At 47.2% G+C, this 57,671-nt stretch carries 56 protein-coding genes (2 of these 56 cut by a window edge); 2 read left to right on the forward strand and 54 right to left on the reverse strand.

Annotated features, from left to right (window positions below):
* Both AC3WQ3_RS12160 and argS read right to left on the reverse strand, forming a co-directional pair.
* Positions 1 to 196, reverse strand: partial view of an ATP-binding cassette domain-containing protein gene (locus AC3WQ3_RS12160; RefSeq protein ID WP_492472405.1) — the 5' end (the start) only. Its footprint begins 872 nt before the window's first position; only the first 196 of its 1,068 coding nucleotides appear in the window; it begins with the start codon at positions 194 to 196; its stop codon lies beyond the left edge, outside the window.
* 6 nt (positions 197 to 202) lie between these two features.
* Positions 203 to 1,930, reverse strand: coding sequence for an arginine--tRNA ligase (gene argS / locus AC3WQ3_RS12165; RefSeq protein ID WP_492472406.1), 1,728 nt, complete (start codon positions 1,928 to 1,930; stop codon positions 203 to 205).
* Positions 1,931 to 2,040: 110 nt separating this feature from the next.
* On the opposite strand from argS, the gene AC3WQ3_RS12170 reads away from it, so the two are divergent.
* On the forward strand, positions 2,041 to 2,403 hold the full coding sequence (locus tag AC3WQ3_RS12170) for a hypothetical protein (protein WP_492472407.1): 363 nt from the start codon (positions 2,041 to 2,043) through the stop codon (positions 2,401 to 2,403).
* Positions 2,404 to 2,553: 150 nt separating this feature from the next.
* On the opposite strand, the gene AC3WQ3_RS12175 is transcribed toward AC3WQ3_RS12170, so the two are convergent.
* Both AC3WQ3_RS12175 and AC3WQ3_RS12180 read right to left on the reverse strand, forming a co-directional pair.
* Positions 2,554 to 2,889 (reverse strand): four-helix bundle copper-binding protein, encoded by a 336-nt coding sequence (locus AC3WQ3_RS12175; RefSeq protein WP_095287680.1) that lies wholly within the window; start codon positions 2,887 to 2,889, stop codon positions 2,554 to 2,556.
* A 67-nt stretch (positions 2,890 to 2,956) separates the two neighbouring features.
* Entirely contained in the window at positions 2,957 to 4,015 is a 1,059-nt protein-coding gene (locus AC3WQ3_RS12180) for a CobW family GTP-binding protein (RefSeq protein WP_492472408.1), read from the reverse strand.
* A 170-nt stretch (positions 4,016 to 4,185) separates the two neighbouring features.
* On the opposite strand from AC3WQ3_RS12180, the gene AC3WQ3_RS12185 reads away from it, so the two are divergent.
* On the forward strand, positions 4,186 to 4,704 hold the full coding sequence (locus AC3WQ3_RS12185; protein ID WP_095287682.1) for a MogA/MoaB family molybdenum cofactor biosynthesis protein: 519 nt from the start codon (positions 4,186 to 4,188) through the stop codon (positions 4,702 to 4,704).
* Between the two features lie 97 nt (positions 4,705 to 4,801).
* Here the strand turns inward: AC3WQ3_RS12185 and AC3WQ3_RS12190 are convergent, their stop codons facing one another.
* The 50 genes from AC3WQ3_RS12190 to AC3WQ3_RS12435 form a co-directional block, all read right to left on the reverse strand.
* Positions 4,802 to 5,290, reverse strand: a complete 489-nt coding sequence (locus AC3WQ3_RS12190; protein WP_492472409.1) for a hypothetical protein — start codon at positions 5,288 to 5,290, stop codon at positions 4,802 to 4,804.
* Positions 5,291 to 5,436: 146 nt separating this feature from the next.
* On the reverse strand, positions 5,437 to 6,456 hold the full coding sequence (locus AC3WQ3_RS12195) for an acrylyl-CoA reductase family protein (protein WP_154893558.1): 1,020 nt from the start codon (positions 6,454 to 6,456) through the stop codon (positions 5,437 to 5,439).
* A gap of 37 nt (positions 6,457 to 6,493) precedes the next feature.
* Complete coding sequence (locus AC3WQ3_RS12200) at positions 6,494 to 7,147, reverse strand: hypothetical protein (protein WP_492472410.1); 654 nt, start codon at positions 7,145 to 7,147, stop codon at positions 6,494 to 6,496.
* Positions 7,148 to 7,530: 383 nt separating this feature from the next.
* Positions 7,531 to 8,985, reverse strand: a complete 1,455-nt coding sequence (locus AC3WQ3_RS12205) for a nicotinate phosphoribosyltransferase (protein WP_127536214.1) — start codon at positions 8,983 to 8,985, stop codon at positions 7,531 to 7,533.
* A gap of 163 nt (positions 8,986 to 9,148) precedes the next feature.
* Positions 9,149 to 9,712: a cysteine hydrolase family protein gene (locus AC3WQ3_RS12210; RefSeq protein ID WP_127536215.1), complete on the reverse strand. Its 564-nt coding sequence runs from the start codon at positions 9,710 to 9,712 to the stop codon at positions 9,149 to 9,151.
* 69 nt (positions 9,713 to 9,781) lie between these two features.
* The gene (locus AC3WQ3_RS12215; protein ID WP_095287688.1) at positions 9,782 to 10,585 is read right to left on the reverse strand and encodes an NUDIX hydrolase; all 804 of its coding nucleotides are present in this window, start codon (positions 10,583 to 10,585) and stop codon (positions 9,782 to 9,784) included.
* Between the two features lie 58 nt (positions 10,586 to 10,643).
* Positions 10,644 to 11,069, reverse strand: coding sequence for a PaaI family thioesterase (locus tag AC3WQ3_RS12220; protein ID WP_336779664.1), 426 nt, complete (start codon positions 11,067 to 11,069; stop codon positions 10,644 to 10,646).
* 299 nt (positions 11,070 to 11,368) lie between these two features.
* Complete coding sequence (locus AC3WQ3_RS12225; RefSeq protein WP_095287792.1) at positions 11,369 to 11,782, reverse strand: YlbF/YmcA family competence regulator; 414 nt, start codon at positions 11,780 to 11,782, stop codon at positions 11,369 to 11,371.
* A 267-nt stretch (positions 11,783 to 12,049) separates the two neighbouring features.
* Positions 12,050 to 13,606, reverse strand: coding sequence for a tRNA (N6-isopentenyl adenosine(37)-C2)-methylthiotransferase MiaB (gene miaB / locus AC3WQ3_RS12230; RefSeq protein WP_154893560.1), 1,557 nt, complete (start codon positions 13,604 to 13,606; stop codon positions 12,050 to 12,052).
* Between the two features lie 409 nt (positions 13,607 to 14,015).
* Positions 14,016 to 14,588 carry a phosphate propanoyltransferase gene (gene pduL, locus AC3WQ3_RS12235; protein ID WP_017689107.1) on the reverse strand — a complete coding sequence of 191 codons (573 nt, stop codon included), beginning with the start codon at positions 14,586 to 14,588 and terminating at the stop codon, positions 14,016 to 14,018.
* A gap of 200 nt (positions 14,589 to 14,788) precedes the next feature.
* Positions 14,789 to 15,754: a dipeptidase gene (locus tag AC3WQ3_RS12240; RefSeq protein WP_492472411.1), complete on the reverse strand. Its 966-nt coding sequence runs from the start codon at positions 15,752 to 15,754 to the stop codon at positions 14,789 to 14,791.
* A 100-nt stretch (positions 15,755 to 15,854) separates the two neighbouring features.
* On the reverse strand, positions 15,855 to 16,115 hold the full coding sequence (locus tag AC3WQ3_RS12245; protein ID WP_019005392.1) for a stage V sporulation protein S: 261 nt from the start codon (positions 16,113 to 16,115) through the stop codon (positions 15,855 to 15,857).
* 117 nt (positions 16,116 to 16,232) lie between these two features.
* Positions 16,233 to 17,027 carry a TIGR00282 family metallophosphoesterase gene (locus tag AC3WQ3_RS12250; RefSeq protein WP_492472412.1) on the reverse strand — a complete coding sequence of 265 codons (795 nt, stop codon included), beginning with the start codon at positions 17,025 to 17,027 and terminating at the stop codon, positions 16,233 to 16,235.
* Positions 17,028 to 17,183: 156 nt separating this feature from the next.
* Positions 17,184 to 18,725, reverse strand: a complete 1,542-nt coding sequence (gene rny, locus AC3WQ3_RS12255; protein ID WP_127536218.1) for a ribonuclease Y — start codon at positions 18,723 to 18,725, stop codon at positions 17,184 to 17,186.
* Positions 18,726 to 19,031: 306 nt separating this feature from the next.
* Entirely contained in the window at positions 19,032 to 19,769 is a 738-nt protein-coding gene (locus tag AC3WQ3_RS12260) for a regulatory protein RecX (protein ID WP_492472413.1), read from the reverse strand.
* 290 nt (positions 19,770 to 20,059) lie between these two features.
* Complete coding sequence (gene recA, locus AC3WQ3_RS12265; protein WP_095287695.1) at positions 20,060 to 21,124, reverse strand: recombinase RecA; 1,065 nt, start codon at positions 21,122 to 21,124, stop codon at positions 20,060 to 20,062.
* A gap of 235 nt (positions 21,125 to 21,359) precedes the next feature.
* Positions 21,360 to 22,616 (reverse strand): competence/damage-inducible protein A, encoded by a 1,257-nt coding sequence (locus AC3WQ3_RS12270; RefSeq protein ID WP_336779661.1) that lies wholly within the window; start codon positions 22,614 to 22,616, stop codon positions 21,360 to 21,362.
* A gap of 108 nt (positions 22,617 to 22,724) precedes the next feature.
* Entirely contained in the window at positions 22,725 to 23,312 is a 588-nt protein-coding gene (gene pgsA, locus AC3WQ3_RS12275) for a CDP-diacylglycerol--glycerol-3-phosphate 3-phosphatidyltransferase (RefSeq protein WP_336779660.1), read from the reverse strand.
* Between the two features lie 321 nt (positions 23,313 to 23,633).
* Positions 23,634 to 24,125, reverse strand: coding sequence for a YajQ family cyclic di-GMP-binding protein (locus AC3WQ3_RS12280; protein WP_153978042.1), 492 nt, complete (start codon positions 24,123 to 24,125; stop codon positions 23,634 to 23,636).
* 151 nt (positions 24,126 to 24,276) lie between these two features.
* A complete protein-coding gene (locus AC3WQ3_RS12285; RefSeq protein WP_336779659.1) occupies positions 24,277 to 24,441 on the reverse strand; it encodes a hypothetical protein in 165 nt (54 codons plus the stop codon).
* 73 nt (positions 24,442 to 24,514) lie between these two features.
* Entirely contained in the window at positions 24,515 to 25,570 is a 1,056-nt protein-coding gene (locus AC3WQ3_RS12290; RefSeq protein WP_492472414.1) for a RodZ domain-containing protein, read from the reverse strand.
* A 71-nt stretch (positions 25,571 to 25,641) separates the two neighbouring features.
* Positions 25,642 to 26,409 carry a DUF3388 domain-containing protein gene (locus AC3WQ3_RS12295; protein ID WP_095287700.1) on the reverse strand — a complete coding sequence of 256 codons (768 nt, stop codon included), beginning with the start codon at positions 26,407 to 26,409 and terminating at the stop codon, positions 25,642 to 25,644.
* A gap of 187 nt (positions 26,410 to 26,596) precedes the next feature.
* Positions 26,597 to 26,860, reverse strand: coding sequence for a DUF3243 domain-containing protein (locus tag AC3WQ3_RS12300; protein WP_095287701.1), 264 nt, complete (start codon positions 26,858 to 26,860; stop codon positions 26,597 to 26,599).
* 121 nt (positions 26,861 to 26,981) lie between these two features.
* The gene (gene ymfI, locus AC3WQ3_RS12305) at positions 26,982 to 27,731 is read right to left on the reverse strand and encodes an elongation factor P 5-aminopentanone reductase (RefSeq protein ID WP_397332215.1); all 750 of its coding nucleotides are present in this window, start codon (positions 27,729 to 27,731) and stop codon (positions 26,982 to 26,984) included.
* A 22-nt stretch (positions 27,732 to 27,753) separates the two neighbouring features.
* Complete coding sequence (yfmH, locus tag AC3WQ3_RS12310) at positions 27,754 to 29,034, reverse strand: EF-P 5-aminopentanol modification-associated protein YfmH (protein ID WP_492472415.1); 1,281 nt, start codon at positions 29,032 to 29,034, stop codon at positions 27,754 to 27,756.
* 3 nt (positions 29,035 to 29,037) lie between these two features.
* Positions 29,038 to 30,318: an EF-P 5-aminopentanol modification-associated protein YfmF gene (gene yfmF, locus AC3WQ3_RS12315; protein ID WP_492472416.1), complete on the reverse strand. Its 1,281-nt coding sequence runs from the start codon at positions 30,316 to 30,318 to the stop codon at positions 29,038 to 29,040.
* Between the two features lie 130 nt (positions 30,319 to 30,448).
* Positions 30,449 to 31,276, reverse strand: a complete 828-nt coding sequence (gene sleB, locus AC3WQ3_RS12320; RefSeq protein WP_154893568.1) for a spore cortex-lytic enzyme — start codon at positions 31,274 to 31,276, stop codon at positions 30,449 to 30,451.
* 189 nt (positions 31,277 to 31,465) lie between these two features.
* Positions 31,466 to 34,198 (reverse strand): FtsK/SpoIIIE family DNA translocase, encoded by a 2,733-nt coding sequence (locus AC3WQ3_RS12325; RefSeq protein WP_336779655.1) that lies wholly within the window; start codon positions 34,196 to 34,198, stop codon positions 31,466 to 31,468.
* A gap of 90 nt (positions 34,199 to 34,288) precedes the next feature.
* On the reverse strand, positions 34,289 to 34,519 hold the full coding sequence (locus tag AC3WQ3_RS12330; RefSeq protein WP_336779654.1) for a YlzJ-like family protein: 231 nt from the start codon (positions 34,517 to 34,519) through the stop codon (positions 34,289 to 34,291).
* Positions 34,516 to 35,289, reverse strand: a complete 774-nt coding sequence (locus AC3WQ3_RS12335; RefSeq protein WP_419719972.1) for a ClpP family protease — start codon at positions 35,287 to 35,289, stop codon at positions 34,516 to 34,518. The genes AC3WQ3_RS12330 and AC3WQ3_RS12335 overlap by 4 nt, the downstream gene beginning before the upstream one ends.
* Before the next feature lie 217 nt (positions 35,290 to 35,506).
* Entirely contained in the window at positions 35,507 to 37,186 is a 1,680-nt protein-coding gene (locus AC3WQ3_RS12340; RefSeq protein WP_095287708.1) for a ribonuclease J, read from the reverse strand.
* Positions 37,187 to 37,659: 473 nt separating this feature from the next.
* Positions 37,660 to 38,538 carry a 4-hydroxy-tetrahydrodipicolinate synthase gene (dapA, locus tag AC3WQ3_RS12345; RefSeq protein WP_336779653.1) on the reverse strand — a complete coding sequence of 293 codons (879 nt, stop codon included), beginning with the start codon at positions 38,536 to 38,538 and terminating at the stop codon, positions 37,660 to 37,662.
* A 45-nt stretch (positions 38,539 to 38,583) separates the two neighbouring features.
* Positions 38,584 to 39,801 (reverse strand): aspartate kinase, encoded by a 1,218-nt coding sequence (gene dapG / locus AC3WQ3_RS12350; protein WP_095358586.1) that lies wholly within the window; start codon positions 39,799 to 39,801, stop codon positions 38,584 to 38,586.
* Positions 39,802 to 40,217: 416 nt separating this feature from the next.
* Complete coding sequence (locus AC3WQ3_RS12355) at positions 40,218 to 40,814, reverse strand: dipicolinate synthase subunit B (protein WP_127536229.1); 597 nt, start codon at positions 40,812 to 40,814, stop codon at positions 40,218 to 40,220.
* Positions 40,811 to 41,710, reverse strand: a complete 900-nt coding sequence (gene dpsA / locus AC3WQ3_RS12360) for a dipicolinate synthase subunit DpsA (protein ID WP_095358588.1) — start codon at positions 41,708 to 41,710, stop codon at positions 40,811 to 40,813. Before dpsA ends, AC3WQ3_RS12355 begins: the two co-directional genes overlap by 4 nt.
* 139 nt (positions 41,711 to 41,849) lie before the next feature.
* Positions 41,850 to 42,296, reverse strand: coding sequence for a dUTP diphosphatase (dut, locus tag AC3WQ3_RS12365; RefSeq protein WP_170948039.1), 447 nt, complete (start codon positions 42,294 to 42,296; stop codon positions 41,850 to 41,852).
* On the reverse strand, positions 42,256 to 43,539 hold the full coding sequence (locus AC3WQ3_RS12370) for a M16 family metallopeptidase (RefSeq protein WP_336779652.1): 1,284 nt from the start codon (positions 43,537 to 43,539) through the stop codon (positions 42,256 to 42,258). The genes dut and AC3WQ3_RS12370 overlap by 41 nt, the downstream gene beginning before the upstream one ends.
* A 94-nt stretch (positions 43,540 to 43,633) precedes the next feature.
* The gene (locus AC3WQ3_RS12375) at positions 43,634 to 44,629 is read right to left on the reverse strand and encodes a polysaccharide deacetylase family protein (protein WP_193721903.1); all 996 of its coding nucleotides are present in this window, start codon (positions 44,627 to 44,629) and stop codon (positions 43,634 to 43,636) included.
* Between the two features lie 176 nt (positions 44,630 to 44,805).
* A complete protein-coding gene (gene pnp / locus AC3WQ3_RS12380) occupies positions 44,806 to 46,908 on the reverse strand; it encodes a polyribonucleotide nucleotidyltransferase (protein ID WP_336779650.1) in 2,103 nt (700 codons plus the stop codon).
* Between the two features lie 233 nt (positions 46,909 to 47,141).
* Positions 47,142 to 47,411 carry a 30S ribosomal protein S15 gene (rpsO, locus tag AC3WQ3_RS12385; protein WP_056700672.1) on the reverse strand — a complete coding sequence of 90 codons (270 nt, stop codon included), beginning with the start codon at positions 47,409 to 47,411 and terminating at the stop codon, positions 47,142 to 47,144.
* 159 nt (positions 47,412 to 47,570) lie between these two features.
* Complete coding sequence (locus tag AC3WQ3_RS12390) at positions 47,571 to 48,509, reverse strand: bifunctional riboflavin kinase/FAD synthetase (protein ID WP_492472417.1); 939 nt, start codon at positions 48,507 to 48,509, stop codon at positions 47,571 to 47,573.
* 70 nt (positions 48,510 to 48,579) lie between these two features.
* The gene (truB, locus tag AC3WQ3_RS12395) at positions 48,580 to 49,503 is read right to left on the reverse strand and encodes a tRNA pseudouridine(55) synthase TruB (protein ID WP_492472418.1); all 924 of its coding nucleotides are present in this window, start codon (positions 49,501 to 49,503) and stop codon (positions 48,580 to 48,582) included.
* Positions 49,497 to 50,474, reverse strand: coding sequence for a DHH family phosphoesterase (locus AC3WQ3_RS12400; RefSeq protein WP_492472419.1), 978 nt, complete (start codon positions 50,472 to 50,474; stop codon positions 49,497 to 49,499). The genes truB and AC3WQ3_RS12400 overlap by 7 nt, the downstream gene beginning before the upstream one ends.
* Positions 50,475 to 50,493: 19 nt before the next feature.
* Positions 50,494 to 50,853 carry a 30S ribosome-binding factor RbfA gene (gene rbfA, locus AC3WQ3_RS12405; RefSeq protein WP_095358595.1) on the reverse strand — a complete coding sequence of 120 codons (360 nt, stop codon included), beginning with the start codon at positions 50,851 to 50,853 and terminating at the stop codon, positions 50,494 to 50,496.
* Between the two features lie 25 nt (positions 50,854 to 50,878).
* Positions 50,879 to 53,479, reverse strand: coding sequence for a translation initiation factor IF-2 (infB, locus tag AC3WQ3_RS12410; RefSeq protein WP_492472420.1), 2,601 nt, complete (start codon positions 53,477 to 53,479; stop codon positions 50,879 to 50,881).
* Entirely contained in the window at positions 53,472 to 53,801 is a 330-nt protein-coding gene (locus AC3WQ3_RS12415) for a L7Ae/L30e/S12e/Gadd45 family ribosomal protein (RefSeq protein ID WP_170948040.1), read from the reverse strand. Before AC3WQ3_RS12415 ends, infB begins: the two co-directional genes overlap by 8 nt.
* Positions 53,791 to 54,099, reverse strand: coding sequence for an RNase P modulator RnpM (gene rnpM / locus AC3WQ3_RS12420; RefSeq protein ID WP_095287722.1), 309 nt, complete (start codon positions 54,097 to 54,099; stop codon positions 53,791 to 53,793). The genes AC3WQ3_RS12415 and rnpM overlap by 11 nt, the downstream gene beginning before the upstream one ends.
* Before the next feature lie 25 nt (positions 54,100 to 54,124).
* Positions 54,125 to 55,222, reverse strand: coding sequence for a transcription termination factor NusA (gene nusA, locus AC3WQ3_RS12425; protein WP_095287723.1), 1,098 nt, complete (start codon positions 55,220 to 55,222; stop codon positions 54,125 to 54,127).
* A 123-nt stretch (positions 55,223 to 55,345) separates the two neighbouring features.
* On the reverse strand, positions 55,346 to 55,807 hold the full coding sequence (gene rimP / locus AC3WQ3_RS12430; protein ID WP_095287724.1) for a ribosome maturation factor RimP: 462 nt from the start codon (positions 55,805 to 55,807) through the stop codon (positions 55,346 to 55,348).
* Between the two features lie 256 nt (positions 55,808 to 56,063).
* Positions 56,064 to 57,671: the end of a PolC-type DNA polymerase III gene (locus AC3WQ3_RS12435; protein ID WP_492472421.1), read on the reverse strand. 2,715 nt of this gene lie beyond the right edge of the window; the window shows 1,608 of its 4,323 coding nt (coding positions 2,716-4,323); its start codon lies off the right edge, out of view; its stop codon occupies positions 56,064 to 56,066.

The raw sequence follows: 57,671 nt of genomic DNA on the forward strand, positions 1-57,671 counted from the left end.
TTTTACCTGAACCATTTCTGCCCACCAACACAGCGCATTCTCCAGCTTCCACATGTAAATTAATCCCACTCAATATGGATACGCCTCCGAGACGTTTACTCACATGCTGAAGCGAGATCCCTTCGGGCTGCTTGCCTGCTTCATCATGTTTAGTACCATCTGCTTCACAACCAGTTTTACGCTTCCCCCATTTCACAGGACATCACATCCGCTCAGGTGCCCGGACGCCGAGCAAATAGAGACTGCGGACAATACGTTCAGCTGTGCACTTGGTTAGACTCACCCGGAACGGCCGTACTTCAGCGGGGGCATCAGCGATCCGTTCAGCGTGATAGAAACGGTTGAATGCCTGAGCCAGATCAATTGCATACTTGGCAATCACCGAAGGTTCATTGCGCTCAACGGCTTTTTCAAGATATTGCGGATAATCAGCCAATAACTTAAGCAGCGTCCAAGAGGCGTCTCCAACGGTTGCTGTGTGACTTGCGCCAGTATTGATCTCTGGATCATTCGAGCTAGTCGCTTGGCCATTCACACTACTAATGTTCGTGTCCTTGACCTTGGAAAGTACACTGTTGATCCGAGCATAGGTGTACTGCACATAAGGCCCTGTCTCCCCTTCGAAACTGACCGCACTTTCCAAAGAGAAATCCACATCATTCAGCCGGTTATTGCGCAAATCACCAAAAACTATCGCCCCTACACCTACGGCTTCCGCAACGTCCTGCGCGTTGTCCAGATGGGGATTCTTCTCTTCAATGATCTGTAAAGCCCGAGCAACCGCTTCATCCAGCACTTCCTGCAAAAAGACGACTTTACCGCGCCGGGTGGACATCTTCCGTCCTTCAAAGCGCATCAACCCGAACGGAATATGCTCACAGTTCGCAGCCCACTCATATCCCATCCGGGACAGTACGGCAAATACCTGTTTGAAATGCAGCTTTTGCTCTCCCCCAACGACATATAACAGCTTATCTGCCTTCATCACATCATGACGATAAACGGCTGTGGCCAAATCCCGTGTCGGATAGATGGTTGTTCCGTCCTTTTTGATTATCAGGCAAGGCGGCATATTTTCTTCCTCCAAACGCACGACTAACGCTCCGTCGCTCTCTTCCAGCAAACCCTTGGTTTTGAGATCTTCCACAACGGCTCCCATCTTGTCATTGTAAAAGCTCTCGCCGAGAGTATGGTCAAACTGCACATTCAGACGTTCATACATCCGGTCAAATTCCTTCATGCTCACCTCAACAAAGAACGTCCATAACCGTCTGGCCTCTTCATCTCCCTGCTCCAGTTTGCGGAACCACTCACGGGCTTCGATCTCCAAGGTTGGGTCATTCTCCGCTTCGTCGTGGAACCGTACATAAAGTTCAAGGGAGGTGCGGATAGGTTCTGCCTGAAGCGCTTCATCGTTACCCCAGCGTTTGTAGGCAGCAATTTGTTTCCCAAACTGGGTTCCCCAATCTCCAAGATGATTAACACTCACCGGGACATATCCCGCTTCACTGTATAACCGATATAGCGCTGCACCAATAACCGTTGAACGAAGATGTCCAATTCCGAACGGTTTCGCGATGTTGGGAGATGACATATCAATTAATACACGTGCATCCTTGCCGATCTTGAGCTTACCGAACGAAGGTTGGCCCACCCATTCCAGTAATTCCGAGGACCACTTTACCCGGTTAAACTGGATATTGACATAAGGCCCTGCTGCTACAGCTGTAAAATCTGCTGTCTTCAGTTCGCCGGCGATCTCCGCAGCTATCGCTGCAGGTGCTTTCTTGCGTGATTTGGCGAGTACAAAGCAAGGGAATGCTGCATCCCCCAGCTCCGGTTGTGGCGGGATTTCCAAAAGCTTGAGAACCTCTTCTTCCTCCAGCCCCGTAAGAGGAGCAAGATGTGCTGCCGCTTGTTTCATTAACATAATAAACACTCCTTTGCTGATATGGATTAACAAAATATAAAAATAAAAAAGCTCTCGTCTCTATAAAAGAGACGAGAGCTGATCTGACAGTTCCCGCGGTACCACTCTAGGTGAACAACCTCGTACGGCCACATGTCATATGGCGCCCGAAGCTGCTCCGCTTGGTGCGAATAACGGCCGCATGCCGGATTACCCTCATGAAGATGCTTCGTCTTTCATTCCAAAAAAGCATCACTTCGGATAACCATCTCACGGGTGCGGTTCACACAGGTCATGTCATACCGGCTTCCACCTGCTCCGGCTCGCTGTTAAGCATGATTCTGGTTACTCTCCCGATCACGGATATTCATCGTTTCAATTCATTGCCATCATTATACATATCGCTTCTGACTTTGGCAACCTGTAGAAAATTAACATTCCCCGATGAAGGCAGCCCCGCTTCTATTAACCTGTTCTGTAGGCATCCCATTTGAGGTGCATGCTTTCAAGTGCTCGTCATCGCAAAAATCCCCTCCTGATTGCAACGTATCCGCACATCTGGTTTGATGTACTCTGCGTTAATTTCAAGAGGGGATTGCGCCAATCCTATTTAAATCCATTTGGCCGCTCATTCATGCATCTATTTAAGCTACTGCTGCCATCAAACGGCAAGCTTCTGCACATTTACGGCAAGCTTCAGCGCATGCCTGACAGTGATCGTGTTCATGTTTGCTGCATTCCGCTGCACATGCTTCGCAAGCTTTTACGCAAAGTTCGCAAATTTCAGCGATGAAATCACTTCCACGCGTCATAGCTTGAGCAGCGAATCCACAGATTTCGGCACATTCGCGGTCCAGTCGGATACAGTCCCGTAGCATCGCCAGATCGTATTCTTTCAAGCTGGATATGTAACATACATTGCAAGCATTCATGCACTCCAGGCAAGCATCAATACATTGTTGATATTGTTGTTGTGTCATTTAAAGTTACCTCCCAGGCAAAGTTTGCTATGCTTCTTAATACCCAGTTCGGAGGAACCTTGAATCATCAAGCCTGATTTATGGATTCCATTTCCAGCAATTGATGGCGAATGACAGCCTGGTCAAAATGCTCACCTATGAACACAGCCACATTGGGCACGTCTCCCTGAGGTTTGATTTTCATATAGTCCGATTCCCGATACGCATACTGAAACCAGAAACGGCTAGCTGTATCACTAAAGGAGAGAATACCCTTGGCTCGGTAAACATCCCGCGGCAATCCAGCTATAAACCGCTCAAAAGCTTCGCTGTTCACCGGCTGGTTAAAATAATGCGTATACACCATAACATGCTCATGTGATGCGTGCGGGGAGTGATGTTCATGATGATGTTCATGACTATGACCACAACCATGCTTTGAACATGCCTCAGTATGGACGTGCTCTGTCGCAGCCTCTTGATGATCCGATTCAGCTGCAGCCTGATAGGCATGCACTCCATCCCCACTCTGAAGCAGCAGATCCATGTCGACTTCACATCTCACGGCTTGAATAACCGGGGCAAAACCGTTCCACTTCGTGAGCAGCTGCCTCAGATCACTTATTTCCTGTTCACCGACTCGGTCTGTTTTGTTCAGAATCAGTACCGAGGCACAGCGAAGCTGCTCCTGCATCAGCTTGAACGTCTGCCCCTTCTGCTCTTGGTACAAGCCTGACAGATGTGCTGCATCCACAACGGTAATGAGACTTTTCAGCTCAAGACGCATGTACAAGGACGTCTCCGTCACGGCATCCAGAATTTCCATTGGGTTGGCCGCTCCCGTCGCTTCAATGACAATGACATCCGGCGACTCCTCCTGTACAAGATCAGCAAGCTGAAGACCCAAGTCGCCTCGAACCGTACAACAGATGCAGCCCCCGAGCATTTCGGTCATGGGTACTTCAGCATCTACCACCTGACCATCGAGGTTTACCTCACCGAGCTCGTTCATGACTACTGCAGGACGCAAGCCTGCTTGCTGCCAATGTTCAATCAATTGCACAAGAAGCGTCGTTTTTCCGCTCCCCAAAAAACCTGACAATATATATACTGGTATCGACTTTTCTTTTTCACTCGTTACGCTCATTGCTATACACCTCTCTGGCTGACCATTGTATAAATCATTCTAATTCTATATCTAGCGAGTGTACACCATCCTGCATTCAATGTGCAATACGGAGCAATTCTGTCCGGCGCATTGCCTGAAACTGACGAATGGTCTATGCTATGAGAAAATATGGATTAGGAGGATGTCTCATGACCAACTCAGTGGAACAACATCGTCAAGAAGCACCGGACAAGGTCTCTTGCATGATTGTCACCGTATCCGATACCCGCACCAAGGACACGGATACCAGCGGACAACTCATGCATCAACTGCTGACCGAGGCAGGATATGAAATTGCCGAATATATCATTACGCCAGACGAAACCGAGCGTATCCGCACCATTCTGCAGGATGCAGCCGTACGGGATGATATTGAAGCCGTCCTGCTCAGTGGGGGTACCGGGATCGCTCCCAGAGATACAACGTATGAAGCCGTATCCTCTCTGCTTGACAAGGAACTGCCCGGCTTTGGTGAAATCTTTCGTTTCCTCAGTTACACAGAGGATATCGGTTCAGCTGCGATTCTGAGCAGAGCCGTAGCGGGAACGATTGGACGAACAGCTGTTTTCTCCATGCCGGGCTCCAAAGGTGCAGTCAAGCTGGCAATGGAAAAAATCATTATTCCAGAGCTGCGGCATGTGATGCGTGAAATATACAAACCCGTCTGAATCATCAGACGGGTTTGTCGTTTTCTATTCATTTATTTAATTCATCCCATGAATGAACAAATAGTTTTAACGATGCTGCTGCTTCCTGCCTCTGGGATCAGTTCAACTGATTCAGCACATGCTGGAACACCTGGGTTACCTTTTCTCCATAAATGTCCTTCTCCCCACCTGAAGCGGTGTATACAAGTGACACATACCCTTTGCTCCGAACCGTTGTTTGGCCAAGTGCATTTTCAATCACTGCCTGCTCGTCAGAAATACCGTACATTTCTTTCATTCGTGCGGTTCGTATGTCCGGATCACCAAAAATGTGAACCTTTACAATATGTCGGCCGCTGCCATTCAGCAGGTACATATAGGAGATTCCACCTTCGCCATCATCTGCGGACATGTTGTTCATTAACTTGATGTCTTTGGCAGCAAAAGCTTTATCCAGCTCCTGTATCAGTGGGCCGTTTAAGCCGTGTCCCTGACTCTTGGCTCTCATATTGCCCTCTTCCGTCGCTTGCCCGCTGTACACCTTTCGCTCCTGCTGAGCAGATTCATTTGAACAAGCAACAAGTGATCCCAGGCATATTACGATCATAACTCCAGCAAACAAGGACCTCGAACCTCGTCCTAATACCCACTGCGTTCCTTTTCTTCCAACACGCATACGTTTCCTTCCTTTCACACCACTTCTTGCTTCGTGGCAATCTTAGGTAGGATTAGCATGTCTAGGTGAATAGAATCTTATTCGGTTGGTATGTCTGCCATCGTATTTACCACAGTACGACCGACCGCGCCACCCTGCAAAATGTTCTCCAGCGTGTGTGGCAGCTGTGCCCAGGTGATCTCCTGAATGCCCAGCTCCAGCGCGCGATCCGGCTTCCAATCCCCGCCAAGGAGGTTCCACAAGCGTTCCCGTCTCTCCATTGGACAATACACTGAATCAATCCCGATTAACTGAATGCCCCGCATGATAAACGGAAAAACGGTAGATTCAAACCGGGATCCAGCAGTCAATCCGGATACGGCAACTGCACCTCCATATTGAACCTGCTTGAGGCGTTCGGCCAGTGCAGGGCCTGCGGCAGGATCAACAACCCCTGCCCACAGCTGTTTGCCCATCGCCCCTTTGGCCGGGGCGTCAGCTTCTTCGCGTGTAATAACGTGTGAGGCGCCCAGATCTATAAGCAACTTCTCCTGCTCTTTCTTTTTCCCAGTACTAGCCGTTACTTCAAAGCCAAGCTTCGCCAAAATGGCCACGGCCATACTCCCAACGCCGCCGGTTGCCCCCGTAACCAAAATCTTGCCCATGTCTGGTGTAACCCCTGCCTGAAGTAAAGCATCAACCGACATAGCTGCCGTAAAACCAGCTGTACCGATTGCCATCGCTTCCTTCTCGCTGAGACCCGGTGGCAGCGGAACCAGCCACTCGCTCCGTAAACGAGCGTATCTGCTGTAGCCTCCAAAATGGGACACCCCTGGCTCAAAACCTGTGCTGATCACCCGGTCCCCCGGAGCAAATCGTCCACTTACGGACTCTTCTACCATACCTGCCAGGTCGATCCCAGGTACCATGGGATATTCACGAACAACTCCCCCTTTTTCGATTGTAGCGAGTCCGTCCTTATAATTGACACTGGAGTACTGTACTTGTACAGTCACATCTCCATTCGGTAGATCTTCTTTTTTCAACTGTTCTACAGATGCCTTAACTCCGCCTTGTTCTTGACTTCGGATGACATATGCCGGAAACGTATTCTCCATGTAAATCCTCTCCTTATGATTTTTGATTTTTCTGATCTTAAGCTGCACTTCTTCTATCCACTACCAAATACACGAGTGGTCCAATCAGGGGCACGAACCCTGTTAACGCCCATATACGCGATCTGCGACTGAACACGGCATCCCTATAGATTGCAATAACGGACAACAGTGTCAGCACAACAAAATCAATCGTCATAATATGTACAAAGGAAGATTGCCTGAATGCTTCCATATATACAGCCGGATGGCCTTGAATGAATCCGTAGCATGCCGTACCCACCGTCAACAATAAAAGTATACCATGAGTCAGTTTGTGTCCTGCAATCCGCCCAATTATCGAGCTGCGGCGATAGCCAAAATGAAGATGTTCCGTTCCCCGTCTACTCCGCTTTGGTGAAGACCATGCGAAATAAGGAAGCAGTGCAAAGGCTCCCAAGCCAAAAGACAAGAGCACGAACGGCCAAACAGGCACACGGCTTCCACGCTCGTTTACAGGTGTTTTTAACAGAAGACATGCGAAGATCGCTGGAAAAATGCCCAGCCATGAGAACACGGTCATCAACCATGCTTCCTTGCTCTGCAGCGTAATCAGCTCTTTGAACACAGGATCGCTCCCCACTGGCTTTCCAGGCGCCCAAATCCATGCATATGCCAAGAAGGCAAGCCAGATCATTCCCAAGATCCATTTCACGATGTACACCTCCCTCACTGTTTCATCCCCCGAGGCTGCATGCTTGAAACAGAAAACGTAAGATTCTAGAATTGCTAGCGAATTGGATCCTGGCCGTGCTGTCCACCTGCAACTTCCTATAGACTATGCGGATCCATAACTTCTGAACAATGCAGAATTTTGGCGGCTTTTTCCATTTCCCGAGAAATAATTATGCCCATGTCCAACTACATTCCGTCTTTAACCCTTAGTATACTGTGGCTCCTAGCCCATCTGTCGTGACGTTGGACACAGCCGCATGAATTCGTAAAGCCAAGCCTGAAGCCGATGAACGGTTACCAAAACAAATCCGAAACCAAAAAGGCATAACCCGGTAAATATACCGATTATGCCTTCTTCCGTTCTCATTCCTCTGTGAATTGTACGTGTTCAGCAATCAGCTTCTGCTTCATATTCCATGCTGCTGGGCTGATGTTCACACGGTAAATCTCCGGATTGAGTTTACGCAAATACTCTGGCCAGAACAGATCCATCTGTTCACGGTGGTAGCTACGGATTTCATCCAGGGTAGGCAGCTCATATACTTTCAACCCATTCACAAAGATTGGTTCAAGCATATTTACCGCTTCATAGCGCGTTACGGTCTTTTTGAGATACGGGTGTAGCGGGTTGAACAGCTTGAGCGGCCCGCCCTGAAGCGGCTGTTCTTCTCCAGGATAGCAGATATAGTCTGCAATGGCCTTACCATGCTTCGGATCAATGATCCGGAATACTTCTTTTTTGCCTGGGGTGGATACCTTCTCGGGATTCGCCGATATTTTGATCGTCGGCAGCATGGCACCATCCACTTCACGTTCGACCAGCTTGTAAACCCCGCCGAGGGATGGCTGGTCGGATGCCGTAATCAGCTGTGTACCCACGCCCCATGTATCAATGCGAGCGCCCTGAGCTTTCAGGTTGAAGATCGTGTTCTCATCCAGGTCATTGGACGCCACAATTTTAACGTAATCCAGTCCTGCCTCATCCAGCATTTGACGTGCCTGAATGGAAAGGTAGGCAAGGTCACCGCTATCCAGCCGGATGGCATTCATTTTCTTGCCCTGGCTTTCGAGCATTTTGGCCGTTTTGATCGCATGAGGTACTCCACTGTTCAGCGTATCAAAGGTATCTACGAGCAGGGTCACCTGATCAGGCAGCACTTTGGCATAGACATCAAACGCCTCCTGTTCACTCATGAAGCTCTGTACCCAAGAGTGGGCATGTGTTCCAGCTGTCGGAATGCCAAAACGTTCTCCTGCCAGCATGTTGGACGTTGCATGGAACCCAGCGACATATGATGCACGTGCACCCCATATGGCTGCATCGGCTTCCTGAGCCCGTCTGGTTCCGAATTCAAGCAGGGTGTCCTGACTCGCCACCTGTTTGATCCGTGACGCCTTCGTTGCAATCAAGGTCTGATAGTTCATGAAGTTAAGTATTGCCGTCTCCACCAGTTGGGTCTCCATAATGGAGCCTTCTACCCGAATGAGCGGTTCATCAGGGAAAACGAGCGCTCCTTCCTTCATGGAATGAATTGTCCCCTGAAATGAAAACTGGAGCAACTCTTCCAGAAAGACCGGATCGTAATTTTCCTCTTGTTTGGATAAATACTTGATGTCTTCCATGGTGAAGCGAAGTTGGCTGATATAGTTCACAATCCGTTCCAATCCGGCGAATACGGCATAACCGTTACCAAAAGGAAGCTTGCGGAAATAAGCTTCAAACACCGCTTTTCGTTTGTGAGTTCCATTCACCCAGTGTGCATACATCATATTAATTTGATATTTATCCGTATGTAAAGCCAGGCTAGTCGTCTGCATTTGTCTCATCCTCTCTGACTTCCGCTCGTTACACAAGTGTATCCTGTGCACTCGGGTCAACATGTGGAGACTCCTTACTTTTGTATCAGAACATGTGTAAGGATACGAGTCTCCGGATTATTTCCTGCTCATCATTTTATTAACACCATCACTGAACGCCAGGCTAAGCCCTTGCAAGTACAGTCTCACTGGCCTTAATGACCTGAGCTCCAAGGCTTGACTGAAAATGTCCGAGTGCCCATTCATGTCCCGCCGGGTTGAAGCTGGCAACGGCATCTTCATACACCGTAATGTGAAAACCTTTGTTGTACGCATCCACTGCCGTATGCAGAACGCAAATATCCGTACACACCCCGATCAGTGCGATGTCTGTAATCCCGCGTTCACGCAGCCTGAGTTCCAGGTCCGTACCAGAAAATGCGCTGTATCTTGTTTTGTCCATCCACCGAATATCTTCATGACGTTCCTGCATCACCTGTGCCAGACGGCCATATAGCTGCCTTCCTTCAGTCCCTCTAACATTATGCGGTGGGAAAAGAGCCGTTTCCGGATGGTACGGATCACTCTCTTCATGCAGATCAACTGCCATGATAACTTCATGCTTATTATTACAATATGCTTCCGTTATCGCGGCAACCGTCTCCTCAATATCAACCGCGGGCTGGCCTACAGGCAAGGATCCGTCCACGAAATCACGGGTAAAATCAATCACAATTAGTGCTTTCATCGTCCACACTCCCTTTTGAGAATAGGTTGGGTTGATCAAGATACACTCCTTAATGATAAACTTCCGAAATTAAGTATAGATCGACAGACGGGGTACAAGTTCCGTGAAACGATAAAGCTGTGCCGGACGCTGTGAGTACTGGTTGGAACTTAGGAGGTTCCCCTCTTCGTCTCGTACCTCTTCCACAATCCCTTTTCGACTGCGAGTGGAAGTGATTTTCCGAATGAAGTTTGGTTCTTCAAAATCTGGTACCACACTCTGAATGACCTGGTACAATTCGCTTAACGTAAAATCACGCGGCAGAAACTGTCTTGCAATCGTCGTTTCCAGCATCTGCTGCTGTATGCGGCGATATGCATCCTCAATGATTGTCCGGTGATCAAAGGCAAGCTCCAGCTCCTGCAATGCTTCCTGTATAGTAAACAGGCCCACATCTTCAGCATCATCCGCCGCCTGGCGATGTTCCAGCATCCATTCTTCTACAAGCGCGAAAAACGCATGGGAGATAATCCATCCTCTCGGATCCCGCCCGGGTTGACTATATACATTTAAATATTCCAGATGTCCGCCGTCGACACCGGTCTCCTCCATTAGCTCCCGCTTGGCAGCATCATAGATGGACTCATTTTCCTGACAGAATCCACCAGGCAAAGCCCAGCGACCTGCAAAAGGCCAGCCTTTGCGCTTGATCAACATCACTTTCAGTTCACGAATAGGAAGTGTCTTGGTTACCGTCTTGCGTTCTCTCTTGGTTAAGGTGAACATCACGATATCCGCAGGAACGCCATCGGGGGTACGATATTTCTTGGAACTATAGGCAAGTGCTGCCTGTTCATCGTTCTCTTCATTGACGTGTTCGTAGTTTTCGCTCATGGGCACCACCGACTACTTTCATTTTGATAATCTCATTATGACATAATAATATCGTTTGTCAACCTTTGGATTCTGTACTTGGCGTTTTTGATCGTGCCACACGGAACGTGGCTGTTGCCATACATCCTAATGTACCTGATGTATCACGAATTTCCGCTTGGGCGGTGAGACTCCGTCCGGCTTGGTGCAGCACCGTTGCTGTCACCATTAACTCACCCTGTTTCATCGGTGCCAGAAAATGTACATTCAGATTGGTCGTCACACAGCTGTCCACGGCCATTGCTGCTGTGGCTACCATCCCCATCGCTTGATCCATCAGGGAAGTAAGCACTCCGCCGTGAATAATCCCCATCGAATTCGTATGATGTTCGCCAGCCGTTAATGCGATCTGTACTTCCTTTTCATTCCCTTTGATATAACGACAACCCAGGAACCCCCAGAATCGTTCATTGCCCTCTTCGACCATTTTATCCAAAATATCCATTTTCCATTTCCCCTTTGTTGCACATTAATGTTATCGACTAAGTTGTCTATATTTTTCATTGTACCTGTAATTCTGCTATGGACTCTCGGATGCTATCTCCTTTATACGGTTGTTCATTACTAATAAGCCTGCTCTTGCCAGCCTGGTCTTATTCCTGTAAAGGCGTTCGTCAACCGTACACGCACAAAAGAACCCCACAGCGTGGAGCTCTTCGAAATGTATTTCAAGATCGATTGTGTTAGCTCCCTGTTCCTATAAGTCAAAAAAGGCACGGACCGCGTCCGCACCCTTCTTGTCCATTAACCGCAGCTGGTCGGAGGTGAATCCGTGCCTGCCTCCACATTCACTTTTTCGGAAACGGTATCCCGAATGACAGAGATGACAAGTTGAAGCAGGTAGTTGATATCGCTTTGGCTCTGCTGGAACTCGGTAACCAATGGGATGCTGTCCAGTTCATCCTGCAATTCTTCAATTTCCTGTTCTATTTTGCTGACCATCTCTGCATTTTTGAAGCTTTCGAAGGCAACGATCTCCTTCTGTTTCTTCTTGATTGTTGCAATCAATTGCTGGATACGCTCATGATCGCGAATTTTGGACTCAGCCTGTTGGAAATGTCTTACTTCCTCGCTTGTGCCGAGCATATCAGCCAATTCTTTGGCTTTTCCCATAATGTCGTCGCGTATGACCAGATTGCGCGTATCGTAGGTAGGCATTCCATAATGGTTGTACTGCACTTCTTCTTCCTGCGCCACTGAAATCGCTCCATTTCTATGAGATATTATAAGATGAATGTTTATTCTCGCATTAGCCGCTCCAATTACATTGCCATCTTTCAATCGCTGTTACCCCCGGATTTTCTGAACTATTTTTCATAGGGAAAAAATCCGGTTGTAAAGGCGAACGCTACGCTTTTCCAGATTGGCACTGCACTCTCCGCTACGTGCAAATCCAACATTCATCTTATTCGGTTGTGTTGTGTATTACTGATTAGCGGCTACCGGCTCGGTGAGCAGGTTGCCACGGATATAAAAAGTCATCGGATCGGTAATTTCCACGTTCACAAATGTACCGATCAATTCTTTGGGTCCTTCGAAATGTACCAGCTTATTACTGCGTGTACGTCCTGCAAGGACGTTGGAATTTCGCTTGCTCTCACCCTCGACGAGTACTTCAACGATCTTGCCGCGCTGCTGTTCATTGCTTCTGTGGCTGTATTCATTGATGGTTTCATTCAGGCGTTTCAAGCGTTCCTTCTTCACTTCCATCGGCACGTTATCCTCCATCACCGCAGCAGGCGTACCTTCGCGAGGAGAATAGATAAAGGTATAAGCAAAGTCATACCCTACTTCGCGCACCAGTGACAACGTGTCTTCGAACTGCTCATCTGTCTCACCTGGGAAACCAACGATAATGTCCGTGGTCAGAACGACATTAGGGATCGCTGTCTTAATCTTATCCGCCAGCTGGAGATAGTGTTCACGGCTGTACTTACGGCTCATTCGCTTCAGCACTTCTGTGCTGCCAGACTGTACTGGGAGGTGGATATGTTCCACCAGGTTTCCACCCTTGGCAAGCACCTCAATCAGTCGATCATCGAAATCCCGAGGGTGACTGGTAGTAAACCGTACACGTGGAATGTCGATTTTGCGAATATCGTCCATCAGGTCACCGAAGCTGTATTTCAGATCCGTAAAATCCTTGCCATAAGCATTCACATTCTGTCCAAGCAATGTAATTTCCTTGAATCCCTGTCTTGCCAGCTCACGAACCTCGGCGATTACATCTTCCGGTCTGCGACTGCGCTCTTTGCCCCGTGTAAATGGAACGATGCAATATGTACAGAATTTGTCACAGCCATACATGATATTCACCCATCCGCGCATGCCTTCACGTTTCTTCGGCAGGTTCTCAATAATGTCGCCTTCCTTGGACCAAACCTCAACAACCATTTCCTTGCTGAAGAGTGCTTCCTGAATCAGATGCGGCAATCGGTGAACGTTATGCGTACCAAAGATCATATCCACAAAGCCATGCTTTTGCATGATCCGGTTCACGACACCTTCTTCCTGGGACATGCACCCGCATACGCCGAGCAGCAGTCCTGGACGCTCCGTCTTCAACGTTTTGAGGTGACCCAGCTCACCAAACACCTTATCTTCCGCATTTTCACGGATGGCACATGTGTTCAGCAATATAATGTCCGCCTCTTTACGGTCCTCGGTTGCCTGATAACCCATGGATTCCAGGAGTCCCTTAATGGTCTCGGAATCATGCTCGTTCATCTGACAGCCGTAGGTGTATACGATATAGTGTTTGCCTTTACCAATCGTTTTCAGTTCGTCCGGTACTGCATTCTCATAGAGCACCTGAACGTCTTCCTTGCCCCGTTGTTTCTCCTGACGATGATTAGGCTCCGACTTGATGTTGATCTCACGGCCCCGAATTCGAATCTTTTTGCTGAATTCATCTTGCGAAATTACTTTGGCATCGGAGAAATCAAAATACTGGGAGTAATCCTTTTTTGAGTCTTTAGCCATTTCCTTCGGTCACTCCTTACAGCCTCTATTAATAAAAGTTTCAAGTTCTTAAGACAACACGCTGCATCAGGCAGTTGTATATACGTTCGATATGAGCAGCAGCTCTACAAAAAGTCACCATCTCATATTTCTAACTTCGTTGTCTCTCTTGGATTCTTATCGATTTTATGCAATCTGCACCAAAAGAGCATTACATCAAATTATAACATGAACTGGGCTGTAATTCCACATTCCAAGCCGCTATTGATTTAACAATCCTTCCATACAAACTCTGCCTCATACGTGACGAAAATACACAAAAACCCGAGCACAAACCCCTTCACTGTGTAAAACAGCTTACCAGGATGTACTCAGGTTTTTTTAAGTTGCTCCAACCGAAGAAAACTCAGTTGAATGTCGGTTCATTTGATTAGTCGATGATTTCAGCAGTGTCGCCGTTACGAGCGCCAGCAGCATTAGCTTCATCTGTGTCAATATGCATGTCCAATGCGAAAGAGTCAGATACACGAGCCAGTACATTTTCAAGTACCAGACCACGATCTCCGCCGAGGCGAACTTTCAGCATTTGTTTGTCTTCGATGCCCCATTTAGCAGCATCGGAAGTATGGAAGTGGATATGACGGGCAGCAACGATAACACCTTTATCAATCGTAACTTCACCAGCTGGTCCTTTGATCGTGATGCCAGGTGTACCTTCAATGCTTCCGGACTCGCGAACAGGTGCCTTAACGCCAATGGCGAAAGAGTCTGTCATCGAGATTTCCAGTTGTGTCTCAGGACGCACAGGTCCAAGGATACGCACTTTATCAAACTGTCCTTTGGAACCGATGACTGCAACTGTTTCGTTCGCAGCATATTGACCAGGTTGGGACAGAGGTTTAAACTCAGTCAATTCGTAGCCTTTACCAAACAAAATTTCAACGTGCTCTTGGGATACATGAATGTGACGGGCAGATACGCCCACTGGTACTGTTTTACTCATCGTGAATTTCACTCCTTGTTTATCTGTGGCCTACGATTAGGCTCTTAACAATCCAATGGTATTATACCCCTTTTTGACGTGAAATGAAAACGAACTGCTGAAAATTCATGAAATACACTTATTTCACAATCAATAATATCCTTAATCTGTAAAACAATCTGTATTGAGTGCAGTGCTATCGCTGGTTTAATTGGTGTTTATTACAAATTCCCTTCAGGCAGATGTTTACCAAGATAACTCATAGCATTATCCCACAGCCAGCCGCGTACCAGCTTCTCGTCGTAATGTTGGAGAAGGGTTTCGATCAGCCTCGGATACTGGCCTGTGTGTTCAAGATCTTGAATGTATGTAGGTATTCCATCAAAATCTGAGCCCATCATCAGGTGCTTCTCCCCACCAAGCGAACAGATCTGTTCAATATGAGGCAGCAAATGTTCGATTCTAACTACTCCCTCCTGCTTCACAAACCAGGGAACAAACGTTAGCCCAATTCGCCCTTCCCGTGCAATGATAGCCCGGATCTGGTCATCCTTCAGATTACGGACATTTGGACAAACCGTATAGCTGTTGGAATGCGAAGCAATAAACGGGCGCTCACTCAGCTCAGCCAGCTCCCAGAATCCCTTCTCCGTGAGATGTGACACATCCAGCAGCATGCCAATCCGGTTACAAAGGCGGACCAGCTCCCTGCCCCTCTCGGTCAATCCGGCTCCGCGCTTCTCCAACACACCATCAGCTGCCCAGTTGGCATAATTCCAGGTGAGCCCTGCTATCCTTACTCCCATTTGGTAACATAGCTCTAGATAAAACAGGTTCCCCTCGAGTCCGTCTACACCTTCTAGCGTCAGCAGACCCCAAGGATTAGCCGTTTGACCGACCTCACCAACCTGTTCCCGCCATAATAATTTGTTTACGCCCCCAAGCCGTTCAGGGCTTTTCTCCACACGTGTGCGGTATACTTCCAGCTGACCAACCACATGTTCAAACTTGCCCCTGCCGAGCACTTCAGGCAAGTAAATGGCAAATGCCTGCAGACCCACATTCCCTTGCTTCATCCGCTCCAGATTGACATCCAGTGTTGAACCATCTTCGAAGGACAGTTTAGATTCCATTAACATTTTGCTGAGCGCGTCACAGTGAAAATCGGCTACTTGCCACTTGGTCATGATTAACCCTCCTATGTAAACCCTGTTCTTATTAAGCCTATAGACGAATGCAAAAAAACCTGTCTACTCTGTAAACAGGTTCAATGCATGATCACATGTATTATCTGGGCTCCACAATCAGCTTAATGGCCGTTCGATCCTCACCGTCTATCACAATGTCTGTAAAAGCTGGAATACAAATCAAGTCAACTCCGCTTGGTGCTACAAATCCCCGGGCTATCGCTACCGCTTTAATGGCTTGGTTCAGTGCTCCCGCTCCAATGGCCTGCAGTTCAGCATTTCCACGTTCACGAAGAACTCCTGCAAGTGCGCCGGCTACGGAATTGGGATTGGACTTTGCTGAAACTTTTAATACTTCCATGGTAAGTACCTCCCTGGGAATGTTGAATGTTTGTTTCCACTTACTAGATGTTATTCGCGGGAGGTAAAAAAATTCCTTCTTTTTAGACGGGTTTCCTTGCAAAATGGGACAATACCCCTATTCCATGCGCCACTCGTCTTCCATCAGGCGGATTTTTTCAATTTTAGTTGCTGCACCTGTGGACTCGTCAATTTCAACGAATACACCGTGGAAATGCCACTTGCCGTCATCAACGACAAAGCGTACCGGCAGCTGAGTGTAAAATTTTCGCAGTACTGCCTCACGCTCCATACCGAGAATTCCATCTCGCGGCCCCACCATGCCCGCATCCGTCAAGTATGCTGTCCCACCAGGTAGAATCCGGTCATCATTGCTTTGTACATGTGTATGTGTACCTACGACCAGTGACGCACGCCCATCCAGATGCCAGCCCATGGCAATCTTCTCGGAAGTCGCCTCGGCATGCATATCGACCAGAATGCATTTATGATCCCGGCGCAGCTCATCCACAATCTCATCCGCAACGCGGAATGGGCAATCAAGTGCGGGCAAAAAGGTACGACCCTGCAAATTCACGATCGCTAGCTCCTTGCCTTCACCTTTGACCACCGTGTATCCTCTGCCTGGTGTTCCTGGTGGAAAGTTGGCAGGTCGGATCATGCGTGGTTCGTCATCTATAAAATCAAAAATGTCCTTATTGTCCCAGGTATGGTTGCCAAGCGTAATCCCGTGCACACCCCAGTTGAAAAATTCATTGGCAATAGCCCCCGTGATTCCACGGCCAGCTGCTGCATTTTCTCCATTTACAATAACCAGATGTGGTTTATATTTTGTCTTCAGATATGGCAAGTTCTCCTTCAAAGCCTTACGTCCTACATTACCCACAATATCACCGATAAACAGCACTTTCATTGCATTGCCTCCTTAATTCCCCGCAAGCTTAGCTTGGTATAACCAGCATCACATCTTTGCGGGCATCCCTAACCCATTAGTTCGTTCTACCAAGCCCATTGCCGGGCTTTCAACAGGAAAAGTGGCCCACTACAGCGGCCACTTTTCCTTAAAGCTCTATTTAGCGTATTCAACCGCCCGGGTTTCCCGGATGACGGTGACTTTGATATGACCCGGATAATCGAGCTCATTCTCGATCATCTTCGTAATGTCACGTGCGAGACGGAATGCTTCCGCATCGTCGATTTTTTCAGGCTGCACCATAACGCGAACTTCGCGTCCAGCTTGAATGGCATACGATTTCTCGACACCTTCGAACGATTCCGAAATCTCTTCCAGTTTCTCCAGTCGTTTGATATACGTCTCCAGTGTTTCGCGGCGTGCACCCGGTCTTGCTGCAGACAGTGCATCTGCTGCGCCAACCAGCATGGCAATGACCGAAGTTGCTTCGCAATCCCCGTGATGGGACGCGATACTGTTGATTACTACCGGATGTTCTTTGTATTTCTTCGCCAGCTCCACGCCGATTTCAACGTGTGATCCTTCCACTTCGTGATCCAGCGCTTTACCAATGTCATGCAGTAGACCTGCACGTCTTGCAAGTGTAATATCTTCTCCGAGTTCGCCAGCCATCAGTCCAGCCAGATAAGCGACCTCCATCGAATGCTTCAAGACGTTTTGACCGTAACTTGTACGGAACTTCAACCGGCCCAGTATTTTGATCAGATCCGGATGCAGACCATGTACACCCACTTCAAAGGTAGCTTGCTCACCATATTCACGGATGCGCTCGTCCACTTCTTTGCGGGATTTCTCCACCATCTCTTCAATGCGTGCCGGGTGAATGCGTCCGTCAGCCACCAATTTCTCGAGGGCAGTACGGGCAATCTCACGACGGATCGGGTCAAAGCCCGACAGAATAACTGCTTCTGGCGTATCATCGATAATAAGGTCAATCCCCGTAAGGGTTTCAAGTGCACGGATGTTACGTCCTTCACGACCGATAATCCGGCCTTTCATTTCTTCGTTAGGCAAAGTGACAACAGATACCGTTGTCTCTGCCACATGGTCAGCCGCACAACGCTGAATGGCAAGGGTAATAATTTCGCGGGATTTCTTGTCCGCTTCTTCCTTCGCCTGCTGTTCAATGTCCTTGATCATTTGAGCCGTCTCATGACGAACTTCCTGTTCTACGTTGGACAGTATGATACTGCGTGCATCTTCCATGGTGAGGTTGGATATACGCTCCAGCTCCGTCACCTGATTTTTGTAGATCATTTCGATCTGCTGCTGTGTCTCATCAATACGTTTCTCTTTGTTGGCCACTTGCTCTTCTTTACGTTCGAGTGATTCCATCTTTTTATCCAGCGACTCTTCTTTTTGCAACAATCGTCTTTCTTGTCGTTGAATTTCGTTCCGACGTTCACGAGTGTCTTTTTCAGCTTCGGCCCGAATGCGATGAATCTCATCCTTTGCTTCCAGCACCGTCTCTTTCTTCTGTGCTTCTGCCTCTTTCTTCGCGTTCTCAACGATCTGTACGGCAGCTTGTTCCGCACTGGAGATTTTAGCCTCTGCAAGAGATTTGCGAATAAAATATCCGACTCCGAACCCAATAACGAGCGCGGCCACAACGAGAACGATCGTGATTGCAATGTCCATACTGTTCACCTCCTCGTTGGTTCCTCCAAGGCACTCCTTGGGTCAATTTGCTGTTTTCAAACTTACATATGTTTGGGAATAACGATACCTACGGCGATCCCCCGCCGATTTTCATTTCAAGTGTACATGTTACCACGTACTATTCGCTGCCTTCAGCGAATCCATAATCATGAAGGGTAAATCCTAAGAAACCGAAACCGCTTTTTTGGAAGGAAAAAGGGTTGTCCATTTCTTACAGACTCATGTCCATTTTAGTATTTGACGAAAGAAATTGTCAAGAGAATGCAGTACACTGTGTAGTCTCTGCTAATCCCATGGTAACAACTCGTCATCTTCAGAATCTTCGACTTCATCTTCTTCAATTAAACAATTCACAACTTTACGTACCATATCCATAGGAAAACCGCGTCTCATCAAGAAGGGAAGCGTTTTGCGTTTCTTCTCTGCAACGTCCCCTTTGACTTGGTTCCACTTCTTTCGCCCTGCGGTCAAAGCTGTCTCAAACTCCACATCCGCATCCACGCCTTCAAGCGCTTCAACGATGAGCTCATTGGCAATGCCCTTTTGGCGCAGCTCTTGCCTTATCCACAGTTTTCCCTTCCTCTGGCCTGTCATACGCTGCCTTGTCCATTCCTTCGCAAACCCTTCATCGTCCACAAGCTTCTCCTGCTCAAGCCGATCCAGCACTTCTTCAATTAATGGTGCGGCGAACTCTTTCTGACGAAGTCGCTGGCTTAATTCATGCCTTGTACGCTGTTTGTGCTCTAAGTAGCGCAATGCCTGAACATAGGTTTGCTGCCGCTCATCCGCTACTATGATCTCTTCGAGATCTTTCTTTACAAATGTGTTGCCCCGGGTCATTCGATATTTGATCATTACATCTTCCAGAACCGTAATCGAGTACATACCGAACGTGATCCGGTACCGGGCCTGCCTGCTTTTTGTTCGCTCTACCCGTGTAATGATAAGTTCTTCGTTATCCGGGAATTGGGAGATCCCCTCCAGTTCTGCTGTTTCGTACAAATCATCATCATGTTGATCCATTCAGGTCTCTCCCTCCTTTTTGTTTTTGTTCAACTCTTATCTTTCTAATTATGAAATACCCATCTACTTAAAGAAAACGGCAGATCAAAATGCAAAAAGCCGGGATTCCAACCCGGCACCAGCTCACTCCATAAATAAATGTGCTAACAGCCCCTGTCCAATGGACAGGAGCTGTTAGACAGCGCGAGAAAACGCGCCGTCTCCCCTAGCAGGATCGGATTAAATTCATTCACCCCAATCCGGGAAGTCCAGTATGCAAACACCTTCTGGAGCCTCCCGGCAAGGAAGAATTACTCGTTAATCTCAAACAATTCTTGTTCTTCTGCTTCTTCTTTTTGTTGATCTTCGCTCGTTGGAGCTGGAACTACCGTCGTCAGATTGCTCGCTTCACGAATTTTTTGCTCGATCACTTGAGCGATCTCTTTATGTTCTTTCATGAACTGCTTCGCATTTTCACGACCTTGGCCTAGACGTTCGCCTTCGTAAGAATACCAAGCACCACTTTTATTAACGATATCGAGTTCTGTACCAATATCAATGATACTGCCCTCTCTGGAGATACCTTCACCATACATGATATCTACTTCTGCTTGTTTGAACGGTGGTGCAACTTTATTTTTGACAACCTTCACACGGGTACGGTTCCCGATGATGTCATTACCTGATTTAATACTCTCAATACGGCGAACATCCAAACGAACTGTAGAGTAGAATTTCAGGGCACGTCCACCAGGCGTTGTCTCAGGGTTACCAAACATTACGCCAACTTTTTCACGAAGCTGGTTGATAAAGATGGCAATGGTTTTGGATTTGCTGATTGCACCAGACAATTTACGCAACGCTTGAGACATTAGACGTGCTTGCAAACCAACGTGGGAATCCCCCATTTCGCCTTCGATCTCAGCTTTTGGTACCAAGGCAGCAACAGAGTCAACAACGATAATGTCAACAGCACCACTGCGCACAAGTGCTTCAGCAATTTCCAATGCTTGTTCACCCGTATCCGGCTGGGACAAAAGCAATTCATCAATGTTAACACCCAGTTTACTAGCATACGTTGGATCAAGAGCATGCTCGGCATCGATAAATGCAGCTTGTCCACCGACTTTTTGCACTTCAGCAATCGCATGCAATGCTACAGTTGTTTTACCTGAAGATTCAGGTCCATATATTTCAACAATCCGGCCTTTAGGCAAGCCGCCTGTTCCAAGTGCTATATCCAGAGCCAAAGATCCGCTGGGTATGATTTCCACTTGCATGTGAGTTGACTCACCCAGTTTCATGATAGATCCTTTACCAAATTGCTTCTCTATTTGACGGAGCGCCATATCAAGCGCGGCACGACGGTCTGACAATATGCTCACACCCTTTACTGTTTATAAGATAATGATACCTTGTTTTAACACGTTTGCCAAGCTTTTTTTCGAACATACATTCGTTTTTTTGTAAGGCCGAGGCGCCTCTTCCTGGGCAAAACTTGCAATGAAACAGAAAAAAGAACCGCAAACAAGGCAAAATGCCTAATTCTACGGTTCTTCCGTCTGCTTTGATTATACTTGATTATCCCTGTAAAAGCAATTCAAGGTATACCTAGTCCATCGCGACAAGTTTGCGCCATAAACGGTATAAAATAGCCTTGGTCGAACGGATGCGGACTGTCTCCCGATTACCGTTGATACGCAATTCGTGAATCTCCGTCTCTTTTCCCCGCTCAGCAAGAGCGATAAAAACCAGACCTGGTGGCTTACGCTCAGAGTAACCTGGACCTGCTACTCCTGTAACCGCCAGACCAAAATCCGAATCACCGATCATCCGTACCTGCTCGGCTAATACTTTAGCAACTTCAGGGCTCACAGCCCCGGGAGCATCTTCACCCTCCAGATAGTCATGAGGAACATTCAGCAGCTTTTCCTTTATCTCGTTGGAATAACATACAATTCCGCCTTTGAGCATGGAAGCACTGCCAGGAACCGAAGTCAGACTCTGCATGACAAGCCCTCCTGTACAGCTCTCAGCGGCGCTCAAGGTCAGACCCATATCAGCCATCATCGTTACAATTGTGTACTCTATAGGCACATCCTCGTTCGCGTAGAGGTGTTCAGGCAACCGTTCCCGAATGAGTACCTCCATGGCATCCAGCTTCTGCTTGGCCTCATTCTCACTCGGCGCCTTGGTGGACACCCGTACCGTTACTTCTCCCTCACTTGCATAAGGTGCAATCGTAGGGTCGGTTTGGCTATCAATCAGGTCGAGCAGACGGTCTTCCAATGCCGACTCACCGATCCCGGCAAATTTCAGCATTTTCGAATAAATTGGCATTTCTTTCGTAAGAACATGTTGGAACAACCAAGGTTTGACCTCCTGCTCAAACATGGGGATCAGTTCTTTCGGGGGGCCAGGCATGACAATATAATGCTTCCCGTTATCCGAGATGGCATTACCTGCGGCAAGGCCTGTTTCATTAGCGAGCGGGGTCCCTCCTTCAACCACGATGGCTTGACGTCGGTTATTCTCCGTCATCTCCACATTGCGATCCCTGAAGAAGCTTTCGATTTTATCCATTGCCATCCGATCAATATGTAGGCCGCGTCCCAACACTGCTGCTATGGCATCCTTGGTTAGATCATCCTGTGTAGGCCCGATACCGCCTGAGAACAAAATGACATCAGCTCGCCCTTGGGCAATTCGAATCGCTTCACTGAGACGATTCAGATTGTCCCCTACCACAGTTTGAAAATAAACGTCAATCCCGATAGCAGCCAATTCACGGGATAAATATCTGGCATTCGTATTAACGATCTGTCCGAGCAGCAACTCTGTTCCGACTGCAATAATTTCTGCCTTCATTCAGCATCCTCCTGTACACAATGTGAGTGATCAAAGGGCAATAGGATGTTTTCCTATTGCCCTTTGCGCAAGCTGTTCTTCATAAATTACCCGTTTTACCTTAAACTTTTACGCTTTTGATAAATTAAGCAAATTTTTGTTTTTGATGAAATAATCAATGCCAGACCAAATCGTTATGATCGCTGCGGCCCAAACGGCTATAACATCAACATGAATCCCTGTATATGAGAACGGGAAGTTGTTAAGCAGAAGCAAGACGATGGCTACAATTTGCACCACTGTTTTCAGCTTGCCCCAGTTGCTGGCCGCCACAACTGACCCATCCAGCAAAGCAATTTGGCGAAGCCCGGTAACTGCAAACTCCCTGCTGATAATGACGACAGCAATCCAAGAGTCCAGTTTACCCATTTCAACAAGTGAAATGAGCACGGCAGTCACCAGCAGCTTGTCTGCCAGCGGGTCGAGCAATTTGCCTAAATTAGTGACCATATTGTTTTTCCGCGCCAGGTAACCGTCAATGCCATCCGTACTGGCTGCAATAATGAAAATAATGGCAGCGATCAGCTGATTATACGGAAGTGAGAAACTTCCAATCTGCAAAGGCTCCGGATAAAATGGAAAGTCCACAAGCAGAAACACCATTAAAAAAGGGATTAAGCAAATTCGTGCAAGCGTAATCCGGTTGGGTAAATTCACAAGACGCCCTCCCTCTTATCCTCCAATACTCCAAACAATCATCTTAATCCCGTATCCATCATCCGGATGTGAACACTGTAAAATTCACTGAGTACATCACTGCACTCATATGTAAAAACGCAAAAAATAAAGTCAACCGTTCAAACGCAAAATCGTCTAAAACGTCCCGGCGACCTTCATAAGATGTACTGCTTTTCACAAAGTCAGCAAAACGGTGATGACTGGGCTTTATGCTTGATTGCTAGCAATGCACACTTAGTATAATATACGCCAATTGCAGTGTCAAAACACGTTTCACGCAACAAAATGGGCGTAACAAACTTATTTGAAATTGGTATATTGCAAATCAAGAGGCAAATTGGCACCATTCAAAAGCTGCATTACGGCTTGCAAATCATTTTTACTCTTACCAGTTACCCGGAGCTGATCCCCTTGAATCTGGCTCTTCACTTTCATTTTGGAATCACGAATCAGAATATTGATCTTTTTCGCGACATCCTGGTCAATCCCCTGTTTAAAACTCAGACGCTGGCGCACGGTCCCGGATGAAGCTGGCTCCACTTTGCCATAGTCAATGTTCTTGAGGGGCAGATTCCGCTTCGCCATTTTTGATTGAAGTACATCAATGACAGCCTTAAGCTTGGTCTCATCGTCGGATACTATTGTCAACGCATCCTTGTCCAGTTTCAAGCTGCTTTTGCTGCCTTTAAAATCGTATCGTGTGCTGATTTCCTTTTCCGTCTGTGTAACGGCATTCGTTAATTCCTGCAAGTCCATTTTGGACACGATATCGAACGAATTTTCTGAGCTCAATCTGGTCACCCTTTCAATTAATCATTGGTTCTGTGTAACATTATAGAGGATTCGCCCCGGAAAAGTCTAATTTTGAAGGGAAAAATAAACGAAAAAGCATTTTTAGCCACCGCTTTTTGCAGTAGCCAAAAATGCTTTAACGCGCAGCAGTCTAATATCGGCTGCGGTTGGGCTGTCTGAACATGTCGAGCACACCCAAAACGATATGCGCAAGTCCAAAGCCCAGAATTCCGTAACCCCAAGCGCTTGGAGTCAAATAATAACCCAGGAGGCTGACAATGATTCCTAAACCTGTGACGATCCAGCTGACTGTCATAGCCATCCACCTCGCTTTACCGAAAGTTAACTGCTAGTGAAGACAAACTTATTGTCCCCCGCAATTAATGCCCTTATTCGCCGCCTGTGGCAGAGCCTTCGGTTCCTGCATCGGAGCCTTCGACAGAGCTCGCATTCGTGCCGGTAGACGCACCTGTACTTTCGTCTCCCAATTGGAGACGAATCCGGTTGGTGGCCTTACCATCCGTTACGACTTGACCACCAACTTCAATGGTCGTAGCCGCAGCATATCCAGATTTAATGTACAAGCCGGTACTATCCAGATCAAACGACATACTGTCTCCATCGGCTGTCATACCAAATTGCAGTTTTTCTCCGCTTGAATTTTCACCTTTATACACTTCCAGCCAGCTCTGACCTGAAGCATTAATGGTAACCTTGACCGGTTGACCTGCACTTCCGTTTACTTTGAAATTTGTAATATTACCGGATTTACCATCTTCAGCAACCGTTACAGTCCCAGCATTATCTGCAGGCTCTTGATCTTCGGTGTCATCCGGGGTTTGTTCGTCCGTCTGACCTTCGGTACCCTCACCGGTCACGTCGGTCCCCCCACCATTGCCGCCTGCTTCTCCTTCTGCCTGACCGGTTTCTTGTCCTCCAGATTCGTTATCCGGTGGAGTGGACGCTTGACCATTGTCCGTCGTCTCATCCGGTTGATCATTAGGCGTTTGCTGACTATCTGTAATTTTGGTTTGGTCGACGCCTTGTGTATCCGCATCATCTCTGTTCATGACCACATAAACGTACAGCAAGGCAACAATTAGAATAGGAAATGTCCACATTAACGCTACAGACATCCATCGATTGCTGCGCTCTACAGGTCGACTCGAACGTTTTTGAATCACGGGCTCCATGGTTGCTTCCGTTTCCTCTGCCGGTACATCTTTCTTGTGTCCCTCCAGCAGCTCATCAGGGTTTAGTCCCACCGTCTCCGCATAGGTTTTAATGAAAGCTCGCACATAGAAGCTGCCAGGAAGCACTTTATAGTCCCCAGCCTCTATTGCTTCCAAATACCTCTTGCGAATTTTAGTCATTTCCTGTACATCGTCGAGACTCATCCCTTTTTGCAGCCGGGCCTCTCTTAACTGCTGACCCAGTTCAGACATGCTATCTCCTCCTTATGTTTATCTTTTTCTCTTTGGTTGTTGCTATCTATTCCATGATTCCGTACGGAGCATTACAGTTCGTCGGTGTAACTAGCCGTAAACGTATCATAAATAATTTCCTCATTCGGATTGTTGCGAAGTTCAATAATGATATCAAAATCGTTATAGTCATATTCTGATTCCTGCACAAAAATATCAGGATGCTCAATGACCTTGGTACTCGGCATCGTCATAATGTCCTGCAACAGATTATAATGCCGTTCACTGGAACGAATCGTACTTACAATACCATCAATGATGAAGACATTGTTTGGGTTCATTTCGTCCTCGGAGAGTTGGCTTCTTATCGTTTGACGAAGCAAAGTAGACGAAACAAATGTCCATCGTTTCATCGCGCACACGCTACCGGCGATAATGGATTCCGTTTTTCCGACACGAGGCATGCCCCGAAGGCCAATCACCTGATTGCCTTCCCTTTTAAATACTTCACCCAAAAAGTCCACGAGTAACCCAAGTTCGTCGCGTGTGAAACGAAAAGTTTTGCGATCGTCCGAGTCGCGGTCAATGTAACGGCCATGACGCACAGCCAAGATGTCGACCAATTTGGGTTGGCGCAGAGCGGAAACCGTAATGCTGTTCACCTTTGCAAGCATTTCACCCAGCAAACGAATCTTCTCATCGTCGTCGGATTCAAGCAGCATTCCTCTTGTTTTGCCTTCAACGCCATTAATGGTCAATATATTTACTTCAAGCATCCCCAGCATGGAGGCAATGTCCCCCAACAAACCGGGTCTGTTCTTATGTATTTTATATTCCATATACCATTGTTTAGATTCCATTTAAACACCCCGTAATGCAATATTCCACATTGTTCGACAGCAACAGATCGTGCCCGAAGGACACCGAACTGAGACATCTTCTAAAAATGGGTCACGTTAATGATATATAAAAAGAAAATGAATTACAAGAACAGGTCTGTAATCATTAGAGAAAAGCCCCCTTGCGGGAGCTTTCCATCGGTGGATCTTATGCGTTTTGTTTGGCCAATTTGACCATCAGGCGCGCAATCGTACGACGCTCTTCGGCATCGCCGACATCCCATATTTCCTTCAATGCCCGGTTGGAATGGTTCGCTGGATCCACTTTCTCATCCAGAAAGTCACCAATCTCATACGCAAGTTTGTTGATGGTATCTTCACTCATCCCCATCTTCTCTGCTTGCTGTACGCGATCACCCAAGAACTTTTTCCATGTGTCAAAACTGCTGAGCACCGTTTTTTCTGTTGACATGATAAATCCTCCTTAGCTGTCGCATGAGATTTAAAATCAACAGTTGTAATATGTGCCTATCGAGCAATTAATATTCAGGATAAATTATCCACCGAGCCTTAACCCACCAAACTGCCAATCTTCAGGTAAGCCAGCCGCCATTCGGGCTAATGATCTGGCCATTGATATATCCGGATTCCGGCAGCGCGAGAAAATAAACAAGAGAGGAAATTTCATCAGGCTGCGCAAGTCTCCCGGCTGGAATTTCCTCCTCCAGCATTTTCAGTTCATCCTGATCCAGATGATTCAGCATGGAGGTCTGAACGGCTCCTGGGGCAACTGCATTTACAGTAACACCGGAAGGTGCAAGCTCTTTCGCAAGAGCTTTTGTAAAGGCATTTACGCCCCCTTTCGTGGTGGAGTACAGGACCTCACAAGATGCACCTGATAACCCCCAGATGGAGGATACGTTAATGATTCGTCCGTATCGCTGTGAAATCATGTGAGGCATCATGATCTGAGTACACAAAAATGTGCCTTTCAAATTAATGGCCATCACTTCATCCCATATTTCATCAGTCACGTCGGACAACAACCCATAATGCGATATGCCTGCGTTATTTACCAGAATGTCAGGCAATAATCCATGAGACTCCAATTTTTCACGCATACGCTCAATTTGTTCCCGGCTGCGAAGATCTGCGGACACCGTCATGACTTTGCCGCTGCCCTTTTCCATGCACCTTCTCGCCGCTTCGTTGGCTGCCTCATGGGATTTCATGTAGTGAATAACCACGTTCATACCCACCATTGCAAACCGTTCTGCAATAGCTGCTCCTATACCTCCGCTTGCTCCAGTAACGAGTACTGTCATGTCTCCAATCGGCTTCATTTGTCCGGTTCCCCTCTCCATATTACGGACTCACGACAAGCGATACAGCCAGTTGTTCCCAGCGAATATGCTCTTCCAGTCTGCGATTTACTTCTTCCAATGTGATTGATTCATATATGGGAATCATGTTGAAAAAATCACCGCCACGGAACTGCTCACGCGTAAATTCATGTGCAATATTCTCTGGTGAATTAAGCATGCGCAAATATCCCCCGATTTTCTTTTTGCGTGCACGCTCAAAGTCCGAAGCTTCGAATCCCTTTTTAACAATAGCATCAACCTCTTCCCGTATGCGGGCCAGCAATAGATCCGGGTCTTTAGTATCACCACCAACAACAGAGAATGCATACTGCGGTGAACTAATGTATTCATGTCCGAAGCTATCCGAGATGAGATCTTCATCATACAGTTTTTGAAATAGGGCCGTGCTAGCGCCAAACAGAAGATCCAGCATCAATTTGGTCGTCATATCACGCCGGAGCAGGTCTTCCCCCGAGAATCCAACATCCGTTTCCTTAAAGCCAAATAAACACTTGGGCAATGAAACCGCGAGCCGTGCTTCCCTCCTGGCCTCCACAACCCCAGCAGGCTCCTGTTCAAATATCCGTTTGATTTCACCTTGAGGTTCGTAGTTTTTCTCCGCCTGGTTCGAACGAACCATATCCATGACTTCTTGAGGTTCTACTCCACCCACAACAAATAAAAGCATATTGCTTGGATGATAAAACGTATTGTAACACGTATACAGCGTTTCTTTGGTTATCGTGCCGATCGATTCCACCGTTCCCGCAATATCGATATGGACTGGGTGTTTTTGGTACATTGCTTCAATCAATCCAAAATACACACGCCAGTCCGGATTATCGGCATACATATTAATTTCTTGTGCAATAATGCCTTTTTCCTTGTCCACATTCTGGTCCGTAAAATAAGGATTTTGCACAAAGTTGACTAATGTTTGTATATTTTCATTCACATGTTCTGTCGCAGAAAACAAATATACAGTTTGGTCGAAACTCGTAAATGCATTGGCAGATGCCCCATTGGATGCAAAAGTTGCAAAAATATCACCTGTCGGCTCCTCAAACATTTTATGTTCCAGAAAATGAGCGATACCGTCGGGAACCTGAACTTCTTCCTGACCTTTCACCTGAAAATGATTGTCCACAGAGCCGTATTTGGTTGCAAACGTGGCAAACGTTTTTTGGAATCCGGGTTTAGGCAATACATAGACATGAAGCCCATTATCCATGACTTCGTAATACAGCGTTTCCTGCAAATGTTCGTAATGTATGCTCTCCACCAGTTATTCTCCCTTCTCATCCCGCAAGAAGTAGATCGTGTCCAGACGGAATTGCTCTGCCGCCTCACGAACGTTTTCTTTGCTGATTTGCTCAACCTGAGCGAGCAGCTCGTCAGCGGTCCGCTCCTTACCCGATAACTGACGATTAAAGTCATACGCAATCATCTCAAAAGCCGAATCCTGCATTTCTTTGAGCAGATTGCGAATCATTGCTTTGGTCTGGGACATTTCCAGATCACTAATATTTCCATTTTTCATTTCATCTAACTGCTGCTTGATGATACTAACGGCTTTTTCATAATTCGGTATTTCAATCCCGGATTGAATCGTTGCAATGCCTTTGTGTCCGTCATACCGGGAGGAAGCATAGTAGGCCAGACTCTCCTTTTCACGAACATTAACGAACAATTTGGAATGCGGATATCCTCCAAGAATGCCGTTGTACATTAATGCTGCTGCATACTGCGGGTCGCCATACGTAATGGACGTGCGAAGTCCCATATTCAGTTTACCTTGGTTAACATTTAGTCGTTCAACGACCGTCTCCACTTCTTTGTCACCGCGGACAGCCTGGTTTGTCACATAGTTAGAGGAATGGGCACGATTTACATCGAAGTGTTTTTGAACTAGACTCTCCACTTCTTCGAGCGTCGTGTCGCCTACGACATACAGATCCATGCTGGCCTGCTGCAGCCACGTCTGATAAGCGGTCGTTAACACATCGGGTTCGATTCCCGGCAGATCCTGACGTTTCCCTAACGGATGCAAGCGGTAAGGCTCATTTTTACACATTTCCTCGATACTTCGCTCTGCCGCATAACGCATTTTATCATTAACAACCGACTCCAGCTGTTTGCGGACGGTCTCACGTTCTGAATGCACATAGGCCTTTCTGAAATGCCCATCTTCCATGGCCGGGCGAGTAAGTACCTCCCCCAAAAATGCAAAGGAACGGTCCAAAAGCTGCTCATCCCCGCCTACAAAGGAATCATTAATCGTGTCCATCCGGAACTGTACAATCTGATAGTCTCCACGCTTGTATACGTCAAAACCAAAACCAGCTCCATACAAATGCTCCAACTGTTCACGAAACTCCGTTGTTTCAGGATAAGACTGGGTACCACGACGGAGCACAAATGGCGTAAGCGCTACTTTGGTGACTGTTTCTTCCTGCAGCGGGACTCCTGCATACAACGAAATGGCAAAAGTCTTGAAACGTTTAGTGGGCAATACATGGATGCGAAACTCCTTTTGACTGCCCCGTTCAAATCCTGATGTATTCAAATGTCAAAACCCCTTTACGGCGTCATTTGTTAGGCAATATTTCAGTAACTCTCAAGTGCAACAACCATTTTAACCCATGCAAAAGGCAAGAAGCAACCGAAGACGCGTCTTCTGGTTGCTTCCAACATCATCACATACAAAAGATATGCTGCCCGATTGTTTTCACCTGAGGACGGGTCCAGATCCATTTGGAAGTAGCCGTCTTGGGATTGAAGTAATACAGGCAGCCGCCGGATGGGTCCCAGCCATTCATTGCCTGCTCAACCGCTTTACGGGCCTGAGCATTGGGTTCCAGATAGATCTGCCCGTCAGCTACAGCGGTAAATGCACCGGGCTGGAAAATGACGCCGGATGGTGTATTTGGAAAACTCGGTGATTTAACGCGGTTCAATATGACTGCTGCTACAGCAACCTGACCTTCAAAGGGTTCCCCCCGGGATTCGCCATATACTGCATTGGCCATGATCTTAATTTCATTCTCAGATAAGCCCATGGAATTGGCGGAACCCATATTGTCCTGCTCTTTGTTTGCATTATCAGTTTTGTCCGTACCCTGGCCTGACGATTCCTTGTGCAGTGGAGGCTCGGTCGGGGACCATTGTTTAGTTGCATTGTACAATCTCAGTTTAGTTTTAGCGCCAACCACGCCATCCGCTTTCATACCGAATTCAGATTGAAACCACTTTACGGATTTTAGCGTGCTGCTGCCAAAGTTACTATCGATTTTACCATTGTAAAAACCTAAGTACTTCAGTCTGCCTTGTAGCTCGTATACATCCTGCCCATAACTTCCATATTGCACGGTGTTGCTGCTGAAGGTGGGCAGCGATTTCTCTTCCACCTGGGAAGGATTTGGTTTGGATTCTTGGGTTGCCGAATGGTCAGGGAGCAAATAACGAATTCCCAATGCAGACATCAGCAAGATCGCAGTGAAAAGCCATATGTTCATTTTTCGCATCGACTGTGCTCTACCTTTCTCTTGTGGGATTAACAGAATCGCTAACGTTATTATGACAAGCCTGCTTGCTTCCTATGCACCAAATCATCCGATCATTGGACAACATGGCAAAACCTCAACGATCCTCAACAACAAAAAAGCCCCCAACTTATTGTCAGGGGCATGCATAGATACTTTTCTTCATGGTACTTAAGAACTTATTTTGTTTTGTTGATATTGTTCCAGCGAAATTAGAACCTCCCTAGGCTTACTGCCCTCATACGGGCCAATAACGCCACGAGCCTCCATTGAGTCGATCAGACGTGCAGCGCGAGTATAACCTACACGCATGCGCCGCTGAAGCAAGGATACGGAAGCTTGCTTCGCTTCCAATATAATTTGCACAGCCTGCTCGTACAGTTCATCCTGTACTTCATCTGCCGCTTGAACGGAGTCATCGACTTCAGGAACAATTGATTCATCGTACTGGGCTTCGCCTTGTCCACGCACATAATTAACAATATTCTCAACTTCTTCATCACTCATGAAAGCTCCCTGCACCCGTACAGGCTTGGAAGCCCCCATTGGCATGAACAGCATATCGCCGCGACCCAGCAATTTCTCGGCTCCACCCATATCTAGGATCGTCCGGGAGTCCACCTGTGAAGACACACCGAATGCGATCCGGGAAGGGATATTGGCTTTGATGACACCTGTAATGACATCTACGGAAGGCCGCTGCGTGGCGATTATGAGATGGATTCCGGCTGCACGCGCCATTTGCGCAAGACGGGCAATGGCATCTTCCACATCCCCGGCTGCAACCATCATCAGATCCGCAAGCTCGTCCACAATAACAACGATGTATGGCAACACGGCTGCCGGGTTATCCTTCATCAGGTTGTTGTAACCTTCGACGTTCCGTGTACCCGATTTGGAGAACAGCTCATACCTTTTCTCCATCTCGACCACAATCTTTTTGAGGGCCAGCGAGGCTCTCTTGGGATCCGTAACTACCGGAGCCATCAGATGAGGAATGCCATTGTATACATTAAGCTCAACCATTTTCGGGTCGACCATCAAAAATTTAACTTCATCCGGTTTCGCTTTGTACAGAATACTTGTGATAATCCCGTTAATACATACCGATTTACCAGAACCCGTAGCACCTGCAACAAGCAAATGGGGCATACGAGCAAGGTTGCCGATGATGGTCTGACCGGAAATATCCCGTCCAAATGCAATAGTCACTTTGGATTCTGCATCCTGAAACGTGGATGTTTCCATAACCTCACGCATCGTTACAACGGAAACTTCACCGTTAGGCACTTCAATACCGATTGCTGATTTACCCGGAATTGGTGCTTCCATCCGAATATCCTTGGCCGCTAATGCCAGTGCAATATCATCTGTCAAACTTACAATTCGGCTAACTTTTACACCTATATCCGGCTGAATCTCATAACGCGTAACTGCTGGTCCTCTAACAACTTCAAGCACTTTCGCCCGCACACCGAAGCTTTCCAATGTGGCTTCAAGCTTCCGGGCAGTTTGCATATAATCTTTTTGATCCCCACCCTTACCGCCGTTATTAGGCTTAGCAAGCAGGCGGAACGAAGGGAGTTTATATGGCTTCGGAGGTGGTGGAGGCGGTTTAACAGGCTCCATCTCCTGCCCCTCAACACCTTGACCGCCTATCACCGAAGATGAATCATTTAACCCAACAGCTTGTCCTTCCGTGCTGTTCTCCATCTCACTCAGGTCATCAGCACCCGCCTCGTTTACAGGCCAATCCGCTCCATCTACCAGTTCATCACTAATTTTAATCGGAATGTCGTCTTCCTGGCGGGAATCTGAAATGTCCTCAGGAAACGGATACGCATCGTCCAAATCGTCATCCTTTACATGATCCTCTGATCTGACGTGTTCGAAGAAATCACGAATAATCGGAGCTGAACTGGTTTTCGGTGCAGCCGTCCTGCCAGCAGAGGCTGAAACATCTGAGACAAATGATGGCTCTTCATTCCATGATTCTTCGAAATGATCCGGCTCAGCGCGATATAACACTTGCTCTGCTGCCGTTGGCTGCTCCTGCTCCATCTCTCGGTCTGATCTGGTTGTCTCCCGATCCGCACCCCACTTACCAAACAATTGAAAGAAAATGGGTGCTTTCCGCTTGGGAAGATGCATTTCTTCCAAGTCATCCTCTTCATCCTCTTCAATATCTGCCGGAATAGGCACCACTTTACGTGCTGCTCCACCTTTTTTTCCCGAGGATGTTGCTGCAGTTCGTGCGGATGGTCTGGACTCCAGCTTTTTGTAGATCGAACTGCCGGCATCCCATACCTTGGTTCTGAATATACGCACCAGATCGACATAGGAGAGGTTCGTGATCAGCATGAAACTGATAATAAACATCACAATCATGATCAAACGCGCGCCCAGACTGCCGAACAGCCACAGGAACAGAGCAAACTGAGCAGCCCCAATGTAGCCGCCACTTATGTCCTTATTCAACATGGAATCACGTTCATCTGGGGCAGGCTGAAGCAGTTCGGTCTGCATATCATTATGTACTTGTGTAATAACCGCTCCAGGCTCGAGAGCACCCACAGGGATAAGCTTCTGATGCATTGCAGATACGGTACTCATTAACGTTAACGCAAACACCAGAAGAACAAGTCCGGTCTTGCGAGTAGTCCAACCGCTTGGCCACTTTCGATGAATCATAACCATCAAACCGTAGTAGATCCCGACCAGCGGAATGGCAAAATAGAACTTCCCTAGCATTAATCCGAACATTTTGGATAGTGAACGTCCTACTGTTGCTTCTCCAGATAGAGCGATAACCGCCAGAGTAATGAGCACAATACCATAGATTTCATATTTTAAAACGCCGCTGAACGCAGCGCCTTTTTTCTTCTTCTTTTTTCTTCTGGCCAAAATCAGGTCACCCCCAGAAGAATATTATACCATACAAATATAATCCGTACATATGTTCTTTTCTTGCCCTATTTGTCTTTTTTCGTCATGTTATGTTGGTCCCGCGTTACCTGAAAGAGAAACTTTGGAGCCAGGCATATTGGCGGGATCAAGGTACGCTTCTAGCGGGCAGTCAAGCAGACGCACGATAACAGCTTCGCTCTCACTAACCGGTCTGATCTGCATCAATAAACCGTTGATTTTGACTTCACGCGTATCCTCCCCTTCATTCCACATCCCCGACCAGAGATGCTCTGGCGGCATTACAGTATACATGGTCATTGTGTAAGCCCTCCTGCCTGCAGGGTCTGTCTCTTGTCTCCCATAAGTTTGTTCAGCTGGGCAATGGCTTGTCCAATACCACCAACCGCATTCATTAATCCGTATTTGACTGCATCAGCACTCCCAACGGCAGTACCGATATCCCGGTTTAATTCCCCTGTCTTAAACATAAGTTCTTTGAACATGTCCTCCGAAATATTTGAATGCGTGGTGACAAAGCGAACAACTCGTTCCTGCATTTTCTCCATATATTCAAATGTTTGAGGAACACCAATGACTAGTCCGTTCATCCGGATGGGATGGATCGTCATTGTTGCACTTCCGGCAATCAATGAATAAGTGGAAGCTACTGCGATAGGAACCCCTATGCTGTGTCCACCCCCTATAACAACGGTAACGGTAGGCTTGCTCAGAGAAGCAATCATCTCGGCAATGGCGAGCCCTGCCTCCACGTCTCCTCCCACGGTGTTCAGAATGATCAGGATGCCTTCAATCCGGGGATTCTGTTCAGCAGCAACCAATTGAGGGATAATATGCTCGTACTTCGTGGTTTTGTTTTGCGGAGGCAGAATCAAGTGACCTTCGACCTGTCCAATAATCGTCATACAGAAAATATTGGACTCTCCTGCAGGTGACTGAGTCTGTCCGAACTGCTGGATGGCCTCTGTAACGGGAGCCAATCCTTTGTCATCTTGTGCAGGCATGCCTGGTGTCTCTGTCTCGGGTTGATTCGACTTGGATGTCTGTTTGCCATTTATATACTCACTCATTAGATTAATCCCCTTCCCCATAACCATTTTAATGTATTCCTTAGTATGGGGAATTTCCCAGTCTACTTATACCCAATGAGTTACCAAAAATCCCTCACACCCTCCATGAATCCAATCTGTAAAAAAACAAAAAAAGCCCCTGATCTACGAGGAACCGTCCAATATTACTCGTAGATCAGGGGCGACTGTGTGCCTGAATATATGATTTTAATGTATTTTAAACTTCCATGATAATTGGCAAAATCATCGGTCTGCGACGAGTTTGCTCATACAGGAAGCGTCCCAGTGCGTCTTTTACATTCGTTTTGAGTGAAGCCCATTCGTTTACGTTCTCACTCATCAACTTTTGCAGAGTGCTGCTGACAATACGGTTGGCTTCATCAAGCAATCCTTCGGATTCCCGTACGTATACAAATCCACGGGAGATGATATCCGGACCGGATACAATTTTACCATCCTGTTTGCTCAGAGTAACTACAACGACAAGAATACCATCTTGGGATAACAGTTTGCGATCACGCAATACGATGTTACCTACATCGCCTACACCCAATCCGTCGATCAGTACGTTGCCTGCAGTAACTTTACCAGCCTTGCGTGCTGCTCCGCCTTGAATCTCAACCACTTCACCAATATCTGTGATGAAGATGTTATCAGGGTCGATACCTACAGATTCAGCAAGAACGGCGTGGCGGCGCTGCATACGGAACTCCCCGTGAATTGGCAGGAAGAATTTAGGCTTCATCAGGTTAAGCATCAGTTTGAGCTCTTCCTGGCTACCGTGTCCGGATACGTGTACACCGCTGTTCGCACCACTATAATGCACATTAGCTCCGAGACGGAACAGTTCATCAATGGTACGGCCCACATACTTCTCATTACCTGGTACCGGTGTTGCTGCGATAATAACTGTGTCTCCAGGAAGAATGTCTACTTTACGATGAGTAGAACGAGCCATCCGAGTCAATGCAGACATTGGCTCGCCTTGACTTCCTGTGCAGAGAATAACAACACGGTCAGCAGCCATTTTACCTACTTCTTCAGGTTCAATGATCATGCCGTCCGGAATATCCAGATAGCCCAGATCCGAAGCAATACCTACAACATTCACCATGCTGCGTCCAATGACAGCCACTTTGCGGCCAGTCACTTCTGCTGCATTAATGACCTGTTGGATCCGGTGTACGTTGGAAGCAAAGGTAGCCACAACAACGCGCTGGCTCGCTTTACGGAAGATATCTTCCAGAACGATACCAACATTTTTCTCGGAAGGCGTAAAGCCTGGTTTCTCGGCATTGGTACTGTCAGACAAAAGCGCAAGCACGCCATTCGTACCGATCTGTGCCATACGTTGAAGATCCGCATATTGACCATTGACTGGTGTGTGGTCGAATTTGAAGTCACCTGTGTGAACTACAGCACCTTCTGGTGTTTCAACACATACACCAACGGAATCCGGAATACTATGGTTAGTAGCAAAGAAAGTTGCTTTCAATACCGATCCAAGTTGGATCTCGGAATCAGCATCAATCAGAATGCGTTTTGTTTCACCCAGCAAATTGGCTTCTTTGAGCTTGTTTTCCACCAGTCCGAGTGTCAGCTTGGTTCCGTATACAGGAACGTTAAGGTGTTTCAGAACATACGGCAATCCACCGATATGATCTTCGTGACCGTGAGTCAAAATGATACCTCTTACTTTGTCACGGTTCTCAGTCAAGTACGAAATGTCAGGAATGACAATGTCAATTCCGAGCATATCTTCTTCAGGGAATTTAAGGCCAGCATCTACGACTACAATGTCGTTAGCGTATTGGATGACATACATATTTTTACCAATCTCGCCTACGCCGCCCAGTGCAAAAATCATCAGTTTATCGTTATTATTTTTCTTAGACAAATGAATCTGAACCTCCTATGGTAGTTGGACGTCGTACCTTATTATTTTATTTATTGTAAGTTAAAAAAGTAATCTCCACATGACAAACCAATAGATAGGCATGTATGCAAAAGAACACCTTTATTCACGATATTTGGAAGAAGTTCTTCGAAGTAATTCCCCTTCACCAACAAGTTGGATTTGAAATGATTCCTTCTTAGCCGTTCCTTCCCTTTTCACCGCAAAGCCACATCTCGAAACGATGTCGCTTTCAATTTCAAAAAAATACCGCACCCAGTCACTTGACATCATTATACATGATTAAAAACAAAAAAAACAAGTCACTCTGTCGTTGAGCCCTAGGTTTCCCTTTATCAGCAAGGTTGAAACAACCCAAAAAAGCGAAAAAAGAACCGCTTCTTCTTTCGCAGAAGAGCGGTTCCTGTCTGTTTAAAATAGGTTACCACAATTGATAAATTCAAGACATGTGCCTGCTATTCATTAAACAAGGCACGGATAAAGCCCTGCTCGTCTTCGGTTGGAGCAATGAGCGGTAGACGTACAGAACCCACATTTATCCCACGTAACGTCAGTGCATATTTCACTGCAACCGGGTTCGGCAAAGGCTGAGGACACTCAAACAAACCTTTGAACACCGGGAAAAGCTGCTGATGCAACCTCGTTGCCTTTTGAGTGTCTCCGGCGACAAAGGAATCAATCATCTGCTTCATCTCTGAACCAACCACATGGCTCGCGACGCTAACAATGCCGTATGCGCCTACCGTGATCGCTGGTAAGCCTGACGCATCGTCTCCCGTATATACTTTAAAGTGATCGGGTGCACCTGCAGCGACGAGAGTCACATGCTCCAAAGAAGCACATTCTTTTGTAGCCACGATATTCGGTATCTGAGCCAGGCGAAGCGTTGTGGCCGCAGACAAGCAGGCCGAGGTACGCCCTGGTACGTTATATAGCATCACAGGCAGTTTGGTTGAGCTCGCGATGGCTTCAAAATGTTGGAACATGCCTTCCTGGCTTGGTTTGTTGTAATAAGGAACGACCAAAAGGACCCCATCCACGCCGACACGTTCAGCTTCTTGAGTCAGATGGATCGAATGGGCAGTATTGTTAGACCCTGTTCCGGCAATGATTTTGCATCTTCCTGCAGCATGCTTTACTGCAAACTCAAAAAGCTGCACCTTCTCACTGTCGCTAAGTGTAGGAGATTCACCGGTCGTACCGGACACCACAAGTGCTTCAGATTTTTGATCTGCAATTAAATAGTCTATAAGCCTTGCAGCTTCCTCCCAATGAATCTCCCCCTGTTCGTTGAACGGAGTGACCATTGCTGTAATCAATCTTCCAAAGTCCAATTCGATTTCCTCCTTCAAAACAGGTCTGGCTCCGATCGCTTCTATTTACAGATGAAGTTCGAATGAGGTATGAAGCGCCCTCAGGGCCTGAACCATATCTTCTTTTTTTACAAGTACCCAGATGGTTGTGTTCGAATCTGCCGATTGCAAAATCTGAATGTCAGCCAGTGTTAACGATTCAACGATTCTTGCCATGATGCCAGGCACACCGTTAATTCCACCGCCGATCACCGAAACTTTGGCACAGCCGGACAGACTTTGAGGTTTAAGACCAATCTCTTGCAATACTTGAATTGCTTTTTCAGAGTCACTGTCAAATACCGTATAGACGACTCCTGAAGGGGTAACATTAATAAAATCAACACTAATCGAATTTTCAGCCATGGTTTTGAAGACTTTCAGCTGCAGCCGATCTGCGCCTCCAGGTACATCTACTGTGATTTGGGTAACATTGCTAACGTAAGCAATCCCCGTCACATAACGATCTACTATGCCTGTCTGCACATCCTGGAAGCCTTCCGGATGGGTAACAAGGGTTCCTTCGCTGTCTGCAAAAGTGGAACGCACACGTACAGGAATTTGCGATTGCATTGCAATTTCAACTGCTCGGGGGTGAATAACCTTGGCCCCATGATGCGCCATATTACAGATCTCCGCATAACTCACCACAGTTAACGGACGTGCATCCTCTACAATTCGCGGATCGGCAGTCAGAATGCCGTTTACATCCGTATAGATATCCACCATCTCTGCATGAAGAGCAGCCCCAAGTGCCGTCGCTGATGTATCACTACCCCCACGGCCTAAAGTGGTAAAGTCCCCGCTCTCTGTCTGCCCTTGGAAACCAGTAACAATAACAACACGATTTTTTTGAAGCTCCTCCAGCACACGAACAGGACGGACATCCAAAATCCGGGCATTCCCGAAATTGTCGTCCGTCACAAAGCCTGCCTGCGCACCAGTCAGTACAGTTGTGGGAATGTTTTCATGTTCCAGAAGACTGCTGAGCGTTGTAGCTGATATGATTTCACCGCAGCACAACAATAAATCCTTTTCACGTGCAGACAGCGAATTACCATTTTGTGCAGCCCAGTCGAGCAGTGTATCTGTAGCATAAGGTTCACCCCTGCGGCCCATAGCGGACACAACAATGACAAGACTAAGTCCTGCCTCAAGTTCACGTTTAATATGACGGAGCACGTGCTCTCTCGCCTGAACTGTAGAGAGTGACGTGCCTCCAAATTTCTGTACCATGATACGCATCTTAATTCCTCCATTTGTGTACGCAAGAAGACTGGACACGGTCAAATCAACAAATGGATCAACCCAGGGAGCGTTCCGATGCAATAAATTCAGCAATGATTACGACATTATATGCCGTTTTTCCTCTGTAGATTGCTCAAAGCAATTCACAAACTGAAGCTCGGTTATCACCGATCACGACATGCATATCTTCATGAACGCATCCCGCTTGCGATCATTTCACTGCAAGCAGGAATGCCCTTCAACGACAGGAACGCGTACACAGAAAGCTGTTAAACTTCCGACATATCGTCCCCCATGATTTTCTTTGTCTACCCTAACCAAGTTCAATTCTTCATGCGTATAACCGTTATCCTGGAACTTCTCCACTGTGAAATCAAACCCGTAAGCATTCGTTAAACTTGGTTAATAAACGATTAAGCCTGAGCAGAACGTTCCACAATCATTGGCTGTAACTGTTTACCTTCCAGTGCACTCCAGCATGCCTCTGGAATAAGTTCCATTTTTGCTACTAACGAGTTTGGTTTCTTCACCGGATCATCCTGCCCGAACGGTACAAAGTACATATATTTTGCCACAAGCAGTTTGGCGATGTTCGCGGCATTCAGTCCCAGACCATCATTTGTGGAGATGGCAAGCACTACCGGACGCTGATTCCGCATCTGGGCTTTGGCTGCCATCAGCACAGGGCTATCGGTCATCGCATTAGCCAGCTTACTGGTGGTGTTCCCTGTGCAGGGAGCAATCACGAGCACATCAAGCAATTTGGCTGGCCCGAGCGGTTCCGCCTCAACAATTGTAGAAATGATATCATTACCGGTTATATCTTTCAACTGTTTTTGCCAGTTCTGAGCCGTACCAAAGCGTGTATCCGTTGTTAATACCGAATTGGAAATAATCGGAATAACATTTGCGCCCTCAGTCACAAACCGGCTAATTACCGGCATAACCTCTTCAAACGTACAATGAGAACCTGTAATCGCATAACCTACCGTTTTACCCTTCCAGTTCATAGTTCAACCTCCCGTGCGTTTTGTTCTTCCAAAAGCAAACGGATCAACACGTCGGCAATAATGCCGCCAGCCGTTTTGGGAGCAACAATGCCGGGGAGGCCTGGCGCTAGAAGCGCCTTAATGCCGCGTTTTTCAGCATATCTGAAATCGCAGCCGCCAGGAGCGGATGCGAGGTCAATAATGACTGCTTTTTGCGGCATTCTGGACAGGATTTGTGCTGTGATTATCATAGTCGGTATCGTATTAAAAAGCAAGTCAACTGCCCCGGTTTGAGCGGCCAAATCCGTTGTCATGAAAGGCTTCCAGCCCATGATGTTAGCACGAGCTGCATCTTCTTCCCGCCTGATTCCCACCCGTACATTTGCCCCTAGACCCTGGAGCGTTTTCGCCATTGTGAATCCTGTTCGACCGAGCCCAAGCACAATACATTCCGACCCGTGGATCGTGAAGTCCGTCTCCCGAATCGCCATAGCGACCGCTCCCTCAGCTGTCGGTATCGAGTTGTAGAGCGCAATATCGTCACGATCCAATACCTCAATAAGCCGCAAGCCGTTATCCACGCACAACTCACGCAAAAATGGCTTTGCCATTCCTGTGAAAACAATACAATGCTCTGGCAATGCCGCTATCTGTTCTTTTTTGAGGAAAATCGGCAAGTCACTGAATGAGGTGCTCACTTTCCCCTGATCATCACATCCAACCACGGGCAGCACCAGCACATCCGCAGATGCCAACACCTCATCCTCCAGCTCATGATGTTCGATCCCCGGTATAGAACGCTCCAGCTTGTCGAAACCGACCACACTCACTGTGGCATCCAGCTCTGCGCATTTTTGAATGACTTCAAGCTGCCGCGCATCTCCGCCCAGGACTACTATCCGGACTCCGGTCAGCATCGGGACGTCACTCCTTTCACCACATGTATGCCTTATCGTATGCAGGGGCCCACAGGGGGGTGAAAACATTTCCTATCTCTTCACCAAACAAAAAAGGCCTTCCCGCATGGGAAGGCCCTTCATCATTCGTAGCCGTTTATTATTTTCCGGTATGACCGAATCCACCTTCGCCGCGAACCGTTTCCGAAAGCTCGCTCACTTCGGTTAGTTCAACAGCAGGCACAGTCTGAAACACGATCTGGGCAATGCGTTCACCCCGTACAATCGTGAATGGCTCCTGACCCAGATTAATCAAGAGCACTTTAACCTCACCCCGGTAATCCGCATCAATGGTACCCGGTGTGTTTAAACAGGTAATGCCGTGTTTGAACGCCAGGCCACTGCGTGGGCGAATCTGTGCTTCAAGGCCCGCAGGCATAGCCATAGCCAGACCTGTCGGAATCAGCGTGCGCTGTCCCGGCTGAAGTACCACGTCCTCCTGAAGCGCAGCAACTACATCAAAACCTGATGCAAGCTCCGACATTTTTTGAGGCAGTTTAATATCTTCATTGCCCGGTAACTTTTGAATTTGAACGTAATGCAACAAAATCATCCCTTCTTAATCCAGCAATGGTGCGATCAGAGGCACCGACCATAGCAAGCGCAAACGGCTCCGCGAACATCAGGTCAAGTACAGCATCGATATCTTCCATCGTTACTTGTTCAATTTTGGCGATCATTTCATCCAGCGTATGGTGTCTGCCCAGCATCAGTTCGTTTTTACCCAAACGATTCATCCGGCTTCCCGTGCTTTCCAAACTGAGAATCAGACTTCCCTTCAGCTGTTCTTTTCCTTTGCGCAGCTCATCTTCCGTCAGACCGTTAACTGCAAGATCCTGCAGAACCTCTTTAGTCAAGTCCAACACTTCTTTCGTTTGTTTTGGTGCAGTACCAGCATATATCGTGAACAGACCACTGTCCGCATGAGAACTGTGATAGGAATATACGGAGTATGCCAGTCCGCGTTTTTCACGAATTTCCTGGAAGAGTCTGGAGCTCATGCCGCCACCAATAGCATTGTTCAATACAACCATGGCAAACTGCAGTGGGTCTCCAATTTTGCAGCCCGGGAACGAAATACAGATGTGATTCTGTTCGGTTTTCTTCTTGTGAAAGAGCTGCCCGCTCTGGAATTTGGGAACGGTGATCTGTTCTGCCGCACCATGAACGTCAAATGATCCAAAGTGTTTTTCCATCAACTCAATCACACTGTCATCAATATTACCTGCGATACTAATCACTGTGTTCTCAATGGTGTAGTGCTCTTTCATATAAGCACGCAGATCGTTCGAACCCATCGCTTTGAGTCGTTCCTCCGTACCCAAAATCGGGTAAGCCAGTGGATGCTCTCCATAAGCAGCCGTAGCCATCAGATCATGTACCATATCATCCGGGGTATCCTCGTACATTGAAATCTCTTCCAGGATGACATTTTTCTCCTTGATGAGCTCGCCATCATCCATTTTGGAACGGAAAAACATGTCAGACAATACATCTACAGCGATAGGCAGATGCTCATCCAATACTTTAGCATAATAACATGTGTATTCTTTTGAAGTGAACGCGTTCACGTTACCGCCGATAGCATCAAACTGTTCCGCAATTGCCTTGGCATCGAAACGATCCGTTCCCTTGAACAACATGTGCTCAATAAAATGTGATACTCCATTGTTAACAGGCTGCTCGTTGCGCGATCCTGTCTTGACCCATATACCAAAAGACACGGAACGACAGGTCGGAATCTGTTCCATGACTACCCTGAGGCCATTGCCCAGCTGAATTTTTTTCACGGTTGGCCCTCCTACATCTCTATAATTGCCCTGATCTCCAAAAACGAAATCGACATTTGGTTCCAACTGTTTGATATTAACAAAAAAACGCCGCTCACTCAACCGCTGGAGCTTTTATGCGTTCCGAAGATAACGTCTCACTCACTGTACCAAGAACGAGGCCTTTCGCACGAATCGACTCAATCATGCCTTTCAGCGCTCCTGAAGAGGATGCAGTGGGATGCATCAAAATTAACGTACCCGCTTCCACTTTTGCCCCAATTTTATTTACAATGGAAGCTGAACTTGGCTTTCTCCAATCGACGGTGTCCAGTGTCCAGAGGACCGTTTGCAACCCCATGCTTGAGGCAATGTCTACGGTTTTCTGATTAAAGTCACCTGACGGGGGAGCAAACCAGCGGTTTTCCACCCCTAGCGTCTCCTTGAGTAGATCCTCTGTCTTGCTTATCTCAAGTCTGGCCCGTTCTGCGCTCAATCGACTCATGTTCGGATGAGAGTACGCATGGTTGGACAGTTCATGACCCCGTTTCTGAATCTCTTTGGCGAGCTCGGCATTTTTCTTTAACCAGCTTCCATCCAGAAAAAAGGTCGCCTTCACCTTCTCAGCATCGAGCGTGTCAAGCATCGGGATAATATACTCATTCCCCCAAGCCACATTAATCATAAACGAGACCATCGGCTTTGCCGGATTTCCCCGGTATACCGGGTGAGCCCCAAGATCCTTGAGCTGGATTTCTGGTTCAACCTGACGATAAACATAAGCAATTTTGGTATTGAGGTTACCACCCAGTGCCTTGCGATACGTGGCTTCCACATCAATCTCCAAGCCGTTATATCCCGGTATTGCCTTCCATACCCTGTCCACTTTGGCGTTGACCGGGGCTACTTTTGTTTCGGCCGCTTTATCACGGATCGCCGACAACAGGGCATCCTCTCCAGTCGCCTCTTGAAACATATCAAATGCATTCTGTGTCCCCGGGCCATCCCGAATCTCCGTAATGTATGTACGTACACTGCCTACTTGTCCGACCAGTATGACAGCCGCCACACCCGCCAGAACTGCAACCAGCTTTTTGGATTGGTTTTTCACAGTTCCATCCTCCCGCCGTCTTTGTCCCCATCATATGAGGACAAGGGCAAGAATATGAACAAATTCAGGCAGTCTATTGAAACCCATTAACGTTTCCGATTTTAGGCGTTAAAAAAAGAGCCAGAAATCACATTCTGTCTCTTCATTCAATGGATCTGTAAAAATTAAGGCAGAGCTTAGGACTGCGCCGGAGCTTCAGCCGTCAATACTGCTTTGCGGGACAAGTTGATGCGACCTTGTTGGTCAATTTCCGTTACTTTAACGGTAATGGAATCACCTACGGCTACAACATCTTCTACTTTGGCAACACGCTCTGTTGACAGTTGTGAGATGTGAACCAGACCCTCTTTGTTCGGCAGAACTTCGACAAATGCACCGAATTTCTCAACACGTTTTACTTTGCCGACATAAATCTCGCCGACCAGCACTTCACGTACGATTCCTTCGATAATCGATTTTGCCTTATCGTTCATGTCCTGGTTGGAAGAAGCGATAAATACGCGTCCATCCTGTTCAATATCAATTTTAACACCAGTTTCCTCGATGATTTTATTGATAATTTTACCACCAGCACCGATAACATCACGGATTTTATCCGGATTAATATGCATAGTCGTAATTTTAGGCGCATATTGAGAGAGCTGCTCACGTGGTGTTTTCATTACTTCGGTCATTTTGCCAAGGATATGCATGCGGCCTTCTTTGGCTTGAGCCAAAGCTTCGGACAAAATTTGACGATCAATACCATCAATTTTAATATCCATCTGGATCGCTGTTACACCTTCAGGTGTTCCTGCCACTTTGAAGTCCATGTCACCCAGGTGATCTTCCATACCTTGAATATCACTAAGAATGGACACATGCTCTCCATCTTTAATCAGACCCATAGCTACCCCTGCAACCGGAGCTTTAATTGGTACACCAGCATCCATCATGGCAAGCGTACTTGCGCAGATACTTGCTTGTGAAGTTGATCCGTTTGATTCCAATACTTCTGATACCAGACGAATTGTGTACGGGAAGTCCGTCTCCGAAGGAATAACTTTAGCAAGAGCACGTTCACCCAATGCACCATGTCCAATCTCACGACGGCCTGGAGCACGCAATGGACGAGCTTCACCCACGCTGAATGGCGGGAAGTTGTAATGATGCATGAAGCGTTTGGTTTCTTCCAAGCTGATTCCGTCCAAAATCTGAACATCACCCAATGCACCCAACGTACAAATGCTAAGTGCTTGTGTTTGACCACGTGTGAACAAACCGGAACCATGTGTACGCGGCAGCAATGATGTATCACACTCAATTGGACGAATCTCAGCAAGTCCACGTCCGTCCGGACGAACCTTATCATGTGTGATCAAGCGGCGCACTTCTTCTTTGACGATGTCGTGCAGCACTTCTTTCACGTCTTTGAGCAGTTCAGGGTTCTCGATGTATTGCTCTTCAAAATGAGCAACAGTTTCGTCATTCACTGCATCAATCGCATCTTGACGAGCATGCTTCTCAGCGATTTTAACTGCTTCTACCAAGCGAGCACTCGCATATTCACGTACAGCACTGTTCACTTCAGCATTTACAGCGTGCAGTTTTACAGCCATTTTTTCTTTGCCGGCCACTTGAACCAGTTCTTCAATGACAGCCACAATGTTCTTGATTTCATCATGTCCGAACATGATGGCTTCAAGCATGACTTCTTCCGGAACTTCGTTTGCTTCTGCCTCTACCATCATGATGGCATCTTTGGTTCCAGCAACAACGAGTTCAATTTCACTGACTTCAAGCTGTGCAATGGTTGGGTTGATAATGAATTCCCCATCAATACGTCCAACTTTTACGCCACCAATTGGCCCGTTGAATGGTACGTCCGAAATGCTCAGTGCAGCCGATGTACCGATCATGGCAGCAATCTGTGGTTCACAGTCCTGATCAACACTCATAACGATGTTAAGAACTTGTACATCATTACGGAAACCTTCAGGGAACAATGGACGAATTGGACGGTCTGTCAGACGGCTAGCAAGAATGGCTTTCTCGCTTGGTCTTCCTTCCCGTTTAATGAATCCGCCTGGAATTTTACCTACAGCATACAATCTTTCCTCGTAGTTCACCGTGAGCGGGAAAAAGTCCAGATCTTTCGGTTCGCTTGATGCGGTAACGGTACACAAAACAACCGTATCTCCGTATGTTACTTTAACAGCAGCATTTGCCTGTTTAGCCAAACGTCCTGTTTCAAGCACAAGCGTTCTTCCACCAAGCTGCATTTCAACACGCTTTTCCATGAAATCCCTCCTTCTAATCGTTCCTAACACAATGGATTCTGCATTTTCTCAGTATTTCCTGCTTGTCCTGCATTCATTAACTTGCAAAACAAAAGCTCCTTGCGGAGCTGTCATCTACAAATATATGGCAACATGTTCATCTACAAAACAACCCGGCTGTAAACTCCGCTTCACCCTCCATACAGAGGAACGACGGAAAACAGCCAGGTTGGTTTTGAAAACATGTACGATAATTAACGACGCAATCCGAGTTTCTCGATCAATGCGCTGTAACGTTTAACATCTTTGTTTTTCACGTAAGCCAAAAGCTTACGACGTTGACCTACCATTTTCAAAAGTCCACGACGTGAGTGGTGGTCTTTCTTATGCGTACGCAAGTGGTCTGTCAAACTTCTGATGTTTTCCGTAAGGATAGCAACTTGCACCTCAGGTGATCCAGTATCGGACTCATGAGTTTTGTGCTCGTCGATCAGTTGTTGTTTACGTTCTTGAGTCAATGCCATCCTATTCACCTCCTTCATTATAATCGCCATTAGCCTCGTTACCGCCGGTGAGAGCGTGCAACCAAGCTAAGGTTGTCTGTTGTCCAAAACGACAACGTAGTACATTATATCATAGTTGCCTAACTAAAGTAAATGTAAACATACATTTTACTTAGAATTTCAACCTAAGAGTCTTGCAGCAGTCAAGGCATCTTCCCGAATCTGGTTGATCAAAGCGTCGATGGAGTCAAACTTGCGTTCTTCCCGAATATAGTGAACCAGTTCGACCTTCAGTTCCTCATCATAGAGATGCCCATCAAAATCAAGCACATGTACTTCAAATGTAGGCTTCATCCCACTATCGTGGAACGTAGGCTTCACACCGAGGTTCATTACCCCTCGCAACGACTGTTCCCCATGATATACGCGTACAGCATACACACCTTTTGCTGGTGCCACATAATGATCTGTCAATTCGAGATTGGCAGTAGGGAAACCAATGGTCCGGCCGCGTTTCTCTCCATGGATAACGGTTCCTCTGATACTGTATGGACGTCCAAGCCACTGACTCGCTTCATCCATTTCTCCACGTTTAAGCAAACCACGAATTAAAGAACTGCTAACCTTCTCGCCATTAAGCAGGAAAGGAGGTACAGTTTCCACAGCCATCTCATTGCTGCCCAGCGAACGAAGCATCTGTTCATCACCGGCTCCCTTGTGACCAAAACGGAAGTCAAAACCAACGACCGCCGTTCGTGTCTGAAGCGGAAAGAGCAGATCATGTACAAACTGCTCTGGTGCTAAATGTGAAAATTCTTCATTAAACTCCACAACATATAACACATCAACGCCCATCTCTGCCAAGATATCTTCCTTATCTCTCAGAGGCGTCAAGTAACCTTCATAATCTCCTTTGCGCATGACTTCCTTCGGATGCGGATGGAAGGTCATTACCGCTGACTGCATGCCCTTTTCACGAGCAATGCGGACAGCTGACAGAATGACGCTTGCATGTCCGAGATGCATTCCGTCAAATTGGCCAATGGCCAGCACCTGGGGTTGTCTACGCAATTCATCGGAAGTTAATGTCTGCGGATACGTTAGCATTACGGTTTTCATACAATCATTCACCTGCATTTCACTTGATAGACCGAGCTTAACATCACATGAACCTAAACTCAAGGCCTCTTTATTCCGGTAAAAATACCTTAACCGCTCGAACTGTTGGTTTATGTTCATCCCGTTCGAAAATACCGAGAAATGTACCATCCTGAGCATATAACCGCAAAAGTCCTGGCTGCTCCACGGGCGGCTCCAATAAACGTGCAGACAATTTCTGACCTTGGAGAGCGCCTTTGGTGTTATCCTCTGGAACTTTATGGGCAGGCATGTAGTCAACGGCAACATCTACCGAAATCAGAACTTCAGCCAGCGTACCAGCAGCCATATGCTGTTCCACATCCTCAAATCGCAAGCACCGATCCGCTGTAATTCCCGCAGAAATGGTACGCTCAAGCTGTACCATGGTAGATGGGTATCCCAGTTCTCGGCCGATATCTACGCACAATGTTCGAATATATGTCCCTTTGGAACATAATGCCCGGAAGGAAATATCTGTTGTGTCGCCATGCGTTTCGATTCCGGTCAGTTCAATCTCGTAAATCGTAACCTCACGGCTCTTTCGCTCCACTGTTTTGCCTTCACGTGCAAGCTCATACAGACGTTTACCGTCAACTTTTACTGCTGAATACATGGGTGGAACCTGCGAAATCGTACCCTTGAACTGATTCAGGACCTCAAGCACCTGTTCTTCGGTAACTTGGACTGGTTCTTCCGAACGTTCAATAACCTCACCTGTCAGATCCTCCGTGTCCGTAGACAGACCCAATCGTAGTGTTGCCAAGTACTCTTTCGGAAGTTCCTGCATGTATTCGACTACCCGTGTGGCCCGTCCAAGGCACAGCGGAAGTACACCTGTAACTTGTGGGTCCAACGTTCCGGTGTGTCCAATACGTTTCATTTTCAGAATGCGTCGCATTTTCGCTACAACATCATGCGAGGTGAATCCTGCCGGCTTGTATACAGACAAAATTCCTTCAAGTGGTTTTACCATTGCGCATTCACCTGCTTCAGCACTTTAGCTACAATTTCTTCCAACTCACCTTCCACACGACACCCGGCAGCCAGTACGTGGCCTCCTCCGCCAAATGTCTGTGCAAGCGCAGCAACATCGACTTTACCTGCCGACCGCAGAGACACTTTTACTGCGTTATTGTTGATGACTTTGAAAAAAATCCCCACTTCTACACCTTGAATATTACGTGGATAGTTTACAACGCCTTCGAGATCCTCATTGGCCGCTCCACATGCAATCATATCTTCGGGCGTAATAACCACCCAGGCAATTTTTCCATCCTCTGTCATCTGCAGACTTGAAAGTGCCTGATTCAATATCCGAACTTGGGGAAGCGTAACCTGTTCAAGCAAAATTTGTGCAAGGTACGGTCCATTTACACCATGCTCAAGCAATTTGGATGCGGTTGACATTACATTTGGACTGGTATTCGCGTACCGGAATCCGCCTGTATCCGTAAGCAACCCTGTATATATAGCCGTTGCAGCATCTTGATTCAACGTCACCGGGAACAAGTTTACAAAATCAAACAGGATCTCTGCAGTAGCTGCCGCATCCGGCTTAATGATATTAACCGTTCCATAAGCATCATTGGTGGGGTGGTGATCAATATTTAGAATAACAGCATCTTCTTCGAAATAATGGCGAGTTAGGCCCACTCTTGCAAAGTCTGCACAGTCTACACAAATCACTGCTTTATATTTACGCTGCGGTGGTTGTTCGGTCATGTTCACGATTTCGTCTGCGCCCCACAAAAAACGCATCCGCTGCGGGATCTCACCTTCATTAATCATCGTGAATGTCTTCCCCAGACATGACAGCAGCCAGCCCACTGTTACCGTCGAGCTGACTGCATCACCGTCCGGCTGTACATGCGACACGACCAGGTAATCATCATGCTCCAGCAGAAATTGCTTTCCTGCCTGAAGCGCCTGTTCATAAGTGTGCATTGCCGTCTCCTTTATGCTGTTACTGGGATTCGTTCTTGTCGGTACCGATGTCGCCAAGCAGCTTCTCAATACGGCTACCATAAGCGATCGATTCGTCGATCTTGAATATCAATTCAGGTACATGGCGAAGTCTAATTCGCTTGCCCAGCTCGGAACGCAAAAATCCATTTGCTTTATCGAGTGCTTTAAGCGAGTTATCCTTTTGCTCCTGTTCACCGAAGACACTCAGATAAACTTTGGCTTGCGACAAGTCGTTAGTCACGTCGACACCTGTTACGGTAATGAAGCCGATACGTGGATCTTTCAGTTCGGACTGGATGAGCACGCTCAATTCTTTCTTGATCTGCTCGCCCACTCTACCTGTACGAATCTTGGCCATAGTTGTTCACCTCATGCTTCCTTGCTTATCGTTGTACCGTCTCCATAACAAAGGCTTCGATAACGTCGCCTTCTTTGAGATCGTTATAGTTATCAAGAGTGATACCACATTCGTAGCCTTGAGCTACTTCTTTGGCATCATCTTTGTAACGTTTCAGTGAATCAAGCTTACCTTCGTAAAGAACAATGCCATCACGAATCAAGCGTGCTTCCGCTGAGCGCGTAATTTTGCCGGAGGTAACCATACATCCTGCAATGGTACCCACTTTACTGATTTTGAACGTGCTGCGAACTTCAGCATGACCGATTACATTTTCTTTGTAGATCGGATCAAGCATTCCTTTCATCGCCTGTTCAATCTCTTCGATTACGCTATAGATGACACGGTGAAGACGAATGTCTACTTGCTCTTGATCTGCAGTTACTTTCGCCTGATTATCAGGACGAACGTTGAAACCGATCACGATGGCATTGGATGCCGCTGCCAAGATGATGTCGGATTCGGTAATTGCACCAGCACCGCTATGAATGATCTTCACGCGCACGCCTTCAACCTCGATTTTTGCAAGTGAACCCTTCAATGCTTCAACAGAACCTTGAACGTCACCTTTAATAATGACATTCAGATCTTTGATTTCACCATCTTTGATGTGTTGGAACAGATCGTCCAGTGTTACACGTGTGTTGGTACCCAAATCGGATTCACGTTGCGTGATCGCACGTTTATCAGCGATTGAACGAGCTTTACGCTCATCCTCAAATACCATGAATGGATCTCCCGCACCTGGAACTTCAGTCAACCCTGTGATCTCTACAGGAGTAGAAGGTCCAGCTTCTTTCAGACGGCGACCTTTATCATTCACCATCGCACGTACGCGACCGAAGCAGTTACCTGCTACAAAGGCATCTCCAACTTTCAACGTACCATGCTGTACCAAAATACGGGCAACTGGGCCGCGTCCTTTATCCAGCTCGGCTTCGATCACTGTACCACGGGCACGTTTGTCCGGGTTCGCTTTGTACTCGTTCACTTCAGCAACGAGCAGGATCATTTCAAGCAGACCTTCCAGACCCATTCTTTGTTTCGCCGAAACGTTAACAAAGATGGTGTCACCGCCCCATTCTTCCGGAACGAGTTCATAGTTGGTCAGTTCTTGTTTTACTTTGTCCGGATCTGCACCAGGCTTATCGATTTTGTTAACCGCAACGATAATAGGCAGACCCGCTGCTTTTGCGTGGTTAATAGCTTCAACAGTCTGTGGCATAACGCCGTCATCCGCAGCAACAACGATGATGGTAATATCCGTTACTTGTGCACCACGAGCACGCATTGCTGTAAACGCTTCGTGACCCGGTGTATCCAGGAACGTGATTTTTTTGTTGTTGATTTCTACTTGATAGGCACCGATATGCTGGGTGATTCCGCCAGCTTCGCCGCCCGTTACATTCGTGGAACGAATGGCATCAAGTAGTGTTGTTTTACCATGGTCAACGTGACCCATAATCGTTACAACTGGAGGACGGGATTGCAGATCCGCAGGATCATCGTTCTCTTCCACAGTTTCGAAACGATCGTCTTCAAGTACAATTTTCACTTCAACCTCAACACCGAATTCACCTGCGAGCAGAAGAATGGTATCGATATCGAGCTCTTGGTTAATTGTAGCCATAACACCCATACCAATGAGTTTCTTGATAACTTCGGAAGCATCTTTGTGAAGCAGCTTCGCTGTTTCACCCACAGTCATATCACCACGTACGATGATTTTCTTAGGTGTGTTATCAATTTTCTCGCGTTGTTGGTACTGCTGCTGGTTTCTGTTACGGTTGTTCTTGCCACCACGGTTACCGCGGAAGTTGCCGCCACGGTTGTCATCGTAACGACGTCCGCCACCGCCACTGTTTGAACGATTGCCGTTGTTATTACCGGAATTTCCTTGACCGCCTCTGCGCTGACCTTGACCTTGGTTCTGTCCTTGGCCACCGCTGCGGTTGCCGCTATTACCAGTGTTGCTTGGTCCAGCACTTCTCACTTGACCGCCACCACTGTTGTTCGTACGTTGTCCTGAACCTTGTGGACGTGAAGCTGTGCTGCTTGTTCCGCCTTGTGGACGTGAAGCCGTACTGCTTTGTCCGCCTTGCGAAGGTCTGGAACGATTACCTGTTTGTCCGCCCTGGCTGGAGCCTTGGGAAGAGTTCGTTCTGTTGCGGCTATCTTGGCCGCTGGGTCTTTGGGAGCCGTTGTTATTGTTTGAATTTGGTCTATTGTTCATACCTACCTGCTTTTCCTGTTGTATTTTTGTTTGTACGGGACTACCGGATGAATTACTGTTGTTCGGCGTGTTCGCTCCGCCGGCCGGCTTGTTGCTGTCCACTGTTTTTTCACTGCGCACGGAGGAAGTAGCGACTGATTTTGCCTCGCTGCTCTGTTTGGATGCTGCAGTGGATTTTATATCTTTAAAAAATTGTTCCACCTTACCCACTGAACCATTCTCCATGACACTCATATGATTGTTTACGGGAATATCCAGTTTTTTAAGAATGGTTATAATTTCTTTGCTGCTCATATTAATGGACTTCGCATATTCATAAACTCGCAATTTATCCTTGTTTTCCTGTTTACTCAATATACTCCACCTCCGACATTATACCGACTTGCTTGGAGATCATTTTTGCAAACCCACGGTCCGTTACCGCAAGAACAACCCGCGTTTCTTTACCGATACTTGAACCCAGACTATCCCGGTCAAATCCGATCACCAGCGGAACTTTGTAGGTTCCGCATTTGTCGCGAAATTTCTTCTGTGTATTGGCCGAGGCGTCACCCGCAACAATAACCATCTTAGCTTCGGAAGAACGGATCGCCTTGAGCACGATTTCTTCACCTGTCACCAGTTTGCCTGCACGCATGGAGAGTCCCAGATAAGACAACGCTTTGTTATTCATCATGATCACGCTCCTGCGCTGCGATGAAATCATCTTCAACTGAAGCGAAATCAGCAGCCAATTGCTCGTAAATTTCAGGTGAAACCTTGCCCTTCAACGCCCGATCCAAAGACCGGTTTTTGAGTGCAAGTTTAAAACAGGATTCCTTGCCGCATAAATAAGCGCCACGTCCGGACTTTTTGCCAGTCAAATCGATCAGCACTTCATCCTCTGGCGTTTTAACGATACGGATCAGTTGCTTTTTGGGCATCATTTCTTGACACGCCACACATTTGCGCAGCGGTACTTTTTTCTGCTTCATACGTTAGCGCCCCCCGTGCTTTACTTTAATCGACGGAGACGGAATCTTGGTGCATTTCTGAAGAAGAATCTTTTTCTCTGCCGAATTCCTGTTCCGCCTGGCTCTCGCTCTTGATATCGATTTTCCAGCCGGTCAGCTTCGCTGCCAGGCGGGCATTTTGGCCCTTGATGCCGATAGCGAGGGACAGTTGATAGTCAGGTACGATGACACGGGCCATCTTCTCTTCTTCAAACACTTGAACTTCCAACACTTTGGAAGGACTCAATGCATTAGCCACATATTCGTCTACCTGTTCGGAGTAACGAACGATGTCAATCTTTTCACCGCGCAGCTCACCCACAATGGTCTGCACGCGCATGCCTTTAGGGCCTACACATGATCCAACCGGGTCAACTTCCTCATTGCGTGAATGTACGGCAATTTTGGAGCGGAAGCCCGCTTCACGTGCAACGGAGCGAATCTCAACGACCCCGTCAAAGATTTCAGGAACTTCCAGTTCAAAGAGACGTTTCAAAAGACCCGGATGTGTGCGGGACAAAATGATTTGCGGCCCTTTGGTCGTGTTCTCGACCTTGGTGATGTAAGCCTTAATACGGTCACCATGAACAAATTTTTCATTCGGCATCAATTCGGTTAACGGCAATGCCGCTTCGATTTTGCCCAGATCGATGTAGATATTGCGCAAATCCTGACGCTGCACCACTCCCGTAACGATATCCTCTTCCTTGTCTACGAAAGCGTTGTAGATCAGGCCGCGTTCGGCTTCACGAATCCGCTGGGTCACTACCTGTTTGGCAGTCTGTGCGGCGATACGTCCGAAATCGCGCGGCGTAACCTCAATCTCCGCAATATCTTCCAGCTGGAAGTGTGGGTTAATTTCACGTGCAGCAGGCAACGAAATTTCGGTGCGTGAATCGAGGACTTCCTCCACGATCAATTTGCGTGCATATACACGAATAACTCCAGTGTTGCGGTTCATATCAACACGCACGTTTTGAGCGGTGTTGAAATTACGTTTGTAGCTGGAGATTAATGCCGCCTCAATCGCTTCAAACAGCACATCCTTGCTGATCCCTTTTTCCCGCTCCAATTCATTCATTGCTTCAATAAAATCCATACTCATGAATGTTGATCCCCCTTTCAAACATGGCATCTCATACGTAAAACGGCGAAAGGCTCAAAACTCATGAGCACCTTGCCGTTATCGTGAGATGTGTCTTTTTCATTAATAAAGTGAACAAGGCACTTAAAACAGAATGGCCAAGCGCGCACTGGCTACCTTATCATAAGGTACCGTGTACTGCTTCTTGCCTGCTTCGATCACAAGTTCCCCGTTATCAAAGGAAAGCAGTTTACCTTCAAACTCCTTCATTCCATTCACTGCTTCGTAGGTAGTAACAAATACGTTTTTCCCTACGGATTTTGCAACATCCTCCGCTTTTTTCAGTGGACGTTCAGCTCCCGGAGAAGACACTTCAAGGAAATAGACGGTTGGAATCGGATCGTTCTCATCCAGCTTGGCGCTCAGCTGTTCGCTGATCAAGACACAATCATCGATGTCGATGCCACCCTCTTTGTCGACATACACCCGTAAAAACCAGTTGCTGCCTTCTTTGACGTAATCGATGTCAACCAGCTCGAAGCCTTGTTCATTCAAGTAGGGTTGGATCATTTCTTCCACGGTAGATTTAATCTTCGTTGTGCTCAAAACCGATAACCTCCAACTTAGGTTACGCCGACATGTTAAGCCGACAATTTCGTAATACCCAAGATTCTTGTATACCAAAGACTAAAGAGTGGGTTTCCCCACTCTTCAGAAATTCGTACTATCTCGTTCACTTCAGAAATTATAACATAGTCTGGTAATAGTGACAAGTAAGCGATCTTTCAGGTCAATTGCGTACTAATGAAGAAAAAATTACGCAACCTTCTGACAGGCGTTTTTTTGACGGCTTAAGCTTCCATTAAAACAGGGATAATTGATTGCTTTCCGGAAGCCCCCGGAAACAGCCCATGCCAGACAATAGTTCGACAATCGTTTTACTTGCCTTGGATTTTTGCTGAAAATCTTCAATCGACAGAAACTCGCCATGATCTCTTGCCGCCGCTATATTACGTGCTGCATTATCACCGATTCCTGCCAGTGCAGAAAATGGAGGAACCAGTGCATTTCCGTCTACGATAAATTTCGTAGCTTCAGAACGATACAAATCAATCGGCTTGAGTGAGAAACCACGAGCGGCCATTTCTAGAGCCATCTCAAGCACAGGAAGCATGTTTTTTTCTTTTGGCGGTGCCTGGAAACCCAATTGTTCAATTTCAACAATTTTCCGATAGATCGCATCGTACCCCTGACACACCAGCTCGATGTCAAACTCATCTGCACGAACTGTAAAATAGGTTGCGTAGAATTCAATAGGATAATACAGCTTGAAGAATGCAGTACGAACTGCCGAAATGACATAAGCGGCCGCGTGGGCCTTCGGGAACATGTACTGGATTTTGAGACAAGAGTCAATGTACCATTGTGGCACTTTGCAGTTTTTCATCTCATCAATCCACTCCTGAGGCAACCCCCGCCCTTTACGAACACTCTCTGTAATCTTAAAGGCCAGACTTGCATCCATCCCCGCCTTATAGATGAGGAATAACATGATATCATCCCGGCAACCAATTACCGTTTTAATGTTACATGTACCGTTCTTGATCAATTCTTGTGCGTTTCCAAGCCATACCCCTGTTCCGTGGGACAATCCCGAAATCTGCAATAAATCGGCAAAAGACGACGGCTGGGATTCGACAAGCATTTGACGCACAAACTTCGTCCCCATCTCCGGCACACCAAAGGTTGCAACAGGTGAACGGATCTGTTCAGGAGTTACTCCCAGTGCTTCCGTAGAGTTGAACATGCTCATGACTTTTGGATCATTCATCGGAATGGTGGTTGGATCGACCCCGGTCAGATCCTGCAGCATCCGCATCATGGTCGGATCATCGTGTCCTAGGATATCCAGTTTCAACAAGTTCTCTTCAAAGGCGTGATAATCAAAGTGCGTTGTTTTCCACTCTGCAGTAACGTCATCCGCAGGATATTGAACAGGAGTGACATCTTCCACTTCAATATAATCCGGCACAACGACAATGCCCCCGGGATGCTGTCCCGTGCTCCGCTTGACCCCTGTACAACCTGAAGCCAGTCGATTCAATTCAGCTCCGCGCCATTTCTTATGATGCTCTTCCTCATATTTCTTGGCGAAACCAAAGGCTGTCTTCTCGGCAACTGTACCGATGGTGCCAGCCCGAAACACGCTTTTTTCACTAAAGAGTACTTTCGTGTAGTTGTGAGCATGTGGCTGGTAATCACCCGAAAAGTTCAAGTCGATATCGGGAACCTTGTCCCCCTTAAAGCCAAGGAACGTCTCAAACGGTATATCTTGCCCTTCTCCCTTCAGTCTGCCTCCGCAGTCGGGGCATTCCTTCTCTGGAAGGTCGAATCCACTTGGTACACTTCCGTCCAGAAACCATTCGCTGTGCTTACATTCAGAGTTTACACAGATATAGTGAGCCGGAAG

The sequence above is a fragment of the Paenibacillus sp. FW104-T2 genome (assembly GCF_058789975.1).

Excerpts from the sequence above, each read along its gene's own strand:
- AC3WQ3_RS12400 (WP_492472419.1), bottom strand. The coding sequence starts at position 50,474 with ATGCACACTTATGAACAGGCGCTTCAGGCAGGAAAGCAATTTCTGCTG.
- dpsA (WP_095358588.1), bottom strand. The coding sequence starts at position 41,710 with ATGCTGACCGGAGTCCGGATAGTAGTCCTGGGCGGAGATGCGCGGCAG.
- AC3WQ3_RS12175 (WP_095287680.1), bottom strand. The coding sequence starts at position 2,889 with ATGACACAACAACAATATCAACAATGTATTGATGCTTGCCTGGAGTGC.
- AC3WQ3_RS12225 (WP_095287792.1), bottom strand. The coding sequence starts at position 11,782 with ATGCCTACCTACGATACGCGCAATCTGGTCATACGCGACGACATTATG.
- AC3WQ3_RS12330 (WP_336779654.1), bottom strand. The coding sequence starts at position 34,519 with ATGACCATGTATACTGTAATGCCGCCAGAGCATCTCTGGTCGGGGATG.
- ymfI (WP_397332215.1), bottom strand. The coding sequence starts at position 27,731 with ATGAAGCCGATTGGAGACATGACAGTACTCGTTACTGGAGCAAGCGGA.
- miaB (WP_154893560.1), bottom strand. The coding sequence starts at position 13,606 with ATGGCTAAAGACTCAAAAAAGGATTACTCCCAGTATTTTGATTTCTCC.
- rbfA (WP_095358595.1), bottom strand. The coding sequence starts at position 50,853 with ATGGCCAAGATTCGTACAGGTAGAGTGGGCGAGCAGATCAAGAAAGAA.
- nusA (WP_095287723.1), bottom strand. The coding sequence starts at position 55,222 with ATGAGTATGGATTTTATTGAAGCAATGAATGAATTGGAGCGGGAAAAA.
- AC3WQ3_RS12335 (WP_419719972.1), bottom strand. The coding sequence starts at position 35,289 with ATGAGTGAGTATATAAATGGCAAACAGACATCCAAGTCGAATCAACCC.
- AC3WQ3_RS12390 (WP_492472417.1), bottom strand. The coding sequence starts at position 48,509 with ATGAAAACCGTAATGCTAACGTATCCGCAGACATTAACTTCCGATGAA.
- AC3WQ3_RS12190 (WP_492472409.1), bottom strand. The coding sequence starts at position 5,290 with ATGATCGTAATATGCCTGGGATCACTTGTTGCTTGTTCAAATGAATCT.
- AC3WQ3_RS12290 (WP_492472414.1), bottom strand. The coding sequence starts at position 25,570 with ATGTCTGAACTGGGTCAGCAGTTAAGAGAGGCCCGGCTGCAAAAAGGG.
- argS (WP_492472406.1), bottom strand. The coding sequence starts at position 1,930 with ATGTTAATGAAACAAGCGGCAGCACATCTTGCTCCTCTTACGGGGCTG.
- AC3WQ3_RS12180 (WP_492472408.1), bottom strand. The coding sequence starts at position 4,015 with ATGAGCGTAACGAGTGAAAAAGAAAAGTCGATACCAGTATATATATTG.
- AC3WQ3_RS12185 (WP_095287682.1), top strand. The coding sequence starts at position 4,186 with ATGACCAACTCAGTGGAACAACATCGTCAAGAAGCACCGGACAAGGTC.
- AC3WQ3_RS12215 (WP_095287688.1), bottom strand. The coding sequence starts at position 10,585 with ATGAGCGAAAACTACGAACACGTCAATGAAGAGAACGATGAACAGGCA.
- AC3WQ3_RS12300 (WP_095287701.1), bottom strand. The coding sequence starts at position 26,860 with ATGTCAACAGAAAAAACGGTGCTCAGCAGTTTTGACACATGGAAAAAG.
- AC3WQ3_RS12220 (WP_336779664.1), bottom strand. The coding sequence starts at position 11,069 with ATGGATATTTTGGATAAAATGGTCGAAGAGGGCAATGAACGATTCTGG.
- AC3WQ3_RS12210 (WP_127536215.1), bottom strand. The coding sequence starts at position 9,712 with ATGAAAGCACTAATTGTGATTGATTTTACCCGTGATTTCGTGGACGGA.
- dapG (WP_095358586.1), bottom strand. The coding sequence starts at position 39,801 with ATGCGTATCATGGTACAGAAATTTGGAGGCACGTCACTCTCTACAGTT.
- rnpM (WP_095287722.1), bottom strand. The coding sequence starts at position 54,099 with ATGAAGCAGAAAAAAGTACCGCTGCGCAAATGTGTGGCGTGTCAAGAA.
- AC3WQ3_RS12245 (WP_019005392.1), bottom strand. The coding sequence starts at position 16,115 with ATGGAAGTATTAAAAGTTTCAGCAAAGTCCAATCCCAATTCCGTAGCC.
- AC3WQ3_RS12285 (WP_336779659.1), bottom strand. The coding sequence starts at position 24,441 with ATGACAGTCAGCTGGATCGTCACAGGTTTAGGAATCATTGTCAGCCTC.
- AC3WQ3_RS12205 (WP_127536214.1), bottom strand. The coding sequence starts at position 8,985 with ATGCAGACGACTAGCCTGGCTTTACATACGGATAAATATCAAATTAAT.
- AC3WQ3_RS12260 (WP_492472413.1), bottom strand. The coding sequence starts at position 19,769 with ATGGATCAACATGATGATGATTTGTACGAAACAGCAGAACTGGAGGGG.
- AC3WQ3_RS12195 (WP_154893558.1), bottom strand. The coding sequence starts at position 6,456 with ATGGAGAATACGTTTCCGGCATATGTCATCCGAAGTCAAGAACAAGGC.
- sleB (WP_154893568.1), bottom strand. The coding sequence starts at position 31,276 with ATGCGAAAAATGAACATATGGCTTTTCACTGCGATCTTGCTGATGTCT.
- rny (WP_127536218.1), bottom strand. The coding sequence starts at position 18,725 with ATGGACATTGCAATCACGATCGTTCTCGTTGTGGCCGCGCTCGTTATT.
- pnp (WP_336779650.1), bottom strand. The coding sequence starts at position 46,908 with ATGGAAAAGCGTGTTGAAATGCAGCTTGGTGGAAGAACGCTTGTGCTT.
- AC3WQ3_RS12240 (WP_492472411.1), bottom strand. The coding sequence starts at position 15,754 with ATGACCAAGTGGCAAGTAGCCGATTTTCACTGTGACGCGCTCAGCAAA.
- truB (WP_492472418.1), bottom strand. The coding sequence starts at position 49,503 with ATGGTAAAACCACTTGAAGGAATTTTGTCTGTATACAAGCCGGCAGGA.
- AC3WQ3_RS12270 (WP_336779661.1), bottom strand. The coding sequence starts at position 22,616 with ATGAAGGCAGAAATTATTGCAGTCGGAACAGAGTTGCTGCTCGGACAG.
- AC3WQ3_RS12250 (WP_492472412.1), bottom strand. The coding sequence starts at position 17,027 with ATGAAAGTGCTGTTTATCGGTGATATTGTGGGTAATGTAGGACGTAAG.
- AC3WQ3_RS12355 (WP_127536229.1), bottom strand. The coding sequence starts at position 40,814 with ATGAACTGGAAGGGTAAAACGGTAGGTTATGCGATTACAGGTTCTCAT.
- pduL (WP_017689107.1), bottom strand. The coding sequence starts at position 14,588 with ATGAGTAAAACAGTACCAGTGGGCGTATCTGCCCGTCACATTCATGTA.
- rpsO (WP_056700672.1), bottom strand. The coding sequence starts at position 47,411 with ATGGCATTGACTCAAGAACGTAAACAACAACTGATCGACGAGCACAAA.
- AC3WQ3_RS12295 (WP_095287700.1), bottom strand. The coding sequence starts at position 26,409 with ATGGAATCTAAACAATGGTATATGGAATATAAAATACATAAGAACAGA.
- AC3WQ3_RS12415 (WP_170948040.1), bottom strand. The coding sequence starts at position 53,801 with ATGATGAATAACAAAGCGTTGTCTTATCTGGGACTCTCCATGCGTGCA.